A 57,671-nucleotide genomic window follows, 5' to 3' on the forward strand; every position below is an offset into this window, starting at 1 on the left:
TTGCAGCAGTCATGCGGGCTATCTGACCGGGCAGAACTTGTTGATTGATGGAGGGGCCATTCGCTCCAGCCAATAAATACGGCAGGCGTTGAACCTGGAGCCTTGGAGCATTGCCTTTGGAACCTTCCCCCATCGGCAATCGGTTCATCCCGCGTGTAGAGGCTCCGGCGAGAAGGCCCGGCCTGCTGAGCGCTTTGGAGGTGCCTGCATTTGTTCGGTGTTCTTTGACCATAAGTTCCAGGCGATGAACAGGATAAAGGCAACGCCGAGCCATTTCACCGCGATGAAGACCGACTCAAACTGCAGGGCCAGTGCTGCAAGTCCGAGGGTGGCGACCAGCAGCCCAGGCAAACTGATCTACAGGCCGCGTTGACGTCGAGGTGCGTGGCTAATTCAGGATGAACAGGTCCCCTTCCACATCCGTATCGCCGTGTTTACGACTCTGCGCCGCAGAGTCGTAGAGGATCAGCAGGACCTCCCCAAGCTGCTCGCCCGATTCGAACAAACACATGCCCTCAGCGTGATCATTGCCTTGCCCAAAAGGCACCTCCAGCACCTTCTCCAATTGATCCGTAAAGACCACGCTTTCCTCGTCGGACGCGAAACCGCCGCGCCAGCGGAAGACCGTTACCGGACCATCCTGGTCCATGGTGGGACCCGCCAGGATCAGCAGATCGTCACCGCTAGTGCACAGGTCACGCAAGCCCAGACCATTTAGCGCGAAGAAGTGCTTGCGATAGCGGCGCCCATCCGGACCGATCTTCTTAAGCACCAGCGTGTCAGTCGAGGCGTCGTTCAGCTCAGGTTCTATCTCCAGCAACACAGCCCAGCCGCGAAGAACCGGTCCACGTAGCCCTAGCAGAAGACGCGAGCCAATCACCACCAACCCTTCGATATCGAAGCCGTTGTCTTTACCCGGGATACTCAGGAAGTCGCGTAGTTGAGGATCTTCAGCAATGGCCGTGGTCAGGTCGTTACTGACCTCGTTGCCATGTAGCTGCGCCGCCGTACGTCCATCGGCGTCCACCTTCCTGGCGAGTGCATAGCCGTCGTTCTGCCGGACCACAGGGATGCGGGCCAGCAGAAAGCGATTGCCCTGCGCCTCTACCGTCGATAGGCGCTTGATATTCTTCTGTGCAGGAGTGCCGGCCTCGGCCTTCTTTCGCTTCAGGCTATGGGAGCCCACCAACCAGAGGTAACCACTGTCATGGGTATAGGCCAACCCCTCGATATCGATCTCGGCGTCTTGCTTCGGTAGGGGCAGATCCAAATACTCCAGGAGCTGAAACGATTGGTGCTCATCGCACCTTACGACGTCGCCGGGCGCAGCATCCTGGATTAGCAGGCGTTCCAGGCTCGTGGTTTCGTCGTTCGCCACCCAGAGTGTGTCGTCAATCTGCTGAGCGACCGAAAGGCCATTGCGCAACGACGCAAACGCCGGATCAAAGCTCAACAGCGCAAAATTGCTTCGGTGGCTCATGAGCGGTCTCCTGTCTTTATGGCGCGGCGTGCCGGTTATTCAGAACCGGCTTCTGAGCGTGTTCTTCGTCCAGTGCATGCACTCATCCTGGCCGACCCGTCCACCGCTGATGGCTTAGGTCCCTTCGCTGCAGCTGGTAAGCAACCCGGATTAGTTCCATCAACTCCCAAAATAGCCGACTAACGGTGCCCCCCGTAGGCACAAAGCCTGCAACAACCACCTCGACGAACATTTGACGTCAATCTACCGCCATACGGATTTCCTGATCAGCAGACCCAATTGACACAGCTCAATAGCGTCGGTTCGAGCGCAACTGTGGCCGCAACATTCCCCGCATACAGGATTATTGACATGATCGACCTCGCCACCTGGAATTTAAGCATCCCTGAAGGCAGCCCACCGGCTACCATAGAAACGCCTCGACTGGCGCAAGGCTTCAAGGACCAGTATTTCAGTCCTGAAGCCGCTACCCTTTCCTTCTGGGCACCTGTGACCGGTTCCAGGACGGCCAACGCTATTTACCCGCGCAGCGAGTTGCGGGAAACCTATAGCGATGGGACGCTGCGCAACTGGCAGTATTCAGCGGCGGATAACATTCTGCGGGCGAGTCTGACCGTCAATCAGGTGCCCAGCACCGGCAAGATCGTGATTGGTCAGATTCACAACAAGGACAGCAACAGCCCCATGGTGAAGCTGGAATACCAATACAAAACGTCGACTTCGACGGGAAACATTGTCGTCAAGGTGCGCATGCGCCCCGACGATGAAGAGGGCCAGGTCATTACCATTGCGACGGGGGTGCCGCTCGACTGCAACTTTTCCTACCAGATCCACCTCAGCCCGAAGGGCGCGCTGGGCATCAGCGCAGCAGGATACAACTGGAGAACCACCATCGACCCGAGCTGGAAGACCAAACCACTGTATTTCAAAGCGGGTGCGTATGTGCAGGACAACACCGGCTATCCCACCGAGGGCGGAAAAGTGACGTTCAGGATGCTGGAGATCCAACACAACATTTAGTTGCTTCTTTAGGTCACTACCATTGGCACGCCGATCCGAAGGGTGAAGTCTTTAGTGGATTTCCTCGTCGATCGGCTACCAAGTGGCTGGCTGTCAGTGAACTCAACCGTGCGGGCGGCAGATGCCCTCGAAGCCTTTCAAAACCATTGCGTGCGCATACAGTGGGATACGCTGCTATCGCAGGCGGGTGTCGAAGGTGGCGGCACGCATCCTCACATGGTGCGATCACGTTCACTATCGCAAAGAAGGCGAGCGGGACGAGGAATGCATCAGATTGGTGGCGGAGGCTACCCAGAGAAGATTTATCCTGAATTATGAACGCTCTTTCCTGCGCCCGGTGCTGGATTGAGTTAACTAACCTTAAGGGCGTCGGTCGATTGCACCATTTCGCGATGGGCAGCTTTCGGCTGTGGATTCAACCGGACTGGGGGAAGTTGCAGCATTTTACTCGTGCATAGGTAATTGCCTGCTTTTTACCGTTGTATTTCTTGTGCGCAATCTGCGCAGCTAGAACCAGTTGCCGCCCACAGGTGATGCCAGCCGCTCGACAGAAGTCGCAATTCAATCCCGAGCAATCTTGTCATTTTCCAAGGCTTAGGGCAGGGTCGATACCACTGACATCTCTGCCAAAGGAGTCACCCCATGTCAAAGCTATATCCCAGTATCGATCCTGAGGGGCTGGTCGAGTACTCAGTGGTCTACACCGACCGCTCGCTCAACCACATGTCGCAGTCATTTCAAGGCGTGATGAAGAACATTTCCAGAACCCTGAAACAGGTCTACAACGCCCAGGCTGTTGCGGTGGTCCCGGGCAGCGGCACATACGGCATGGAAGCGGTGGCGCGACAGTTTGCCACCGACCAGCAATGTCTGGTGATACGCAACGGCTGGTTCAGTTATCGCTGGAGCCAGATCCTTGAGATGGGCAACATCCCGGCGGCCACCACGGTGCTGAAAGCCCGACCGGTCGACACCGGTCGCCAGGCTGCCTACGCCCCACCCCCTCTGGACGAAGTGCTGGCGGCCATTCAGGCGCAGAAGCCGCAGATTGTCTTCGCCCCCCACGTTGAAACCTCATCAGGGATTATCCTGCCCGACGAGTACCTGCGGGCCGTCGGCGACGCCGTGCATGCGGTGGGTGGCCTGTTCGTGCTGGACTGCATCGCCTCAGGCACGCTTTGGGTTGATATGCACAAATGCGCAGTCGACCTGCTGATCAGCGCACCGCAGAAAGGCTGGAGCGCCTCCCCTTGCTGCGCCCTGGTGATGCTCAGTTCTTTGGCCCTCGAGCGCATCGAGCAGACGCATAGCAGCAGCTTCGCCTGCGACCTGAAAAAGTGGCTTCAGATCATGCAGGCCTACGAACAGGGCGGACATGCCTACCATGCGACCATGCCCAGCGATTCCCTCGCGCGGTTTAACGAAGTGATGAAAGAGACGCAAGCCTACGGTTTCGAGAAGGTCCGCGGCGAACAACAGGCTCTGGGCGATCGGGTGCGCGCAATGTTGACCGGCAAAGGCATCAAAAGCGTGGCCGCAGCCGGCTTTCAGGCCCCTGGCGTAGTGGTGAGCTACACCGATGATGCCGACATCAAAAGCGGCAAGAAATTTGCCGACCACGGCCTACAGATCGCTGCCGGAGTGCCGTTGCAATGCGACGAGCCGGCCGACTTCCAGACCTTCCGCATCGGTCTGTTCGGACTCGAAAAGCTGCACAATATCGAGCGCACAGTCAGCACCCTCGAGCAGGCACTGGACGAGGTGATGGTTAACTAAGCCCTCATCTTGCCCGCAGCACATACCGAACCTGTGAATTCCAGGAGGGCATCCTGCCCTGGGCACTGCCGGCCCATGGCGCTGATCTTCGACGAATATGACGCTGGTCGTCCGGACGTCGTGTTAGAACCACAAGGGAAAGCCCATGCACGTGTGTTTTTAGGCTGTTAGCGCCACAAAGACGTCGACTACGCGCACCGGGTTGGTATCGCTGACGTAGTCGTCGAGGCTTTCGGAAAGTAAGGTGCCTTGGCCTCGATGTTCACCTTGGATGAAGCGTTTCACTGGCTTCCCCCTGTAAATGAATACGCAAAAATAATAGTACAGAGAGGCAGCCCTTCATTCGCATTTGAGGTGGATGTCTGTATTCGACGTTGAAGCCAAACTGGGAACCACATATCAGGCTCTCTATACTGGCCATCCCTGGATGGTAGTTAGAGCGCAAAATATGCCCGTCACACCCAATCAAAATTCCCCAGTCGTTTTGGTCCTGGCTCAACAAAGCGACTTGGACAATCTTGTAGCCATTCGAATTGAGGCTATGCGCGAAAGTCTGGAGCGTGTTGGGCGATTTGATCCAGTGCGCGCGCGCGAGCGGTTTCTTAGCGGTTTTGAAGCCCACAACACACACTACATCGAGGTATCTGGAGAGAGGGTTGGTTTTGTAGTGGTCAAGCATCACCACAATGAACTCTTGCTCGACCACTTGTATGTGAGACCGAGCGCGCAAGGATCAGGGATAGGCTCTGCTGTTCTCACACAGATTTTCAAAGAGGCGGATGCGGCTGCGCTCCCTATTAAAGTTGGTGCTCTCAAAGAAAGCGCTTCGAATCGCTTTTATACTCGCCATGGCTTCCAATTCGTCGAAAGCAGTGAATTCGATAATTATTATGTTCGTCAGAGCGTTCCGCCGGTTGGCCCAGCTTGCTAGCTGGATGTGATGCACCTCGACGTACGTTTTTACACCCTCTGGGCCAGAAGCAGCCACTATCGGCTCTGTTAAAGTACCTTTCTGAACACAACTCACGGACGGCTTCATGGAGCGATCCCATCCTCGTGGCATTGGTGCAGACGGTTATATCCTCACCGTGTCCAACGTCGAGGTGCAGCCACAGTTTCAGACTTTGCTGGTGGACGTTTGCATGACGCTCGCTCAGTCGGAACCTCTGCTGGACGGGATTTATCTTTATGGCAGCGTCGCTAGAGGCGACGCCGTACCGGGAGTTTCCGACCTGGACCTGACCCTTGTTCTGCACAGCCCTCCTGCGTCGCAGGATCTGGACATGCTCGAGTCAAAAAAGCGCAAGCTGGAAAGTCGGCATACTGAAGTCATAAAGATCGATTTCGACATCGGTAGTCGTTCTGAAGTATTGGCGGCTGAGAATCGATTGAGCTGGGGTTATTGGCTCAAGCATCACTGTCGTTGCTTATGGGGGAATGATCTGGCCAAGCGCTTCGACCGGTTCAAGCCGTCGCGTGATATTGCCATTGCCGTGAATGGTGACTTTGAATCCGTACTGACCCGGTATGCCAATCTTATCGATCAGGCGACCACACCGACGCAATCCCTACGCCTGCAACGCGAAGCCTCGCGCAAACTCATCCGGTCAACTCAAGTGCTTCGCTCTGAACAGGACTTGATGTGGCCGCAAACACTGGAAGAGCATGTCGAGCTGTTTGTTCAGCATCACCCGTGTATGAGAATGCAGATCTCTTTTTTCTTGTCCCAGGCAAAGAACCCATATGCGAAACCAAAAGAGTTTACGACTCACCTCCATGATTTTTTAACCTGGATGGCTTCAGAAACCGGTTAGGTTCCTTCATGGGGTCATGCCGAGAAACGAAAGCATGCAGTTGCCGCACGCGGTATGGCTACTGGGTTGAAAAAGGCGTCGCGCAACTGCGATTTGATGGCTAGCACAACACCAGCCGTTGAGGTGCAATTCATTAAGCCATCAAGAGCGCCCTACGGAACCTGTGACCGGTAGATTTCCCAGCAAGTTGAGCCCGGTACTCTTCACGAAAGCGTCATAGTCCATCGGTTTCTCGATACGGGTTTCAGCGTTGGGTAGTACGTAGGCCCAGGCACGCTTGGACGATGCGTCGTAAACCAGCTTGAACAGGCGGGTCGGCACCCAGACCTTGTTGTCGCCGATGGTGGTGTGGCCAGAGTCAAAGAGCGGGCCGGTAAAGACAAACACATTGCCATCGGCTCGCTTGGCAAATTTTCTGACATCCGCCTCGACCTTGCTCCAGATCTTCCGGTTGTTGGTTGGGTCTTGCGGCACCATGTTCGACAGCGCAAAGGATTGGGCCATTGCATTGGGGCTTGGTGCATCGGCTGCCGGAGATTGATGGCCACGGTCCACGGCCGGATGTTGGCTACGGTAGTCGCTCAACTCTGCCCGCCCACTCTTGGGGATGCGTGGGTCCGGGTAGAACTGGTTGGTGCGTTCCTCCCCTTTGGCATCCTGCAGTTGGGCGGCATTAAGGCGTTCGACCACTACCAGCGGCGTCCTGCTGGTTTGCGAGTACAGCACCGCGAAGTTGTCAGAGCACAGGGCCAAGGGTTTCATGGTTGCAGGCACTGTGGCCATGTTGATCGGTTTCGCAGCCGGGAACAGCTCTGCGCAGCCGTCAAACGATGCCTGTTTCTGTTTGTTTGAATAGAGTTCCAGGGCCGCGTTCTGGCTGATCGAGCCCGAGTGGGACGCTTGTTCCTGATGCTGGGTGGGCGGCTTAAGGAGATCCAGCAGACTGCGGGCTTCTGCCCCGGTCGAGAGCAAAACAAGGGCTGACAGCCCAACTGCAATTTTGCGTAGGTGCATGCTTTTAATCTTCGAATTGAATTGAGGGGTAAACGTACGGCGAGTCCCGATTCACGGAACCAGGTGGAGGCGGTTGCTGATTATCTTGCGGCGAGCATGCTTTCACTGTCCTTGATCAAAATGCCAATGCGGATCCGGTCGGCTCCGAGCAGTACGACCGTTGGCGGTCGTGCGGGATTTATTGACCATGACAAGTCACATAAGTGCTGAGCAGCGTTTACATTCTACTGACTCAAATGAATCAGCAGCCCGCTCGAGCAAGCTCATGACCATTGGGCATGCCTAAGCGGGCTCGTTAACCGGCGCGAAACGTTGTGCGTACTCCTTTGGACTCACCCCCATGCGTCGCACGAAGGCTTTTCTGAGCACGTCGACACTGTGGTAGCCGCATCGGCGCGCAACCTCTTCCATCGACCGCCTTCCCAGCTCTATTTGCCGACAGGCCGCTTCGACCCGGACGTCCTCGACGTACTTCGCAGGCGTTGTCTTGAACTCCCTCTGAAACATGCGAATCAAGGTCCTCACACTGGTGGCGAGCCTGTCTGCAAGTATCTCGACCGAAAGCTCCGAATGTAGATGTTCACTGATCCATACGCATAACTCATCCAGGTTCGAACCTGTCGCATGCTGCGCCTGGAGTGCGACGCTGAACTGTGCCTGGCCGCCTGGACGTCGCAGAAACAGAACCAGATTTTTCGCGATCTCCAAAGCGATGTCGTCACCCAGGTCTTCGCTGACCAATGCGAGCGCAAGATCGATTCCCGCCGAGATGCCTGCCGAGGTGTACAGGTTGCCGTCCTTGACCCAAATCGGGTCGGGATCCACCTGCACGTTGGGATAACGATCGGCCAGGCTGCGCGCCATCCGCCAGTGGGTTGTTGCCTTTCGACCGTCCAAAAGCCCTGTTTCGGCCAAGGCGAAGGCCCCGACACAGATCGAGCACACACGCCTGACATTTTTGGCTCGCGTGCGGATCCACTCGATGGCCGTCTGATCCAGCTGATCCATGGCTTTCCAGCCCGACGTCACGATCAACGTATCGATCGCCTTGTTTTCAAGACGCTCCTGTTCAAGCGTCTTGTGCGCCATGAGTGCGATGCCGGTGCTGCTTTCCAGGTGTTCATTGGCGCCCGCGCAAACGAGCTCAAGTACATAGGGAGCAGAGTCGCCGCGGTGCAGGTTGTTTGCATAGGCGAACACCTCTGCCGGGCCGATCACGTCAAGCGAGTCCACGGGCGGCAAACCCAAGATCACCACTCGTTTTTGCCTCACGCCGACAAAGGAATGGTTTGATTTCGTCGTTATTTTCACAGCGATCTCCCGCATTGGCCTGGCACGGATATTGGCACAAATCATCTTAATATAGTCAATTTTGCCAATTGCAACTATTTAGAATGAACGGCGAGCCCACTTCATCCCCCGGGAGCAAACATGAGTACACCTGTGATCATCGGCGGCTTCAGCGCTCCAGACTCTGAACTCGCTCGCAAGGCCTCCTTCCTCGTCGAACGCGTTCACTCGACAGTGCTCCTGCACCATGTGCATCGCACGTGGTGGTTTGCCGAATTCCTCGGCCAGCAGCGAGGCCTGAAATACGACCGCGAGGCCGTCTATCTCGCCGCATTGCTGCACGACCTGGGTCTGACGTACGAATTTGCAGCCGACCAACGTTTTGAAGTCGACGGCGCCGACGCTGCCAGCCGCTTCCTGCTGGAAAACGGTTACCCGGAATCGAAAGCCGAGCTGGTTTGGGATGCGATCGCACTTCACTCCAGCGCCGGCATCGCCGACCGCAAACAGCCAGAGATCGCCCTGATCTACATGGGCGCCCATGTCGACGTGATGGGATTACGGCTGGAGGAAATCACGCCATCGCTGGTCGAGGATACGCTGGCCCTCTACCCGCGCATTGGAATGAAAGCCGCGTTTACCCAAGCAGTCGCTGAAGTGGCCCGGAAGAAACCTCACACGGCGATTGGCACCGGGCTCGCGGATGTCGGACGTCGTCACGTGCACGGGTTCGATTGCCCGAATGTGTGCGACCTGATTGATCACGCTCCTTTCGATAGCTGACGGCGATACGTGATATCGGCGCGAGCAATGTGTGTTCCTTTACTTTGGAGTATTCACCATGCAGCAACGTAAATACCTCGTCACCGGCGCTACGGGAAAAACCGGCGCCTACACCATTCGCCACCTTCTCGACGGAGGTCATGCGGTTCGGGCTTTTGTGCACCAGGAGGACGAGCGCAGTGCAGCGCTCCAGAGCGAAGGTGCCGAAATATTTGTGGGCGATCTCCTTGAACATGACGACATTATTCGTGCGATGGAGGGGGTCACAGGCGCCTACCTGTGCTATCCCGTGCGTCCTGGCTACATTCAGGCAACTGCCTACTTTGCCGATGCAGCCCGGCGAGCCGGCGTCGAGGTCGTTGTGGAGATGTCGCAGATTTCTGCTCGGGAAGACTCTTTGAGTCACGCCGCGCGCGACCACTGGATTGCGGAACGTGTACTCGACTGGTCGGGCGTACCCACCGTGCACATCCGTCCGACGTTCTTTTCCGAGTGGCTGATCTTTCCGTGGGTGCTTGATCAGATCGTGAAAGAGAACAAGATCACGCTGCCATACGGCACCGGCCGACATGCACCCATCGCCGCTGAAGACCAGGCGCGACTGATCGCCGCCGTTCTCACACAGCCGTCTGGCCATATCGGGAAAACCTATCCGTTGTACGGCCCTGTCGAGCTGAACCATCAAGAGATTGCCGACGAAATCAGCGGCATCACAGGCCGCACCATCACCTACAGCCCTTCGACCCTGGAAGAGTATCGCCAGCATCTGGAGACCTACGATCTGCCGGAGTTTGTGATCCAGCACTTCCTCGCAGTCGCGATCGATTACCAGAACGGAATCTTTAGCGGTGAGGACGGGGTTATTGGCCAAATCACCGGACAAGCGCCTCAAACGGTGGGTGACTTCGTACGCGCAAACCGGCAAGCATTCGAGGTGTGATCACTATGGGCGTATGCGCTTGGTCTTGAAGACATACGCGTACGTCGCTTTTCACTTAGCATCCAATGATTGTCCATTCATTTCCAATGGAGTGCCTGATGAACCCAAAAATCGAGCTGTATGGCGCTCAAACCGGCAACAGTCTGAGGGCTGCGATAGCCTTGGAAGAAGCAGGTATCCCCTACACGGCACGGAGACTGAATCTGCAAGCGAATGAGCAGCGCGACTTGGCGTACCTGGCGCTTAATCCGGCAGGAAAAGTCCCAAACCTGGTCGACCATACGTCGACACCGGCACGGGTCATCAACCAATCAAACGCCATCATTCAGTTCGCTGATGCCAAAGCTCCCGGTCGACTCGCACCGGCGCATCCCGGACCAGAGCGCGACAGGGTGTTTGATCGTTACTTCTTTTTCGTAACGGACGTAATCGGGCCCAGCCATGCGGCATTTTTCCTGCGCCAAGCGGGATTAATCGATGCGGCCACCGTCATCGATCTGCGCGTCATTGAACAACTTGTCTATGCAGAACGGTTTCTTACCGGAGACTTTATGGCCGGAGATCAGTTTTCCATGGCGGACATCTCTGCTTTCACCATTGCGGCATCAATTCGTGACCGGCTGGATTGGGCAGTGCTTTCACGCTTATCACGCTGGTTCGACGCGATCGAAGCCAGGCCCGCAGTACAGCGAGGATTGAAAGCGTTCCAAAATCACTAAGTGCTACCCGGCAGACCTTATTGTGTGGCGAAGGGCCGTGCAGCCGCCCCTCAATCAACGCGGCGCAAGAGCGAGGAACTCGCCCGCACCTGCAACTGCGGCGCAAGGATGATGGACTCTGCGGCCTCGCCCTTGATGCGCTTGAGCAGCAACTCAACCGCATGCCGCCCCATCTGTGCCATCTGCAGGCGCACGCTGGTCAGTGGAACGATGAGTTCATTGGCTAGCGGGATGTCGTTGAAGCCGACGACGGCAATGTCCCTGCCCGGCTGCAACCCTTTGTCGCGGGCGGCGCCCATCAGGCCAATGGCAAGGAAGTCGTTGACCGCGAAAAACGCCTGTGGGCGTGGGTTGAGCCCCAACAGATACTCGCCTTGTTGGTGTCCGGTGTGGCTGTCAAAAGGACCATTGAGGATCCACTCCGGGCGCAGGGCGACGCCTTGCTCACGGTAATAGCGGATGAACCCGCGGGTACGATCAGCCCCGGTGGACGCATGCCGTTCACCCGCCAGGATCGCCACATCGCGACAGCCCAGTTGATACAAATGTTCGGCCGCCAACCAGCCGCCCAATTCGTCGTCGCTGGCCGCCGAGAGGTGTCCTGCAATCTGCCGGCTGACCAGCACGTAGGGAATGTGCTTGCGTGCGAGCAGATCGAGTAGGGGCTGGCTTTCACCCACGTGCGAGTCACCCACGATCAGCCCGGCCACTGAGCGGCGCAAGGCGTGCTCGGCACGTGCCAGTTGGCGCGGCTGCAGGTCGTCGGTATTGGAGACGAACGTGAGGTAGCCGGCCTCCTCCGCCGCGCTGTCGATGCTGTCATAAATGGTCGCCATCACCAGGTCGGTGAGGCGTGGCATGAGTACGCAGATCTCCTGACTTTTGCGCAATTTCAGGTTGGATGCCTGCGTGTTCGGCCGATAATCCAGCTCCTTGGCCAGTGCGCGGATCCGCGCCACCACCTCAGCCGACGCCGCTCGCTCGACCCCGGTCGGATCGCCATTGAGCACCCGCGACACCGTGGAGACGTGCAACCCGAGTGCAGTCGCCATGGACTTCAAGGTGGCGGGGCGAGATTCATTCGGCATGTTTGAGAGTCTTCCACCGTGCATTATTCAGCGCGCGATTCTACCTCAACCGTGCCCTCTTCCCGGAAAATAAACCTTTACCCAAACGATTGACTAAAACTTTTTCCGTATCTACATTTCGCTTACCCAAACGTTTGGGTAACACAATAAAAATACGCCGGACGCGGCCGACTTTTTGACTTCTGCCATCATTTTGAAGAGTCAGATCCCTATGAAGAGCGCAGCTATTCCGTCTTTCCGCTACCAGATTTTCTTCCTGATCATGCTGATGGCACTGCTCAACTACATTGACCGCGGCGCGATTGCCTATGCCTCGGCGAGCATTCTCCCGGAGTACGGTTTCGACAAGGCCGACTGGGGCAAAGTCCTGGGTTACTTCGGTTATGGCTACATCCTCGGGGCGTTGATCGGCGGCATCCTGGCCGACCGCTTTGGCGCCAAGCGCATCTGGCTGATTGCGGGGGCCACCTGGTCGATTTTCGAGATTGCCACCGCATTTGCCGGTGACCTCGGGCTGGCCTTCATGGGAGGCTCGGCCATGGCCGGTTTCGCCACTATCCGCGTGCTGTTCGGCTTTGCCGAAGGCCCGGCCTACTCGGTGATCAACAAAAGCGTGGCCAACTGGGCCACGCCCAAAGAGCGCGGCTTCGTGGTCTCGGTTGGACTGCTCAGCACACCACTGGGCGCGCTGCTCACCGCTCCGGTAGCGGTAGGTCTGCAAACCCTGACTGGCGGCTGGCGCAGCATGTTCGTGGTGCTGGGCGTGGTCAGCCTGGCGCTGCTGATTTTCTTCATGACGCGCTTCACCAACACCCCCGATGAGAACCCGCGGGTGTCCAAGGCCGAGCTCGACTTCCTGCGACGGGAACGCGCCGCGGCAGCCAATGCTTCAACCCCGACCACCAGCGTTGCGCCGGTATGGCATTTCTTCAAGAACAAGGACCTGATACTCAATGCGGTCGGCTACTTCTCGTTCGTGTACGTGACGTTCCTGCTGCTGACCTGGACCCCCAAATACCTGCAGGACGAGTTCCACTACAACCTGTCGTCGCTGTGGTACATGGGCATGATTCCGTGGACCGGCGCCTGCTTCACCGTGCTACTGGGCGGCAAGCTCTCTGACCTGCTGTTGCGCCGCACCGGCAACCTGAAGGTGGCACGCAGCTGGCTGGCCGCGACCTGCCTGCTGTTGACCACGCTCTGTTTCATACTGGTATCGCAGGCCCAGACCGTGTGGGGCGTGATTGCCCTGATGACCCTTGCCAACGCCCTCAACGCGCTGCCCAACTCGGTTTACTGGGCCGTGGTGATCGACACCGCGCCGTCCAACCGGGTCGGTGCCTACAGCGGCATGACCCATTTCATCGCCAACACCGCTTCGTTCATCGCGCCAATGCTGACCGGCTACCTGACCGTGCGTTATGGCTACTCGTCGATGTTCGTGGCAGCGGCGGTAGCCACTGCACTGGGCATGAGCGCGATGCTGATGGTGCGTCCCGGCAGCCGGCAAACCAGCCCTTCCCCTTTAGCCGCAGCAGTTTGATGGAGTTGTTTGTATGAGCCTGGCGAAGCCTGTTCACGTTGGATCTTTTTTTGGTCAATCGGTCATCGCGCTGGCCGAGCGCCTGCGCGCGGGCAGCCTGACGAGCGTCGAGCTGACCCAAGCAGCCCTGGACAACATCGAGCGCCTGAATCCGACCTTGAACGCCTTCGTTCATGTCGATGCACCCGTGGCACTGGCCCAGGCGCGCAAGGCCGACGAGCTGTTTGCCCAGGGGCTGGACCTGGGCCCGCTGCATGGCATACCGGTGGCGGTCAAAGACAATATCGACACGTTCGACCACGTCACCACCTACGGTTCGGCGCATTTCGCAGGCTTCAAGCCGAGCCGCGATGCGCTGTGCGTGCAGCGCCTGCGCGAGGCGGGTGCGGTCATTGTCGGCAAGACCTTGACCCACGAATTCGCCTACGGCCCGACCGGCGACCGCTCGCTGCAAGGCGCGGCACGTAACCCCTGGGATGCCAGTTGCATCACTGGCGGCTCCAGCGCCGGCAGCGCCGCGGCGGTGGCCAGCGGCATGGTGCCACTGGCGCTGGGCACCGACACCGGCGGATCTATCCGGATTCCGGCGGCGTTGTGCGCAGTGGTCGGCTTCAAGCCATCGTTTGCCAGCGTGCCGCTGGAGGGGGTGTTCCCGCTGTCGTCGAGCCTCGACCACGTGGGCCCGATCGCCAACCACGTCGAGGATGCGCGACTACTGTTCGAAGTGGTGGCTGGGCGAGTTTGTGCGCCGATGGCCAGCCCTCGACCGTTGCGGGTTGGCTGGATCACCACCGGCAGCTTCGGCCCAGTCGACGCCGAGCTGGATCGGCAGGTATTCCAGGCGGCGCAGCGGCTATTTGGCGAGGCGCTGCAGGATACTGCTGAACTCGAGCCGTTGGTGGCCGAAATGAAAGACACGCTGCTGGTGCTGCAACGCGCCGAGGCCTTCGATGTGCATGCCGAACGCATGCAGGATGCACCGCACACGTTCGAGCAGGAGGTGCGCGAGCGCCTCGAATTGTCGCGTGAAGTCAGGGGCTGGCAATACATCCGCGCACAAGCCAGCCAAGCACGGCTCAAGGAGGCGATGGCGCGCTTGTTCGAGCGCTATGACTTTCTTGTCTCGCCCAGCGTGCCGATTACCGCGACAGCGGTCGATGCGCGCGAGGTTCGGGTTGGTGAGCAGGACATCGATGTGCGCGCCGCGTTGCTCAGCCATACCAGTGCCTGGAATCTCACCGGGCTGCCTGCGATCAGCCTGCCGGTGGGACTGTTGAGGGGACTGCCTGTGGGGCTGCAGGTGATTGGCGCCGCGGGAGAGGATGATCGTTTGTTGCGGGTGATGGCGCAGCGATTCGTGCGGGACTAGGTAACCGCCTCGGACTTCATCGCCTCAACCACATAATTGAGCCAACCGCTGGCGGTGCTGGGGCGATAAACCAGCACCACCTGTTGGGTGCAGGAGAACGGGTTGTCAGTCAGATCGAGCCGTAACAGCTGAAGTTCGGCCAGCGCATAGTCCGGTAGATAGGCCAGAGCCAAACCCGCGCGTACAAGGCCATCAACCAAAAGAAGGTCATCGCTGCGGTAACGGATGATGCGCGGTTGCTGATCGTCACGCCAGCCGTCGGTGGCCGGCCCACCTTGCAGCCCGCGAAACGGCGGCTGTGCAGGTACCACGAAGGGGTATTTCAGAACCTCGGTCACCGTGGCGCATGGGCCGTTGCCTGCGAGGGTGAGCGGGTGGTTTGCGCCGACGGCCACTTCAAAGCGGGTCAGTCCGATGTTCAGTGCGATATGGCGCGGGTCGAGAGCCCCTAGCGCTGCCGTGGTCACCAGTGCCAGATCCGCCTCACCGCGGGCCAAGGCACTGAGCGCTTCGTCTTCCTTCTCGTTGCCGAAAGCCACTTGAGCACCGGGAAAGCGTTCGCCGATCAAACTGGCTATGCGCCGTCCCCAATTCAACTGCAACAGCGCCGGCCCGGAGATCCGGCAGTGGAAACTACCGCGAGTCCCCAGAAACTCACTACGCATCTGATCGGCATTGGCCATCAGCGCTGCAGCCCGATCAAGCAATCGCGCGCCGTCGGCATTCAAGCGCAGATTGCGCCCTTGGCGGTCGAACAGCGTGGTCTGCAAGGCTTGTTCCAGTCTCTTCAGCCCCTTGGACAGAGTACTCGGGCTCAGGTGCAGTTCCGAAGCGGCATCGGACAGGTTTTGGTGGCGCGCAAGGGCCAGGAATTGGCGCAGGGTCGCTAGATCGAATGTTTCCATTTGTTCAATAATTGTTGAATATTCGTGGATTGAAAAGCAAGTTTGATGACGGAGAATAGCGAACGTTTTTTGCCTCGGCAAGGAGAGGCGATGCTTGGTCCGATACGCATAATCCACTTTGTCCCGACCTGCGGTAAGGAGTTTGCTATGCACGCTTTGGAGTTCGTATTGGCTATTTTTGGGAACGCCACATGAAGAAGATCGCTTGCATTCAGCATCTGGCAGAAGAAGGCCCTGGCGCCCTGGCCGATTGGGCTCTGGGTCGTGATGTCGCCATCGAACTGTTTCGCGGTGATCTAGGGCTGTTGCCGACGCACGAAGACTACGATGCCTACGTGTTGTTGGGAGGTCCATTCAATGTGGTAGGGGCGGATTGCCCACCTTGGCTGGAGCAAGAAAAGGTCTGGCTTGGCAACTTGCTGCGCAAGGCCAAGCCGGTGCTCGGTATCTGCCTGGGCGGGCAACTGCTCGCTGATCGGCTCGGGGCGCAGGTTGCCCCCATCGACCACCCTGAGGGGGGATGGTGCGAGGTAGAGTTCATAGGGGATGGTGAGAATGGCGGGCATTACATGCAGGTGCTGCAGTGGCACGAACGCGGTTTTGCGCTGCCGGCTGGGGCCAGGCATCTGGCCAGGGGATCAGACTGGGAGAATCAGGCTTACTCTGTCGGCGATGGGATGATTGGACTGCAGTTTCACCCGGAATGGACGCCGCAGATTGTGAATGCACTCAACCGCCGTTTTGCTGCCGAGTCGCCACTACCTATGCCCTCAACTTCGGATGAAGCCTGTTACGCCCGTATGCATCAGTGGTTCTTCGGATTACTCGATCGTTGGTCGGCGTCATGGTCGAAGTGAGGGGGGACACCACTGAGTCGATGAAGACAGGTGGATAACCAAACGCGACGCGTAACACAGGGAATATCTATGCATAAGGTTGCGCAATGTTACTTCGGCGTATGGAAGCGGCGTTTGATCCAGTACCGCTCAGGGCGTTCGGACAGCGAAACGGCCGTGTATTGGCTACAGACACCGCGACTGTTTGCCGACCTGCGAATCCCCTCCAATCCGCTCCCAAGTCTGGCGCTCGAAGATCTCAGCCACTCTCATCATCTGGCGATGTGTGAACAGAAAGGTTTCGCCGGGGTGACCCAGATAGACGCCGACATTTGCCAATGGCATCGCAAAATGGACTATCAGCCGGCCAGTGGGGCTGAAGACATTGGTCGCATGCACTTTGAAACCAGTGAGTGCCTGATCGAAACCGCTCTGGACGAAAGTTACTACGAAATTTGGGATCGCTTGCCCGACTCCCTCGTCGCTTGTCGTGGCCAATGGTTGCAAGCGATGAATGAACCATCGCGTCAGGGCTGTCTGCTATTGGCCGGGGACTATTTTCTGTTCGCCGCCAGCCGTCCCACACCGCTGACACCGGGCCCTCATTTGCGCGAAACGTTCAGCCAACCCGAAAGCTCAATAAACCCTGTTTCCCTGTTCGCCTGCGAACTGTCTTTTGGCCGGCATCACGCCGGAGAAACTCCATGGAAAATCGAGTGCTCAACGCTCCCCGCCAAAACTGGCCAATGCCTGCTGCCATCATCGGTGGACCCGTTTGCCCCGGATATTTTCACCAATGAAGCCGTCATGTCTTCACTCGGCACATTCATTCCAGCTGGCGGTTGGCGCTGTGTGCCCGATCCGTGACAGCCCCACCGTCGTAAATCAGCATAGCGAAATCTCCTTGAAATCGTTGGTCCTGGCGCCCCGCGAGATGCCGCCAGGAGGGGGCATCAGTGCTGTTGCACAAAATCCAGAATCAATCGGTTGACCTGCTCGGCCGCTTCCATCTGCACCATGTGCGCCTGACCTGGCAGGACCTCGACCTGGGCCTTCAGCCCGGCGCTGTGGCTCACCGGAATAATCGCGTCGTCACTGCCCCAGATCAGCAACGCTGGCAGCCCGCCGTCCTGCACCACGCCGCGCAGATCGAGCTGTTGCCGTCCTTCTTTGAACAAGCCTGAAACCAGCAGGCGCAGGGCCGCGCCCACTCCTTCCAGGCGCTTGTACTTGAGCATGTCTTCGAGCATCTGCCGGTTGACCAGCTCGGGGTTTTCCAGCCGTCACCCAACTGGTGCTCGACTTCGGTGAACACCGCAGTGCTCCAGAAGTAATCGCGGTTCCAGTCCGCGCCGTAGAAATTCTTGCGCGAAACATCCGGCAGCGACATGGCGGCTTCACCAGCAACGTTGGTGTAGCGATAGGCAGGCAGGGAGCGCTGGGCGCCTTGGATATCGGTATTCTGATTGCTTGCACCGAGGGTCCAGACGGTGTCTGGCGTCAGGTCTATGTCGACGACGCCATAGATCTGGTTCGACTCGCGTTTACCGCCACCGTCGTAGTAGAAACCTTGCTTGCGATCGCTGAGCACAAGGCGTCCACGCACGTTGCCGCTGTCGGTCAACGGGCCGGTGACGTCGACCATGCCTCGATAGTCGTCCCAGGAGCCGGCACTGATTTCAGCCGATACCGCCGCCTCGGCCAACGGGCGTTTGCGCACCAGGTTGATACTGCCGCCGGGGCCGCCGGCGCCTGTCAGGCTGCCGGACGGTCCCTTGAGCACTTCGACGCGGTCATACATCGTCAGATCAGGTGAAAGGAAAATCCGGTTGTCCATGGTGGTCGGCGTGCCGTCCAGCTGCAACGAGGTGATCTCGAAGCCACGGGAGAAAAAACTCAAGCGGCTGGCGTCGATACGCTGCACGGTGACACCGCCGACCTTGCCCAGGGCATCCTCGAGGGTATAGAGGTTCTGCTTCTGGATACGTTCCTGGCCGATCACGTTGATGGTCTGCGGCACTTCGCGAAGACGCAACGGTACCTTGGTCCCCACCGACACGGTTGGCGCCTCGGTCTGCATACCCACAATCGACTGCTCGGGCAGCGTCATGGTGCTCGTTGTTTCGGTTGGCGCCTGCCCGGCTTCATTCTCTTGCGCCCATGGCCTACTTGCGCAACTTGTGACTGGAACAGGTGCACCTTGAACTGAGCGATTAGCGTACTCGAGGCCCCCCAACTGATGGCGCTAATGAGCTAAAAGTCCTTTTTTCGTCTGTCGCCCGCGCAAAAAAGGCGCCACTCAATGAGTGGCGATTTTTCTATATTTGGAGCGGGAAACGAGACTCGCATCTAGCGTCCGACCCATTGAAATCCAAGGGGTTTCTTTTATTCCAGAAACAGGAATGGACTCAATACCGGACTTGCTTGAGGGGTGCTTTGAGCGCGAAACGCCATTTTTATGGCGCCACTGGGTTGTTTCCAATGAAAATTCTCGAAACAACTCTTGGACAATTCAAAAAATTGACGGTATCATTTTGATATCGCCCCTGTTGTCGACTTGCTTAACCGACACGACAAGCAGCGGATAAGCTTCGAAACCGTGGTTGCACCTGCCTGTACGTTGCGCTGCTTGTGGCAATCATTGCGTACCGGGCCCGTATCGAAATGCACAGACCAGCAACTTGATTTGCCGTCGAACAAACACTCGATGATTGTACGCCGCGAGTCCCGGCTTTACGGGAACCCGAGGCTCTGCCGTGGATGGTTCAAGAAGTCACACGAGCCAGACACCGAATGCCGCGGATTGTTTTCGCATCCGAATATGGCAAATGGCACATGAACGGGTCTGCCCCGTCCAGCAGCAAGGATGATTCAGATCATGTCAGGCGCAAGGTTCATCCCTGAACGTTTTTTCGAGGTATTCCGGCCAGATGGCAGCTCCTTTGCAGCGGCCGTTGCACACCCGGTTCACAGGTAAGAAGGCGGTAGAGGATCGTTTTTTGCATAGGGCTCGCGGCCCGGTTGGTTTAAGGTATTTTTCTGGTACGCAGAGGTCAGTTTGAGTCATGTCAGCTTAGGCATCCGGCATTTGCAGGATGAGCAAGTGTTATTGCGTCAAGGCGGCCTGTACTGGGTCTCCGTCGACCTGAACAGCGATGCCGAGACGCTTGCGCTTCAGTTCCTGAGCGCCTTGCCACAAGCCCAGCCAACCACACTGGTATGCGGCGGATGCGATCCCCGGACCCTGCTGGAAAACCTCGACGGCGAGTTTGGCCCGGAGCGCCTGCGGCTCTTCGAAGTAGCCGACGATGATCTCGGGATGGCCCTGAAATCCTGGGTGTCCGAGTTGCATCGCAGCGTCAGGACCCGAGGCAGTCAAATCCTCCTGCTATTACCGGCCCTGGCCTGGCGGCGCTTCGACGCCCGGTCTCTGCAGCAATGGTGCGAAGAAGTGCGCCAGTGGTTACGCCAGCGTCGCTGCACGCTGGTGGTGCTGTGCCACGGCCAGGAACCAGCGGTGCATGCCGAACTGGTGGGCCTCAACGAAGAGTTGTCGGGGTTGGCGCAGTTGTATCGGCGTGATGGCAGCATCCGTTATCAGCTGCACTTCTGGCACAACGAGCTGGGCGTGTGTACCGCCCAAGAATTCGAACTGGAGCAGGCCGACGGCGTTCTTGGCCTGAGCCAGGCGCAACGTGGCAGCCCTCAAGCCATCCGCACCGATGACCGGCGCGTCTACCTGACCCAGCGCAGCGTACTCGAAGGCGCACCGCCGCTGTCCCAGCAATGGCGACTGTTCGAGGGGCGTGACGAGTTGCTGCTGCACGCCCTCAAGATGCGAGCCGCTAGCGTGATCGTGGCCATCGAAGGCAACGACCAGGTCGAAGACCTTGCCCGTCAGTTGCACAAATTGCGCAATCAGTGCGGCTCGGCACTGAAAATCATCGTTCGCGAAATGGAGCCCTGCCTGCGCTACCGCGACGAGCGTCTGCTGCTGGCCTGCGGCGCCAATCTGATCGTGCCGCTGAAGGCCTCGCTGGCGCACTTTCTAAGCCTGACCGATAGCGTGCAGGGGCAGCTCTGGCATTACCGCAGCGACATTGATTTCCAGACCCTGTACGACCGCATGCACCCCCCTCATGTTCGCGGGCTGCTGACACCGAGCACGTTCATCGCAACCCTGGATCAGGTGTACAGCGGCGCCTCGGGCGAGATCAGCCACCAGTTGCTGAAACTGCAGCCACGTGGCGGGCTCCAGGTCGAGCAATACCTGAGTCAGATCAATCTGCGCCGTTATGGCGACATCGCTTGCGTGCTGGACGGCACCTTCTATCTGTTTCTGTTCGCCTGCCGCGCCGATGGCCTGGAGCCGGCACTGGGCAATATATGCCGCCTGCCATGGGCCGATATTTTCAGCGCCTGCGAGTCGTTGTCGTCGGTGGATCGCTTGCCGCGCAAGGGCTTTATCGAGGCGACCGAATTGCCCGAGACCTTCCGGTTGGCGGATGAACGGGTCATCGACAACCTGTCGCAGTCCGTCGGGTTGACCGGCTTTACGCCACACCGCATCACCCTTTCGCTCACGGAACCTTGCGCATGATGTATTCCGATCTGCTGCAGGTGATTGCCGCCAGCAGTCTGCTGACGCTGGCGCTGGCGCTGCTGCTGAGCCATTTCGGTCAGCGTATCAGGCACGGGCTTGAGCGTTACTTGCGCCCGCGTTACTTGAAATCCCGTGGCGTACGTCGGCGTACGACCCCGCAACCTGCCCAAAGTGAGTCCCATGAGCCGTCTTGAAATCCCCGTCATCGCGCAACCTGCGTGGAGCTGGCCGGGTCTGGGCCTGTGGAACCTGTACTTCCTGATCAAGTTGCTGTTGTTCTGGGGCGGTTACCTCAACCTGCAGATCCTGCCCAATCTGGTGTTCGCTGCCGTCTTGCTGGTGCCGTTGCGCAATCGCCATGCGAGCCTTCTGCGTTGGCTTATCGCCGTGCCGCTGGGGGTGGCTCTGTTTTATCAGGACTCTTGGTTACCGCCGTTCAGCCGCCTGTTGGACCAACCCGGCGTACTGAACTTCACCGGTGAATACCTACTGGAGCTGGCCGGTCGTTTCATCGACTGGAACCTCTGCGGGCTGCTGCTGATCGTGGTGGTGGCCTACCTGTTCGTCAGCCAGTGGCTGCGCCTGACCACACTGACCCTGGGCTGGCTGGCGTTGCTGGGCAGCGCCAACCTGCTGGCGTTGCAAGCGCCCGCGCAACAGGCTGCGAACCCCGGCACGGCTTCTGCCAGCGCAGTGGTCAGCAACGCCGAGCCCGACAGCGCGACGCTGGACGACTACCTGCAGAAGTTCTATGACACCGAGGCCGGCCGGCGCGTCGAGTTCAAACCCTCGACCTCGGCGGCCCAGCCGTTCGATCTGCTGTTGATCAATATCTGCTCCATGGCCTGGGACGACCTGGACGCCGTGGGCCTGCGGGACAACCCGCTGTTGCAGCAGATGGATGTGGTGTTCGACAACTTCAACTCGGCCACCGCCTACAGCGGCCCGGCGGCGATACGCCTATTGCGCGCCAGCTGTGGTCAGCAACCGCACAACAAGCTCTACGGCGTGGCGCCGGAACAATGCCTGCTGATGGACGATCTGCGCAAGCTCGGGTTTGCCAGCGAAGTGATGCTCAACCACACCGGGCAGTTCGAAGGCTTCCTCGATGAAGTCCGCAGCCAAGGGGCTCTGCCCAATCCGGCGGTGAACGCCTCGAACCTGTCGCGGGCGCTGGTGGGCTTCGACGGCTCGCCGATCTGGCGCGACCGGGAAGTCCTGGACAAGTGGTGGCAGCACCGCGAGAACAACCAGGATTCGCGCGTGGCACTGTTCTACAACACCACCACGCTGCACGACGGCAACCGAGCGCTGACCGCCGACGGCGGCACCAAGAGCGCCGAGTACAAACCTCGTGCCCAGGCCCTGATCGACGACCTGACGGCCTTTATCAAGGAGCTCGAGCGCAGCGGTCGACGCGTGGCCGTGGTGATAGTGCCCGAGCACGGCGCGGCGCTGCATGGCGACCGCATGCAGATCTCCGGCATGCGCGAGATTCCGAGCCCGTCGATCACTCACGTGCCGGTGGGCATCAAGCTGATCGGCATGGGTTCCGCGGCGAATTCAGCGCCGCTGCATGTCAGCGCACCCAGCAGTTACCTGGCCTTGTCCGAAATCATCGCCCGCTTGTATGCCGCCGCTCCTCAGGCCGAGGGCCAGGGGCTGGACTGGCAGGCGCTGTTGAGCGATCTGCCGCAGACCCCTGCGGTGTCCGAGAACTCCGGCACCGTGGTACTCGACTACGCCGGCAAGCCCTATGTCCGGATCAAGGAGAAAGGTGCATGGCTACCTTACCCTCAGCGCTTCAAATGAGTGCCTTGGTGCATGCCCGTAACGGGCGAGCCGATGACATCGCCCGACTGAAGCTTGAGCTGGAGCTGCCGGACCTTGAGTACGTGGACATTTCCGCCGAACTGGAACTGCTCCGCGCCTTGCAGCGCTGGCCGCTATTGGCCGAGCTCGAAGAGGCACTGCCGCTGGAAACACAACTGAAGACCCCACAGGAGGTGAGGACGTGAGATCGCTGAGTCTGCGCGGGTTGCGTGGAGGTGTCGGCAGCAGTTCCCTGCTGGCGGGGATAGGCTACGCCCTGCACAGCCTGGGCGAGCGGGTGCTGGTGGTGGACATGTGCCCGGAAAACCTGCTGCGCCTGTACTTCAACCTGGCGACCGTGGAAAGTTGCGGCTGGGCCCGCGGCATGCTCGATGGCGAGAATTGGTACAACCAGGCCTGGAGCCTGGCGCCAAATCTGAGTTTGCTGCCCTATGGCCGCCTCGACCGTGACGAACAACTTGAAATGGAACGCCGCCTGGCGAAGGACCACACCCTGTGGGTCAGGCGTCAAGCCAGCCTGGCCGAACACTACGACTGGGTACTGTTCGATGTGCCACAGCGCCTGGTCGGGCACGGCAACACCGGCCCCTGTCATTTCCCTATCCAGGTCGCCGAAGCGGACGCGGCCTGCCATGTGCTGCTGCAACAGCAAGAGACGGTGAGCGGTCCGCTGCTGGTCAATCGTTTCGATCCCGGTAGCCAGTTGCAACGCGATCTGATGCTTATCTGGCGCAAGAACCACGCCGATCGGTTGCTGCCCCTGACCGTGCACAACGATGAGGCGATGCGCGAGTCGCTCGCGTTCAAGACCCCGGTCGGGCTGTATGCGCCGGGCAGTCTGGCGGCCCAGGACGTGCTGAGCCTGGCGACCTGGTGCCTGGCTCGCCGCCGGGAGACGGCATGATTGCTCGCTGGTTTCCCTACACCCACCTGCGTCGCGAGTACGACACCCCCCCTCTGACCGGGCTCTGGCTGGCCTCGCTCAATGCTCTGGCCTGGCTGTTCCTGCGCCTGGAGGCGCCGGGCTGGCAGCAGTTGCGCGAGCAGCGCCAGCGCTGGTATCCGCAGTTGGCGAACAAGCCACCGAGCCTGGGTGATCCGCTGCGTTTGCTGGTGCAAAGCGTCTGGTTGCTGCTGGTGCAGCCGCTGCGGCCACGCCGCCCGCTGAGCTGGCCGCGCTGGATGCGCTTCGTGCAGCTGCGGCAACGCCTGCTCGGCATGCGCTTGGGCCCCTTGCTCGAAGCCTTGCCGCGCCATGTCCAGCAAAGCCGGCGAGTACGGCAGAGCCAGATCTGGTGGAAAGGCCTGGAGCCTCGCTGTCAGCGCTGGCTGAACATCGGTGTGGGCGTGGTAGCGGTGGTGCTGATGTTGGTGTGCATCACCGAACCCTTCGGCTACATCGCCCAACTGGTGTTCGTGATTCTGCTCTGGGCGCTGGCCATGTTGGTGCGGCGCATCCCGGGGCGCTTCCCGACGCTGTTGATGATCGTCCTGTCGACCATCGTGTCCTGCCGCTATCTGTGGTGGCGCTACACCTCGACCCTAAACTGGAACAACCCGCTGGACCTGACCTTCGGCCTGTTGCTGCTGGCGGCCGAAACCTACGCCTGGGTGGTGTTGATCCTGGGCTATATCCAGACCTGCTGGCCGCTGGGGCGCCAGCCGGCGCAGATGCCTCGCGATACCCGGCTGTGGCCCACCGTCGATCTGCTGATCCCGACCTACAACGAGGACCTCTCGGTGGTCCGCGGCACGGTCTACGCCGCCCTGGGCATCGACTGGCCGCAGGACAAGCTGCGCATCTACATTCTCGATGACGGTAAGCGCGAGAGCTTCCGCCAGTTCGCTGCCGACGTCGGCGTCGGCTACATCACTCGCGCCGATAACCAGCATGCCAAGGCCGGCAACCTCAACCATGCGTTGAGCCGTATCGATGGCGAACTGGTGGCAATTTTCGACTGCGACCACATCCCTGTGCGCTCCTTCTTGCAGCTCACTGTGGGCTGGTTCCTGCGCGATCCGAAGCTGGCCCTGGTGCAGACCCCGCACCACTTCCTGTCTCCCGACCCGTTTGAGCGCAACCTGAACATGTTCCGTCGCCGGCCCAACGAGGGCGAACTGTTCTACGGCCTGGTGCAGGACGGCAACGATACGTGGAACGCGGCGTTCTTCTGCGGTTCCTGTGCGGTATTGCGTCGCGCCGCGCTGGACGAGATCGGCGGCTTCGCGGTCGAAACCGTGACCGAGGACGCCCATACCGCGCTGCGCCTGCACCGGCGCGGCTGGAACTCGGCCTACGTGCGCATTCCCCAGGCTGCCGGGCTGGCGACCGAAAGCCTGTCGGCGCATATCGGCCAGCGGATTCGCTGGGCCCGCGGCATGGCGCAGATTTTCCGCACCGACAACCCCTTGCTGGGCAAGGGCCTGACGATCTTCCAGCGGGTCTGTTATGCCAACGCGATGCTGCACTTCCTGGCCGGTCTGCCGCGGCTGTTGTTTCTCACCGCACCGCTGGCCTTCCTGTTTCTGCACGCCTACATCATCTACGCCCCAGCATTGATGATCCTGTTGTACGTGCTGCCGCACATGATCCATGCCAGCCTGACCAACTCGCGGATGCAGGGCAGTTTTCGCCAGACGTTCTGGGGGGAGGTCTACGAAACGGTACTGGCCTGGTACATCGCCCGACCCACCACTGTGGCGCTGTTCAACCCCCGGAAAGGCAAGTTCAACGTCACGGCCAAAGGCGGCCTGATGGAGCACAACCAGTTCGACTGGAAGATCGCCCAGCCCTATCTGGTGCTCTCGGCCCTGAACATGGCGGGCCTGGGTTTCGCCTTCTGGCGCTTGTTCACTGGCCCGGCGACCGAGCTCGGCACGGTGCTGGTGAGCACTCTCTGGGTGGTCTACAACCTGCTGATCATCGGTGCCGCGGTGGCGATTGCCGCTGAAGTGCGGCAGGTACGCCAGACCCACAGGGTGCAGTCCAGGCTGCCGGCGGCCGTGCGTCTGGATAACGGTCGCTTCTACTCCGGCATGCTGGTGGACTACTCCGACGGCGGCGCCGGGTTCCAGGTGGATGTGCCGCTGTCGCTGCCGGTGGGCGGTCGCGTTTCTCTGCTGATGCAGCGTGGGCAGCGCGAGTTCCTGTTTCCCGGCGTGGTCTGCCGTAGCCAGAAGAACTTCGTGGGCATCAGCTTCACCCAGCTCACGGAGCAACAGAAGATCGATTTCGTGCAGTGCACCTTCGCCCGGGCCGACGCCTGGCTGAACTGGGGCGAAGACTTCGCACAGGACCGGCCACTGCACAGTTTCCTGGACATTCTCAAGCTGGGCGCCAAGGGTTACTACCGGCTCTACGAATACCTGCCGGCCTGGACCCACGTGGTGTTCGGTCCGGTCCTGCGCCTGCTGGCCTGGCTGGGCAGTTACCTGCCGCGCATGCCCCTGGCGTCTTCCCCCTCCTCCTCTTCTTCTATAACGGTGAACGCATCATGAGCCGCTATTTCAGCAAATCTCTATTTGCCAGCCTGGCGCTCCTGGCCGTCGCCTGCGCGCAGGCCGCCCCGGCGCCTGTCACTCTCCCGCCGGCGCAGGAGCAGAAAGCCCCGAACTGGGCCACCGCGCGCACCTTCGAACAGCTGGGGCGTTCGGCCGACAGCCTGTTGCTGGGAATCCACAACAGCGATCAGATCGAATTCACCCTGCGGCGCGACCGTATCGCCAGCGATGCCAGGCTTAAGCTGGAGTACACCCCGTCTCCGGCGCTGCTGCCGACGCTCTCGCATATGCGGGTCTACCTGAATGACACCCTGATGAGCGTGGTGCCCATCGAGAAAGAACAACTGGGGCGCAAGACCACGCAGCAGATCGCCCTGGATCCCCGACTGGTCACCGATTTCAACCGCGTTCGTCTGGAATTCGTCGGCCATTACACCGACATTTGCGAAGACCCGGCCAACAGCGCCTTGTGGGTCAACGTCAGCCGCGCCAGCCAGGTTTCCCTGCAGGAACAGGCACTGGCGACCCAGAACGATCTGGCGTTCTTCCCGAGGCCATTCTTCGACGCACTGGGCTATGGCAAGCCGGTCATCAACCTGCTGTTCGCCGACTCCCCGACCGTAGGCGAACAGCGCGCCGCCGGCATCCTGGCCTCTTATTTCGGCAGCCTGGCGGGTTGGCGCGGCGCCCAGTTCCCGGTGCTGTTCGATCAACTTCCGGCGAGCCAGGACCAGGACACCCTCAACCCTTCGGTGGTGTTCGCCACCAACGATCATCGGCCACAGTTCCTCGCGGACCTGGAGAAGTTCCCACTGGTGCAGGCGCCGGTGGTGCAGCTGATCGACAACCCCAACAACCGCTACAGTAAAGTGCTGCTGGTGATGGGGCGCAATGACGCTGACCTGGCGGTGGCCGCCCGTGCCCTGGCCTTGGGCGGCGAGCTGTTCCGCAGCTCGCGGGTGACGGTGGAAAACGTCCAGCAGTTGCAGCCACGCAAGCCCTACGACGCCCCCAACTGGATGCGTACCGATCGCCCGGTGCGCTTCGCCGAACTGCTCAAGTACCCCGAGCAGTTGCAGGTCAGCGGCCTTCTGCCGCGGCCGATCATCCTCGACATCAACCTGCCGCCCGACCTGTTCGTCTGGCGTAACCAGGGCATCCCGCTGCAGACCAAGTACCGCTACACGCCGCCGTCGACCAACGACGAGTCGCGCCTGAACATCAGCCTAAACAACCAGTTCATCACCAGCCTGCCGCTGCTGCGCAACACCAACAGCCGTCTGGAGGAACTGCGCCTGGCGGTGCTGTCCAGCGAGTCGGCGAACACCAGCGACCACCTCTTGGTACCGGCGCTGAAAATCGGCGATCGAAACAGCATCCGCTTCGATTTCAGTTTCGCCAGCACCTTCGGTAGCTCCCAGCGCGACCGTTGCCAGACCTCCCTGCCGGTAGACACCCGGGCTCTGATCGACGATGAGTCGACCATCGACCTGTCGGGCTATCACCATTACATCGCCATGCCGGACCTGCGCGCTTTCGCTCGCAGCGGCTTCCCGTTCAGCCGCATGGCCGACCTGTCGGAGACCCTGGTGGTGGTGCCGGCCAATCCGACCGCCACCCAGCTCAGTACCTTGTTCGAGGCGGTCGCCAAGATCTCCTCGCAAACCGGCTTCCCGGCGCTGGCCCTGAACCTGAGCGACAACTGGGATGACGCCAGGAAAGCCGACGTCGACCTGCTGGTGCTGGGCGCCCTGCCCGCGGACCTGCGGGATCAGCCGGACCTCAACCTGTGGCTCGACCACACCCTCGACTCCCTGATACAGGCATCGAATGCCGCCGCCGGTCAGGCTTCGGCCCGGGCCGGGCAGATCAACGATGAGCGCAACCTGGGAGCCAACCGGATCGAAGTGTCGGCCAAGGCCCCGATGGCGGCGATCGTCGGTATGCAGTCGCCCTTCCATAGCCAGCGCAGCATTGTCGCGCTGCTGGCCACCAACGCCCCCGATTATCAGATGCTGCGCGAAACCCTGAGCGATAACGGGAAAGTCGACGCCGTGTCCGGTTCCGTGGCCATGATCCGCAGCAGCGGCGTGAACAGCCAGCTGGTCGGCGAGCAGTACTTTGTCGGCTACTTGCCATGGTGGCTGATGCTCTGGTTCCAGCTCTCGGAACATCCAGTACTGCTGGCTGGCATGGCGGTCCTGAGTGTGCTGCTGACCGCCTTCCTGCTGTGGCGCGCCTTGCGCTGGGCCGTACGTCGTCGGCTGGCGAACGAGGAGTAAGGGATGAAAGCCGCCGTCGCATGGGCGTTGGCCCTGAGCCTGCCGGGTCTGGCGACTGCCGCCGAGTGCACCTGGCCGGCCTGGGAGAGCTACAAGAAGGCGATGGTGAGCCCCGATGGACGGGTGATCGATCACTCGTTGCAGCAGCAGATCACCACCTCGGAAGGCCAGAGCTACGGAATGTTCTTTGCCCTGCTGGGCAATGACCGTGACAGCTTCGCCAAGCTGCTGAACTGGACCCGGAACAACCTCGCCGGCGGCGACCTGAACCGCCAGCTGCCCGCTTGGCAGTGGGGCCTGAGCAAGGAGGGTCGCTGGCAGGTGCTGGATCCGAACAACGCCAGCGATGCCGACCTGTGGATGGCCTACAGCCTGCTGGAGGCCGGTCGCCTCTGGAAGCGGCCGGATTATGAAACCCTTGGCCGCAACATGCTCTGGCGCAGCGCCGCGCAAACCCTGCGCCCGTTGCCCGGGCTGGGCCTGATGCTGTTGCCGGGGGATGTCGGCTTCGAATCCGCTGATGGCTGGAGGCTCAACCCCAGCTACCTGCCGCCACAACTGCTGGCGCGTTTTGCCCAGGTCGCACCCGTGTGGCGCGACGTGGCGAACAGTACCCGGCGCCTGCTGCTGGAAAGCTCGCCCAAGGGCCAGCCCGCCGACTGGGTGGTCTGGAAGGCTGGGCAAGGCTGGGCAGCAGATGCCAAGGGCGCGCTCGGCAGCTATGACGCGATCCGTGTCTACCTCTGGCTGGGCATGCTCGATCCCCAAGCCCCGGGCAGGACCGAGTTGCTCGCGCAGGTGCAACCCATTGTGGCGCTGACGGCGCGGCTCGGCCATCCGCCAGAGCGTGTGGATATCGCCCAGGGCACCGCAGAGGGCGTCGGCCCGGTTGGCTTCTCGGCGGCTCTGTTGCCGCTGCTGGCCAGCGCAGCCGAAGGCGGTGCGGCGTTGGCGGCCCAACGCGAACGCCTACGCCAGAACCCGCCCCCGGCGGACGCCTATTACAACCAATCACTGCTGATGTTCGGCCAAGGCTGGGACCAACAGCGTTATCGTTTCGACAAGGACGGCCGGCTGTTGCCGGCGTGGACTTCATCATGCAAGTAGTGCTCATGCGCAAAGTCGTGTCGCAATGGACGTTGGTGTTGAGCTGCTTGTCAGGCACCACGCTGGCTCAGCCGGTTACCCCCCAGGACCCGCAACAGTGGCTGCTCGGACAGGTACGCCTGGGCGAGGCGATGTATCGCGAGGACCTGGTGCGCGACTCGCTGGCGCGCCTGGAGTCGATTGCTCCGGAACATCCGCAGGTCTTGGTCGGCGGGATTCGCCAGGCCCTGCTGCAACATAACCAGCCGCTGGTCGAGCAACGCCTGGAGCAATTGCGCCGCCAGGCCCCAGGTTCGCCGGCGCTGCACCAGGCCCAGGCCCTGATCAAGCTGCAGAGCAAGGACGGTCAGCATCTGTTGCAACAAGCCCGCCTGCTGGCAGCTGCCGGACGGGCTGAAGAAGCGGTGGCACAGTACCAGGCGCTGTTCGGCAGCGAACCGCCGGACTTCTCCAGCGCACTGGAATACTGGGGCGTGCGCAGTGCCATCAGCGACCAGCGCCCCGCGGTGATCCAGCAGTTGCAAAGCCTCGACAGCCAGTACCCGGGTAACGCGGGGCTGCGCCAGATGCTCGCCGGCCTGCTGTTCGCCGAACAGCGCGATGCCGAAGCCTTGGCGATTCTGCACCAGCTGGCCAGCGATCCCCAGGCCAGCAACCTCGCCTCCGAGCGCGAATACAACTACCTGAGCAAGCTGCCGGTCAACGGCGAAACCGCTCGCGCCTGGGAAGACTTCCAGCGGCATTACCCCTATTCGACCTTCAAGAACCAGGCAGCCAAGCAACTGCAGCATCAGCGCCAGTTGCTCGGCGACCCGGCCTGGCAGGCCGGCGTCAAAGGCAAGGAGCTACTGGAGGCCAACGACAATGTCGGCGCCGAAAAGCTCTTGCGCCGCGCTTCGCGCAACTACCCGGATGATGCCAGCCTCACCGGCTTCCTGGGCATCGCATTGATGCATCAAAACAAGCATGACCAGGCCTATACGGCGTTCACCGAGGCCTTGGGCAAGGAACAGGACACTTCCTGGATCAGCAAATGGAAAGACCTGCAGCTGGCCAACCGCAACTGGATGCTACTGCAGCAGGGTGACGAAGCCCTGGAGCGCAAGGACCTGGCGGCGGCCCGCAAAGCCTATCAACAGGCGCGCCAGGTCAAACCCGACGAAGCCGACTGGCTAGTGGGCCTGGCCAATGTCGCACTGGCCGAAGGCGAAGATATTCAGGCCGAGGCCTTGCTGCTGCAGGCGCGCAAGCTGCAGCCCGACAACGGCAAGGCGGTGCGCGCCCTCGTGCGTCTGTACCAGACGCAAGCGCCGGAAAAGGCCCAGGACTACCTCGACACCTTGCCGGCGGCCACCCAGCGCGAATTTGCGGCCTTGCGCCGGAGCCTGGAGCTCGACCGTCTTAACTTCGAAGCGGATGCCGCAACCCAGCACGCCGACTGGCCGACGGTTTCGCGGGTGCTGCTCAAGGCCCGGCCACTGGCCCCGGACGATCCCTGGCTGACCTATCGCCTGGCCAATGCCCAGCATGAACAGGGGCAGGACAGCGCGGCCAAAGACAGTTTCCGCCAGTTGATCCAGCGCCAGGGCAGCAATGCCCAGGCCCGTTACGCCCACGGCTTGTACCTGGCCTCGATCGGGCGCGACAGCGAGACTCTCGCCACCCTTGCCGCCATTCCCGCGGCGCAGTGGGACGACAATATGCGCGACCTGTCCAGCCGGGTCGAACGCCGCCAGCTGTTGGCCCGGGCCCGGGCCCTGCGTGATGCCGGTCACGAGCCGCAGGCGATCGCCCTGCTGCTGCGCGCCCCGAACACCGACGACCTGGCGACTCTGGCGGACTGGGCCTACCAGCGCGGCGATCAGCTGCAAGCCGAGACCTACTACCGGCAAGTCCTGCAGCGCGAGCCGCGCAACGCCGAAGCGCAGCTGGGTCTGATCGAAACCCTGATTGCCCGCGGCCAGCTTGCGCCGGCGCAACGCGCCCTGGAAGAACTGGCGGTGCCAGCGAACGCGCCGGCGGCCTACCAGCGGCGCCTGGCCAATGCCTGGACCGGGGTGAACCAGCCGGACAAGGCGCGCGCGCTGTACGCCCGCCTGCTCGAGACGCCACAGAGCGATCCGCTGCTGTATCGAGACGCCGCGCGGCTGATGTCCCGCCAGCAGCCCCAGCAGGCGCTGGACAACTATGCCCGCAGCATGGCCGCCGCCAGCTTGATCGATCCCGTGCAGGCCAACCACCGCGACGATCGCGCCATGACCCTGGCCAGCCGGGCGAAGGACGCCGACGAGTGGCTGCCGCGCAGCCTGCGCAGTGACGTGGACACCCTGTACCAGGCGCAGAACCCGACTGCGCACCTCTACCATGACTTCGCCTGGCGTACGGACAACTCGTCGTCGGGGATTTCCGACCTGACCACACAGACCACCATCCTGCGCCTGGATGCACCGATTGCCGAAGGTCAGGGCTTCCTCCAGGCCGAGCAGGTGGAGCTGGATGTCGGCAGTTTCGCCACCGATGCGAACGGCCTGCACCGCGAGGAGTTCGGCACCTGCGCAGTGGTCACCAGCGGTTGCCCGGATACCTTGGAAAGTACCAGCGGCACAGGCTTGGCGATGGGCTGGAAAAATGAGCGCTGGGCGCTGGATCTGGGGCACTCGCCAGAAGGCTTCAAGGTGCCGAACTGGCTCGGCGGGGTCAGCTACAGCAGTGACTGGCGGTCCCTTGGCTGGTCCCTTACGGCCTCGCGACGGCCGATGAGCAACTCTCTGGTGTCCTATGCCGGCGCGGTCGACCCGATCACCGGAATTACCTGGGGGGGCGTCACCGCCAATGGCGTCACCCTGGGGCTCAGTCATGACGAAGGGGGGGTCGACGGCATCTGGGCCAGCCTTGGCGCCCACTGGTTGCGGGGCAAGAACGTCGCCGACAACCAGCGCCGATCGGCCATGGCCGGCTATTACTACCGCCTGATCGACCGCGCCGACGAGCGTCTTCGCACCGGTCTGACCCTCATGTACTGGGGCTACGACAAGGACCTGAGCGAGTACAGCCTGGGCCAGGGCGGTTACTACAGCCCACAGCAGTACTATTCCATCGGCGTACCGCTCAACTATGCCTGGCGAAATGCCGACTGGTCAGTGCTGCTGGAAAGCTCGGTGGGCTGGTCCTATGCCAAGACCAGCGATAGCGATCTTTACCCCGATCACGGGGCGGACAAGTTGCGCGAGCTGGTTGAGCAGGCCGGCTACGTGTTCGACGAAAATGCCAGCCAGGTCACCACCGGCAGCAGTAGCAGCGGGGTCAACGTCCGCCTGCAAGGCCTGTTCGAACGCAGGCTATCGGACAACCTGGTCCTGGGCTCCGGCATCACCTGGCAGCACAGCGAGGGCTACGCGCCGAGCCGGGCGTTGCTCTACCTGCGTTACACCTTCGACCCCTGGCAAGGCAACCTGCCGTTGCCGGTCGAACCCATAGCGCCTTACGCCGACAGGCGCTGAGGGGCAAGCCGATGGGTGGCAGGCCGATAACGGGAGGTCCGAGGCCGTTGCAGATTTTCGAGCCCCTGGTTCCTGGGTTCGAAAATCTGCAACGGCCCTCCCGGACTGTGCCCCTTGTCGCTGTCTTTGGCCTCGGGGCAGAACTTCATGCAGTACTGGTAATACGCAGCCCATGGGCGCTGCACTGACTCAACAACTGTGCCGCTGTACTGAAGTCATAGGGCAGTTCGGTCTCACGCAAATCCAACAGACGCGGCTCGATCAGCAAGGGGGCGACCTTATCCGGCCACTCCCCCATCAACCCCATAATTGTCGCTTTGTCAGTGCTATGGCCAATACCGGTGGCCGACAGCGAACCCTACAACCGCACTTCGATGCGCTGCACCTGCGCCAGCATTTCCCGTTCGCGCAAGGCCTCGACAAACAGAGCTCCGGCACGCATTGGGCCGACGGTATGGGAACTGGAGGGGCCGACCTCTATCCTGAACAAGTCAAAAATACTGATAGCCATCGTTGATCTCCGTGCTTGATCACACGCCAATCGAGCCTCTTTAAGGCTGACCGCCGGATACAGCCCCCAGGAAATGCGGACCTGCCGAGCACCTGATTGGAGTACTGAAAATGTACCCGCCGGGGCTGGATCTGAGTGTTTTCAACGGATGTCGCGGAAAAAGCCAAAGAAAGACTTTTCTTTGGACGAAAAAAATGGACCTCTTTTCAGAGATCCATTTTTTAATGCTTGGAGCGGGAAACGAGACTCGAACTCGCGACCCCGACCTTGGCAAGGTCGTGCTCTACCAACTGAGCTATTCCCGCGTCTTGGTGTGGCGCATTCTATAGAATCCAGATGCCCCGTCAACCCCTTGATTCAAAAAAGTTTATTTCTTTTCCACGTCGGTCTTCAGATGCGGCCAGGCAGCCCGCAAATACTGGACCATGGACCACAACGTCAGGCCCGCAGATATCAGCAGCAAGGCGTAACCCAGCAGCACCCAGAACGTGAAATCCGACGGATTGGCCAGCAGGATCACCAGCGCCAGCATTTGCGCGGCGGTCTTCCATTTGCCCAGGTTCGACACCGCGACGTGAGCACGGGCGCCGAGTTCGGCCATCCATTCGCGAAGTGCCGAGACGACAATCTCGCGACCGATGATCACGGCGGCCGGCAGCGTGAGCCACAGGTTACCGTGTTCTTGCACCAGCAATACCAGCGCAACGGCAACCATCAGCTTGTCAGCCACCGGATCGAGGAAAGCCCCGAACGGTGTGCTTTGTTCCAGTCGGCGGGCCAGATACCCATCCAGCCAGTCTGTGGCGGCGGCAAATGCGAACACCGAGGCGGACGCCAGGTAGCTCCATTGATATGGCAGGTAGAACAGTAAAATGAAGATCGGAATGAGCAGGACGCGTAGTACGGTAATCAGATTAGGGATATTCATCGGCACAACTGGCTACGAGGTGAGGGGGCATTCTACTCGCTGTGCAGATTGGCATAAATCAACTCTGCGAGCTTTTTACTGATCCCGGGGGCTTTGGCGATCTCTTCGATGCTGGCACGAGACAGCTCCTGCAATCCACCAAAATGTTTCAACAAATCGCGGCGACGGGTCGGTCCGACACCGGCAACGCCCTCCAGTGTAGACGTGCGGCGAGTTTTCCCACGGCGTGCGCGGTGCCCGGTAATCGCGAAACGGTGGGCTTCGTCGCGTATCTGCTGGATCAAATGCAGCGCGGGGGAATCGCCGCGCAAGGTGAATTCATGGGCGGCATCGTTCAGGTACAGGGTTTCGAAACCGGCCTTGCGCGTGGCGCCCTTGGCCACGCCCAGCAGAATCAGATCAGGCACGGCCAGTTCATTGAGCACGTCGCGGGCCATGGACAACTGCCCCTTGCCACCGTCCACCAGCAAAATGTCCGGTAGCTTGCCCTCCCCGTCCTTCAGTTTGCTGAAGCGTCGGGTCAGGGCCTGATGCATCGCGGCGTAGTCATCGCCCGGGGTGACGCCTTCAATGTTGTAGCGACGGTAGTCGGACTTGATCGGACCTTCGGGGCCGAACACCACGCAGGAGGCCACGGTTGCTTCACCACTGGAGTGACTGATGTCGTAACACTCCAGGCGCTGTGGCGGTTCGTCCAGGTTCAGAACTTCTGCCAGCGCATCGAAGCGTGCAGCAACGTGTTGACGGTTGGCCAGTCGCGCGCCCAAAGCCTGCTCGGCATTGGTGACCGCCAACTGTTGCCAGCGCGCTCGCGTACCACGAACCCGATGACTGATGGTCAGTTCGCGACCGCGCAGCTCATCGATGGCCGCGATCAGGGTCGGGAAGTCTTCGTGAACCACGTTGACGATCAGTTCGCTCGGCAAGTCGCGCTCGGGACTGCTGATGAAGTACTGACCGAGAAACGCCGCCATGACTTCGGAAACGTCCTCTTCAATACCCACCTGAGGAAAGAAGTTCTTGCTCCCCAGCACCCGCCCGCCACGCACACTGATCAAATGAACGCAGGCACCACCCGGATTGACAAACGCTGCGATCACGTCGACATCGCCCGTCCCGCCTTCCATGCTTTGCTGGTCCTGGACACGGCGCAGTAATGAAATCTGATCGCGCAACTCGGCTGCACGCTCGAACTCGAGGTTGATCGCCGCCTCTTCCATTCCGGCGGACAACTCATCCGTCAGTGCATTGCTGCGCCCCTCAAGGAACATCACCGAGTGCCGTACGTCTTCAGCGTATACCTCGGGCTCCACCAGCCCGACACAGGGCGCCTTGCAGCGTTTGATCTGGTATTGCAGACAAGGGCGTGTGCGGTTCTTGTAATAGCTGTCTTCGCACTGACGAACGAAAAACGTCTTTTGCAGCAAACTCAGGCTTTCGCGAATCGCACCGGCGCTGGGATAAGGGCCGAAATATTTGCCCTTGGCCTTTTTTGCACCGCGATGGATGCTCAAGCGAGGGAACTGGCCATCCGAGAGAAAGACGTAGGGGTAGGATTTGTCATCGCGCAGCAGGATGTTGTAGGGCGGACGCCACTCCTTGATCAGCGTCTGCTCAAGCAACAAGGCTTCGGTTTCATTGGCCGTAATCGTCGTTTCGACCTGAGCGATACGCGCGACCAGCGCCGCGGTCTTGGGCGCAAGACCGGATTTTCGGAAGTAACTCGACAGGCGATTCTTGAGGTTCTTGGCCTTGCCGACGTAGAGCAGGCGTGCCTCGCTGTCGAACATGCGATACACACCGGGACGCCCACTGACCGTCGACAGAAAGGCGCTTGGATCGAAGACTTCAGTCATTTTCAGAGACTGGCATCGACCATGCCGTGACGAACCGCCAACAGCGTCAACTCGACATCGCTGCTGATCGAAAGCTTTTCGAAAATGCGGTAACGGTAAGTGTTCACGGTTTTTGGCGACAGACACAGTTTGTCGGAAATGATCTGGACCTTCTGACAGCCGACAATCATCAGCGCGATCTGGATTTCACGCTCCGACAAGGCGTCGAAAGGCGAATCATTGGTCGGCTGGAAAGATTTGATCGCCAGTTGCTGTGCAATTTGCGGGCTGATGTAGCGTTGCCCGGCAAACACCAGGCGGATGGCCTGGACCATTTCCGGCAGCCCTGCACCCTTGGTCAGATAACCCGCCGCACCGGCCTGCAACAACCTTGTCGGAAACGGATCCTCCTCGCACACCGTGACCGCGACGACTTTGATATCCGGATGACTGCGCAATAATTTGCGCGTGGCTTCAAGACCGCCGATACCGGGCATCTTGACGTCCATCAACACCACATCGGGTTTCAACTCACGCGCCTTGAGCAGGGATTCTTCGCCTGACTCAGCCTGGCCGACTACTTGCAGGCCATCGATGTCAGCCAGCATTCGTGTAATGCCTGTACGAACGAGATCATGATCATCGACTACTAGCACCCTAATCAAGCAGACACCTCGCGATATGGTCTTATTGGGTTGCCGACACCTTAGCAAAAAGCAACTGGCAGACCTAGCGGCAAGCATCATATAAAAAGTTTCAATACATCTTGAAAGGCTTGCCGTATGCATGTTTCAGCCAGGCGAGGCATCGACATCGCGCTGCATTCTCAGGAAACACTCGTCTGTGCCGACCACCTTCAGGCCCTTTCTCTCATACAACGCTTGCGCGGGATTATTTTCAAAAACCGTCAAACGCAATGCCGGACGCCGTTCCTTGCACGCCATGTCGAATACCTGATCAATCGCCCAGGAACCGGCGCCCTGCCCTCGAAACGCTTCGAGGACGTGCAGTTCACGGATGTACAGGGCTTTGGCGTCACGACTCAGACTGAAAAAGCCCAACACGGTACTGCCACTTACAATCAACCAGTTCTCGCGCCCTGCCCAGCCAACATCGAACCCTTCGTCCTGCCACAGCAGATCGTGCTGAATGTAATAGCGGAGCATGTTGTTGCGGGTCAGTTCACGAGCGAAGTCGAGGTCCCGGGATGTCGCCGGACGCAATTCAAATACCATCACCCCAATGCAACCTCCACTAATTGCCCTTTCCAGCCGTCAGCGTTGCGTCGAGCAACGACCATCAGGTTGCCTGTCCCCGGAGCGGCCGCAATCAGCGAACCGTCCGACGCCCAGATCGCGCTGCGTCCTGCCGATTCCCAGCCACCCGTTGCACCACCATGGTTGGCCATCAGGACCGTCATCGAATGAGCGCTGGCGTAGCCTTGCAACAACTCGGTATCCGGGGCGTAGCCGTTTTCTGTGATCAGCACGCCCGCCGCATAGAGATCGGCGCCTTGCTGCGCCGCCGCGGCGGCATGACTGGCGTGAGAGAAATCCGCGCACACCGCCAACGCGACCGTGTCGGCACCTATGGTCAGGGTCGAACCGCCGGTTCCCGGTGCAAATGCCACCTCCTCGCCTGGATGCAGATGTTGCTTGCTGTAGATCCCGAGCGATCCATCAGCGCCCAACACCAGCGCCCCAATCAATACTGGCGAATCTTCCGACAGCAGAATCGGCATCCCGACGACAGTCGTCACACCGATTTCCCGCGCGAAATCCCGTAGCGGTTGCAGAACCTCGGCGTCTGGCGCAATGGCCAATTCAGCCGCAAGTTCACGCTCGTACCCGGTCAGCGATAACTCCGGGAACACCAGCAATTGCACGCCCTGCTCCGCCGCAAGTTGCATGAAGCGCTGATGCCACACAATGTTTGCGGCAAGGTCACCGGCGATGGAGATCGATTGGGCAGCGGCAATGATCAGTGGCGTCATGGTTCGTCCTTGTGACGTTGTACGTAAGCGAAGCACAAAGTGTGTCACAACCGGCGACGCACTCAAGCGATAGAAAATGCCGCCGGTGATCGATAGCATTTTCTGATTGAAACCGCGTACCGGCCTCTAGTAAGCTCGGCGCACTCATCGGAGACAAAACCATGTTCAACGCCCTCTCACAGCTTCGTACCATCAGCGCCCTGCGCTCGGTAGCGGCTGCCCGGGTGAATGACGTTTGTGCTCCGGTCAGCTTTTATTTTGGGTATTGGTTTAGCCACTGGCGCGCCTGATACCCCAACGGCGCCCACTTTAAACGGGTCGCCACCAGAGAATTCTCAACCCCCGGTCGGCTTCCCGACCGGGGGTTTTGTTTTTTCAGCCCCGCACATTTTTAGCGACACACCAGACAACCAGAGGATTCAACAATGAACTACGCCACTTATTACCGTTACGACAGTTTTACCGCCTGGCGATTTAGCAGCCTCCGCTCGGGACAGCCTGCCGCCTCCGATCGGTCACCCACAGGTGGCAAGCACACACACGCAGCCAATCCGGCCAATTGTCGAACACCCCAGTAGGGCCGAGCGCGCGGGAACGATCCCGCCGCCAGCCCAGGAAGCCCGAATATGAACTCGTCCGTCTCTGCTCTGCCGCTGTCCACCTTGAGCCCTGCCAATGAAGCGCTGACCCTGCGTCTGCCCAGCTCATTGCAACTCAAACAGCAATTGCCACTCAGCAATGCCCTGAGCCAACAAGTCGCCGCCCACCGCCAAGCGGTTCGCGCGATCCTCAACGGTGAAGACTCCCGTCTGCTGGTCATCGTCGGCCCCTGCTCGATCCACGATCCTCAGTCCGCCCTCGAATACGCCGGCAACCTTGCCCGCCTCGCCGCCGAGGTCAGCGATGAAATGCTGCTGGTGATGCGCGCCTACGTCGAAAAACCCCGCACCACCATCGGCTGGAAAGGCCTGGCCTACGACCCGCAGCTTGATGGCAGCGACGACATGGCCGGCGGTTTGACCCTGTCCCGCGAGTTGATGCGCGAAATGCTCCGCCTGGGACTGCCGATTGCCACCGAACTGCTGCAACCGATGGCTGTCGGCTACTTCGACGATCTGCTGAGCTGGGTCGCTATTGGCGCTCGCACCACCGAATCGCAAATCCACCGTGAAATGGCCAGCGGCCTGAGCATGCCGGTCGGCTTCAAGAACGGCACCGATGGTGGTGTCGGTGTGGCCAGCGACGCGATGCGCTCTGCCGCCCATCCGCATCGCCATTTCGGTGTCGACAGCCAGGGTCATCCAGCAATCATTCAGACGCCGGGCAACCCCGACACCCACCTGGTGCTGCGTGGCGGACACCGCGGGCCGAACTACGACCGCGACAGTGTCGCCCAAGTGAACAGCGATTTGACCAAACTGAAGATCCCGGCCCGGATCATGGTCGACTGCAGCCATGCCAACAGCGGCAAAGACCCGTTGCGTCAGCCAGCGGTATTTAACGATGTGCTTGAACAGCGCCTGCAAGGTGATCGATCACTGATCGGCATGATGATCGAGAGTCACCTGTTCGAAGGCTGCCAACCGCTGAGCCCTTCAATGCGTTACGGCGTATCAGTCACGGACGGCTGCCTTGGCTGGAGCGGGACGGAATCATTGTTGCGCCAGGCCGCCGATCGGCTCAGAGCGCAGAGCAGGGATCAACAATCGGCGTGAGGCAAACCCATCGTCCAGTCCTCCCATTGAGGACTGGACGTCGGAATCGAGACACTATCAACAGGCAAAGGGTGTTCCCGAAGTAGGCCATCGCAGGAAAACGCTCTGTTACAGATAAAAAGATGTCCAAATATTCCGACCAAGACCTCATCTACTTTCGAACTTTCGTACATTTTCTATTCCGTTTTCATCAGGTTACAGCGGCTTTTTCATACAACGGCGAACAGCGGGTGTGCATTAGAGTGAGCCCATCAACACACCCCTGAACGACTGCGAAAAAGGAAAGAACATGCTACGGAATGCAACTACTCAGTATCCGATCCTGTTGGTCCACGGGCTCTTCGGCTTCGATCGCATCGGCAAGGTCGAACTCTTTCATGACGTCAAGCAGGCCCTCAGGAGTGCAGGCGCAAGAGTGTTTATCCCGCACGTGTCGGCTACCCATAGCAACGAAGCTCGCGGCGACCAACTGTTGATGCAGATCGAACGGGTACTGGAAGGAACCGGTGCAAACAAAGTCAACCTGATCGGCCACAGCCAAGGCGCACTCGCTGCACGTTATGCGGCAGCGACAGCGCCGGAAGCAGTCGCTTCGGTGACGTCCGTCAGCGGCCCGAATCACGGTTCGGAACTGGCCGACTTCTTGCGCAAGGCGCTGACGCCCGGGCGCCTGCCGGAACACGTCGCCTCGACCGTTGCAACGTTGTTTGCAGACTGTCTATCGTTGCTCAGCGGCCACCGCCACCTGCCGCAGAACGCCATCGCCGCGCTGAATGCCCTGACCACCGAAGGTGTAAGCGCGTTCAACGACAAGTACCCCCAGGGGTTGCCGAAAACCTGGGGTGGCAAGGGTCGCGAACGGGTCGACGGCGTACGTTATTACTCCTGGAGCGGCACCCTGCAGGGCGACATCCTCGACAAAGGGCTAGATGCATTGAATCCGCTGCACGGGTTCCTCCGCGCCTTTTCCCGATACTTCACCACCGAACCTGAGCAGAACGATGGCCTGGTTGGCCGCTACAGCTCTCATTTGGGCAAAGTCATCCGCTCCGACTACCCGCTGGATCATCTGGACAGCCTCAGCCAGACCGCCGGCCCGCTGCGCAAGGGCATCGACCCGATTGACCTGTATGTGCAGCATGCGGAGCGTCTGAGAAATGCCGGCCTGTAAAGGAATGCCGTACCGGCCTGCATAGTCTGTACGGAACTTTGAGAAGAAATAGACCACTGAATCCGGTAGGCTCCGCACTTTACTGAACATTGAATGGAGAGTTTTCCCATGCCTAAAGCCACTGCCCGTCACATCCTGGTTGCCTCGGCAGCCAAGTGCAACGAACTCAAAGCCCAGATCGAGGGCGGCGCTGATTTCGCCGAAGTCGCCAAAGCCAACTCCACTTGCCCGTCCAGCCGCCAGGGCGGTGATCTGGGTTCGTTCGGTCCAGGCCAGATGGTCAAGGAATTCGACACCGTGGTCTTCAGCGCACCGATCAACGTGGTGCAGGGCCCGGTCAAGACCCAGTTCGGTTACCACCTGCTGGAAGTGACCAGCCGCCAGGACTGATCAATCCTTGTTTTCTGCACAACGGCCCGCCTTTTGGCGGGCCGTTGTGTTTGGGATACGTGATACGAGTGGCAAGGGACGCGCCGCTAGCGTACAAATTGCGGTTATTGACCACCCGGCTCTAAGGCTGACAATGCGACTGGCTTTCCCTACTTTATTGTTCACTGCCGTAGCCCTGTTGTTGGGCGCCGCAGGCGTGAATGCCGCACCGCAACATGCGTTGACCGTGTACGGTGAACCGGCGAAGTATCCTGCCGGCTTTAGTCATTTTGCCTACACGAACCCGCAAGCCCCCAAGGGCGGCACAATGCGCCGCTCGGCAATCGAAATCGGTCATTTCGATCATATGTTGCCTTACATCGACAAAGGCATTGGCGTCACACAGATCGACGGCCTGCTTTACTCGCCCCTCGCCCAGCGTTCGCTGGACGAGCCTTACACCGTGTACGGCCTGGTGGCTCAGAAGATGGAGCGCTCGGACGACGGTTTGTTCTTGCGCTTCTACCTGAACCCCAAAGCCCGTTTTGCAGACGGCAAACCGATCACGGCCGAAGACGTTCGTTACACCTTCGACCTGTTGATGACCCAGGGCAGCCTGCGTTATCGCACCCAATTTGCCGACGTTAAAGGCGTCGAAGTGGAATCACCCCTGACGGTTCGGTTCGACTTGAAAAGCAATGAAAACCGTACCCTGCCCCTTGATATCGCGACCCTGCCGGTGTTTCCCGAGCATTGGTGGAAGACGCGCGACTTCGCCAATGGTGGCGGTTACGAGCCACCTTTGGGCAGCGGCCCCTACAGGGTGAGCAAGGTCGACTCCGGTCGCAGCATCACCTTCGAGCGCAATGCCGATTGGTGGGGCAAGGATTTACCGGTCAGCCGCGGCCTCTACAACTTCGATCGTTTCAGCATCGAGTACTTCGGCGATACCGACGTCGCCCGTCAGGTCCTGCGCGGCGGAGCCTACGACTACAACCGCGAATTCTCCGCCACCGCTTACTCCATCGGCTACGACGGCCCGGCCCTGAGCGACGGGCGCCTGCAAAAGGCGCATCTGGCAACCCAAGCCCCCCAACCGGCTCAGGGCTTTGTGTTCAACCTGCAAAACCCGTTGTTCCAGGACCGACGAGTGCGTCAGGCGCTGGTCATGCTCTGGGATTTCGAGTGGAGCAACCGGCAGATGATGCGCGATATGTACATCCGCCAGCAGAGCTTCTTTTCCAACACCGACCTCGCCGCCCGACAACTGCCGGACGCCGGCGAACTGGCGATTCTCGAACCGCTGCGAGGGCAGATCCCCGACGAAGTTTTCAGCCAGGTTTTCCAGGCACCGAAAACCGATGGCAGTGGCCTGATACGCGACAAACAGTTGCAGGCACTCGATTTGCTCGAACAGGCCGGCTGGAAACCCGATGGAGATCAACTGGTCAACGCCGAAGGCACGTCATTGAGTTTCACTTTCCTGGTCAGCCAGAACGGTATGGACCGATTGCTGCTGCCTTATAAGCGCACCCTGAAACAGATCGGCATCGACATGAACATCCGCCGCATCGACTCGTCCCAATACGTGAATCGTCTGATGAGCCGCGACTACGACATGATCGTCACCGGCTACCCGGTCACGACTTCGCCCGGGGGCGAACTGCTCAATTATTTCGGCTCGGTCTCGGCCAACGACCCTGGCGCCAATAACTACATGGTGTTGAAAAATCCGGCGGTCGACACACTGATCGCCGGATTGATTCGCGCCACCACCCAACCCGAAATGCTGCACTACGCCCACGCGCTGGACCGGGTGCTGCAATGGAACTACTACTGGATTCCCAACTATTACCCGCCGGGCAGCTCCACCGTGTGGTGGAATCGTTTCGGCAGGCCCAACGAACAGGCGAGCAATGACGAAGCCATCGAGAGCTGGTGGGAAATCAGCACCACGCCGCTGACCAACCAACAGATGACCGCTGAGCAAATCAGCCGTGGCAAACCCGGAGGGCCGCACTGATGTGGGCTTACATACTGCGGCGTCTGCTGCTGATCATTCCGACGCTGGTGATCATTCTTCTGGTCAACTTCATCATCGTCCAGGCCGCGCCGGGCGGCCCGGTGGAACAGGCCATCGCGCACTTGCAAGGCATCGGCGGCGCGAGTGTCGGCGGTGGTTCCGGCGAACGCATGTCCGGCACCTCCCGATCCAGCCGCGGCCTCGACCCGCAACTGATCAAGGACATCGAAAAGCAATACGGCTTCGACAAACCAGCACACGAACGCCTGTGGCTGATGCTCACCAGTTATGCGCGCCTGGACTTCGGCAAGAGCTTTTTCCGCGGCGCGACCGTCACCGACCTGATCCTGGAAAAAATGCCGGTGACTATTTCCCTTGGGCTTTGGGCGACGCTGATCACCTACCTGGTGTCGATTCCTTTGGGCATCCGCAAGGCCGTGCACCACGGCAGCCACTTCGATATCTGGAGCAGCACCGCGATCGTCATCGGCTACGCCATGCCGGCGTTCCTGTTCGCGATGTTCCTGATCGTGGTCTTCGCCGGCGGTACCTCGCTAAACTGGTTCCCGGTGCGGGGGCTGGTCTCGGACAACTTCGAATCGCTGTCGACCGTGGGCAAAATCGCCGATTACTTCTGGCACCTGGTATTGCCGGTGACAGCGCTGGTGATCGGCGGGTTCGCCACGCTGACCATTCTGACCAAGAACTCCTTCCTCAATGAAATCACGCGCCAGTACGTGGTCACCGCCCGCGCCAAGGGTCTGAGCGAACGCCGAGTGCTCTACGGTCATGTGTTTCGCAACGCCATGCTGTTGGTGGTCTCGGGGATTCCTCAAGCGTTTATCAGCGTATTTTTTGCCGGTTCCCTGCTAATCGAAGTGATCTTCTCCCTCGACGGCCTGGGTCGCATGAGTTACGAGGCCGCGGTTTCACGCGACTATCCGGTGGTGTTCGGTTCGCTGTTCATCTTCACGCTGTTCGGTCTCTTGATAAAACTGGTCGGTGACCTCTGCTACACCCTCGTCGACCCGCGCATCGACTTCGCCGCGAGGAACGCCTGATGTTCAAGCTCTCGCCGTTAGGTCGTCGTCGTTTCGAGCGATTCAAGAAAAACCGTCGCGGCTGGTGGTCGCTGTGGCTGTTTGTCGGTCTGTTCCTGCTGACCCTCGGTGGCGAGCTGATCGCCAACGACAAACCGCTGATCGTCAGCTACCAGGGATCCCTCTACTTCCCGGCCCTGAAGCGCCATACCGAGCAGGAGTTTGGCGGGCAGCTGCCGTTCCAGGCCGATTACCGCAGCGATTATGTGCAAAAACTGATTCACCAGGACGGTGGCTGGCTGCTGTTCCCGCCAATCCCCTTCAGCGACGACACCCCGAACTATGACCTCAACCAACCGGCGCCGAGCCCTCCGACCAAGGTCAACTGGCTGGGCACCGACGATCAGGCGCGGGATGTGTTGGCCCGAGTGATTTTCGGTGCACGGGTGTCGATCCTGTTTGCCTTGATGCTGACTTTTGTCAGCGCACTGATCGGCATCGCTGCCGGCGCCCTGCAAGGCTATTACGGTGGCTGGGTCGACCTGATCGGCCAACGGTTGCTGGAGGTTTGGTCGGGGCTGCCGGTGCTGTACCTGCTGATCATCCTGTCGGGTTTCGTCGAGCCGAATTTCTGGTGGCTGCTGGGGATCATGGCGCTGTTTTCCTGGCTGGCCCTGGTCGACGTGGTGCGCGCCGAGTTTCTGCGCGGGCGCAACCTGGAATACGTCAAAGCCGCCCGTGCGCTGGGCCTGACCGACCGTAAAGTCATCGTCCGGCACATCCTGCCCAACGCAATGAACGCGACACTGAGTTATCTGCCGTTCATTCTGACTGGGGCAATCTCGACCCTCACGGCACTGGACTTCCTCGGTTTCGGCATGCCCGCCGGCAGTGCATCGCTGGGCGAGTTGATCGGTCAAGGCAAGCAGAACCTGCAAGCGCCGTGGTTGGGATTGACGGCGTTTTTCACCCTGGCGCTGATTCTTTCTTTACTGGTGTTTATCGGGGAGGCGTTACGTGACGCTTTCGACCCGAGATCATGACGCGGACGGCTGATATGAGTAACAACCTGATCGAAATCCGTGACCTGCGCGTCGCCTTTAGCGGCCAGGCCGTGGTGCGCAATCTGTGCCTGGACATCCGCCCCGGTGAATGCCTGGCACTGGTGGGCGAGTCGGGCTGCGGCAAGTCGGTGACCGCTCACTCGATCCTGCAACTGCTGCCCGAGACCGGTACCGAAACCACGGGCAGTATTCGCTACCGTGGCCGGGAGCTGGTCGGCGCTTCGTCCAAGGTGCTGCGAGAACTGCGGGGTAACCGCATCGCGATGATCTTCCAGGAGCCGATGACCTCGCTCAACCCGCTGCACAGCATCGAAAAGCAGATCGGCGAAACCCTGCTGTTGCACAAAGGCCTGGCCGGCAAAGCGGCGCAAGCGCGGATTCTCGAGTTGCTGCATCTGGTCGGTATTCAGAAGCCCAAAGAGCGGCTCAAGGCCTATCCCCATCAATTGTCCGGCGGCCAGCGGCAACGGGTAATGATCGCCATGGCCCTGGCCTGCGAACCGGAGTTGCTGATCGCCGACGAGCCGACCACCGCGCTGGACGTGACAGTGCAGCGCAAGATCCTGCTGCTGCTCAAATCCCTGCAACAGCGTCTCGGCATGTCGCTGCTGCTGATCAGCCACGACCTCAATCTGGTGCGCAGCATTGCCCAACGAGTCTGCGTGATGAAGGCCGGAGAAATCGTCGAGCAGGCACCTTGCGAGACGCTGTTTACCGAACCGAAACATCCTTATAGCTGCGTGCTTCTGAACGCCGAACCGGAAGGTGAAGCGCTGCCCCGGGACGAGCGCGAGAACGTGCTGGAAGTCGATAATCTGCGCGTTCAGTTTGCCCTCGGTGGCGGGCTGTTTCAACGCAAGACCTACCTGAAGGCCGTGGACGGCATCAGCCTGAACATTCAACGCGGCAAGACGCTGGGTATTGTGGGCGAATCCGGCTCCGGCAAGTCGACGCTGGGTCAGGCGATCCTGCGCTTGCTCGATTCCGAAGGCGGCATTCGCTTTCAGGGTGAAGCGCTGGATGGCCTGACGCAAAAACAGCTGAGGCCGTGGCGCAAGAAAATGCAGGTGGTGTTTCAGGATCCGTTCGGCAGTCTCAGCCCGCGGATGTCCGTGGCGCAGATCATCAGCGAAGGCCTTGAGGTGCATAGCCAGTTGACGGCTGACGAATGCAAAGCCGAGGTAATTCGGGCATTGGAGGAAGTCGGACTTGATCCGCAAAGCCGTCATCGCTACCCGCACGAGTTTTCCGGCGGCCAACGCCAACGCATCGCCATCGCCCGGGCGCTGGTGCTGAAACCGGCGCTGATCCTGCTGGACGAACCAACCTCGGCACTGGATCGCACGGTGCAAAAACAAGTGGTCGCCCTGCTCCGCCAGCTTCAGGAAAAACACGGTTTGACCTACCTGTTCATCAGCCACGACCTGGCAGTGGTCCGCGCACTGGCTCACGACATGATCGTGATCAAGGACGGAAAAGTGGTGGAAAGCGGTGCCAGCCACGACGTGTTCGATTCGCCGCAGCATCCGTATACCAAAGAGCTGTTAGCGGCAGCGCATCCTGGAGCCGTCCGATGAACACCACCGAAAGCCTCAAGGACTATCAGCGCGTTCGCCTGCTGGCGATCCGTTCCTTGTTCGAGATCATCGAGCAGTCCAGCGAAGGCACGGTGATTGTCGACCGCGATGCGAACATCGTCTGGATGAACGAGCGTTATGCCCGACGCTTCGGCCTGGAATCGGCGGAAGTGGCGATCGGCAAGGCCTGCGAAAGCGTGATCCCCGGCAGCCTGTTGCGCGAGGTGGTGCGCACCGGTCGGCCGATTTTGCTCGACATGCAGGACACCCCCAAAGAACCGCTGGTGGTGATGCGCCTACCGATTCACGACGACGCCGGCGTGGTGATCGGCGCCATCGGGTTTGCGCTGTTCGACGAATTGCGCAGCCTCTCGCCGATGCTCAAGCGCTACATGAGCATGCAGGAAGAACTGGCCTCCACCCGCTCGCTGTTGCGAGCGCGGCAGACCAAGTACAACTTCGCGCACTTTATCGGTACCAGCGCCGCCAGCCTCGAAGTCAAGCGCCGTGCCCGACGCAGTGCCAGCGCCGAGTCCCCAGTGTTGCTGCTCGGTGAAACCGGCACCGGCAAAGAGCTGCTGGCCCAGGCGATCCACGGCGCTTCGCCGCGCGCGCACAAAGCCTTTGTCAGCATCAACAGCGCGGCGATTCCCGAATCGTTGCTGGAAGCGGAATTCTTCGGTACCGCGCCCGGCGCGTTTACCGGTGCTGATCGCAAGGGTCGCACCGGCAAGTTGCAGATTGCTCAGGGCGGCACCCTGTTTCTCGATGAAATCGGCGACATGCCGTTGCCACTGCAAAGCAAACTGCTGCGGGTACTGCAGGAGAAAGAATTCGAGCCGGTGGGTTCCAACGAAGTGATCCAGAGCGATGTGCGGGTGATTGCCGCGACCTCCACGGATTTGCAAGCTGCGATCAAACGCGGTGAATTTCGCGCCGATCTGTATTACCGCCTCAACGTGCTGCCGATCCAGGTCCCACCGCTGCGTGATCGACTCGACGATCTCCCGGCGCTCAGTGAAGCCATTTTGGAAGAACTGCGCAGTCAGCACGAATTGAACCGCGAAGCCCTGGAACTGCTGGGTCAACATGCCTGGCCGGGGAATATTCGTGAGCTGCGCAATGTGCTGGAGCGTGCGGCGCTGCTCAGTGATGACTTGATGTTGAGTGCCACAGATATCCGCGCGGCGATTGGTACGTTCACACCCGTAGAGCGCGTGACGCCGGTAACGATTGAGCCGGTTGCGCATGAGACTTTCAGTGAGGCTCGAGAGCGGTTTGATCGGCAGTTGATTGAAGCCGCCCTCGAGCAATGCGGCGGGAAGGTTGTTGAAGCCGCGGCGCGGTTGGGGCTGGGGCGGTCGACGTTGTACAAGAAAATGGTGGCTCTGGGGATTGCAGAGTCTCCATAAAGAGACACAGGTCTCTATTGTTAGACGCGGCCTCGGGAGCGCTGCGCGCTCTTCGCGAGCAAGCCCGCTCCCACATTTCTACCGAGTCGTTCAAAAGAATGCGGTCAAATGTGGGAGCGGGCTTGCTCGCGAAAGGGCCTGCCCTGTCAGAAAAAGTCTCAAAATAGAGATAAACATTCTAGAACCAATGCTCAACTCAAAAAATATCCTTATATTTCAATACGTTGAATGCATGGCACGAAACTCGCTAAAGCCCTCTCCCACAACAGTTCCACCCTAAAAAAATAACAATCCAGGAGACACACCATGAGTGTGATCATTGCCTTGGCAGCCCTCACGCTGCTAATGCTCGCGGCTTACCGTGGCTACAGCGTTATCCTCTTCGCCCCGATTGCCGCCCTCGGCGCCGTGCTGCTCACCGACCCTTCCGCCGTCGCCCCCGCTTTCACCGGGGTGTTCATGGAGAAAATGGTCGGCTTCATCAAACTGTATTTCCCGGTGTTCCTGCTCGGTGCAGTGTTCGGCAAGCTGATCGAGCTGTCGGGCTTTTCGCGCTCCATCGTCGCAGCGGCGATTCGCCTCCTTGGCACGAGTCAGGCGATGCTGGTGATCGTACTGGTCTGCGCCCTGCTGACTTACGGCGGCGTGTCGCTGTTCGTGGTGGTATTCGCGGTCTACCCGTTTGCCGCTGAAATGTTCCGCCAGAGCAATATTCCCAAGCGACTGATCCCGGCGACCATCGCCCTCGGTGCCTTCTCGTTCACCATGGACGCCCTGCCCGGCACCCCGCAAATCCAGAACATCATCCCCAGCACCTTCTTCAACACCACCGCCTGGGCCGCGCCCTGGCTGGGCCTGATCGGCGCGATCTTCGTGGTCTGCGCCGGCATGCTGTTTCTGCAGCGCCAGCGCAACAAGGCGCAGCACGCCGGTGAAGGGTATGGCACCGATCTGCGCAATGAGCCGGAAACCGCTGCCGACATCAAACTGCCCAACCCGTGGATCGCCGTGTCGCCGCTGCTGGCCGTCGGCATCATGAACCTGCTGTTCACCCAGTGGATTCCGCAGTGGTACGGCAAGACCCACAGCCTCGCGCTGCCGGGCATGGCCGCGCCGGTGACCACCGACATCGCCAAGCTCACGGCGATCTGGGCCGTTCAGGCAGCCTTGCTGGTCGGCATCATCATGGTGCTGGTATTCGGCTTCCAGGCCATTCGCGGCAAGTTGGCCGAAGGCAGTCGAAGCTCAGTCAGCGGTTCGTTGCTGGCGGCGATGAACACCGCGTCGGAGTACGGCTTTGGTGCGGTGATCGCCTCCTTGCCGGGCTTCCTGGTATTGGCCGACTGGCTCAAAAGCATTCCCAATCCGCTGGTCAACGAAGCGATCACCGTGACCCTGCTGGCCGGCATCACCGGTTCTGCATCGGGCGGTATGAGCATTGCGCTGGCGGCCATGGCCAATGACTTCATCGCCGCCGCCCACGCCGCCAACATCCCGCTGGAAGTGCTGCACCGGGTGGCCGCGATGGCCAGTGGCGGCATGGACACCCTGCCACATAACGGCGCAGTGATTACCTTGCTGGCGGTCACCGGCCTGACCCACCGCGAAGCCTACAAAGACATTTTCTGTATTACGCTGATCAAGACCCTGGCGGTTTTTGTGGTGATCGGTACTTTCTACGCCACTGGCATTGTGTGAGGTATTCATGACGACTCTTTCGGGCAAGACTGCACTGGTCACCGGTTCCACCAGCGGCATCGGCCTGGGCATCGCCCTCAGCCTCGCCAAGGCTGGCGCCAATCTGATCCTCAACGGTTTCGGTGATGCATCCAAAGTGATTGCCGAGGTGGAGCTGCTCAATAACAAAAGCGGTGGCAAGGTCGGCCATCACCCGGCCGATGTCAGCGACCCGGCGCAAATCGCCGACATGATTGCCTACGCCGAGCGTGAGTTCGGCGGCGTGGACATCCTGGTCAACAACGCCGGTATTCAGCATGTGGCGCCGGTGGAAGACTTCCCGGTAGAGCGTTGGGATTCGATCATTGCGATCAACCTGTCGTCGGTATTCCACAGCACCCGTTTGAGCCTGCCAGGCATGCGCGCCAAAGGTTGGGGACGGATCATCAACATCGCCTCGGTGCACGGCCAGGTCGGCTCCGTGGGCAAAGCTGCATACGTGGCGGCCAAGCATGGGGTGATCGGTTTGACCAAGGTGGTGGGTCTGGAAACCGCCACCACCAACGTCACCTGCAACGCCATCTGCCCGGGCTGGGTGTTGACGCCACTGGTGCAGAAGCAGATTGATGATCGCATCGCCAAAGGGATCGACCCGCAACAGGCGCAGCATGATTTGCTGGCCGAGAAACAGCCTTCCCTGGAGTTTGTGACGCCGCCACAATTGGGCGAACTGGTGCTGTTTTTGTGCAGTGAGGCCGGTAGCCAGGTGCGTGGCGCGGCGTGGAATATCGATGGTGGGTGGTTGGCGCAGTAACCACCAGCAGACACCTGTGGCGAGGGGGCTTGCCCCCGTTCGGCTGCGCAGCAGTCGTAAAATGGTTGGCGCTACTATTTTCAGGACGGCTTCGCCGCCAAACGGGGGCAAGCCCCCTCGCCACAAAAGCCAGTGCGCATACACATAAGAAAGAAGAGGCAAGCCATGTCCGACATCCTCTGGCAACCCAGCGCCAAGCGCATCGGCAAGACCCGCATGGAGGCCTTTCGGCGCTTCATCAATCAGCGACACAACCTCCACGTCGACGACTACCCTGCCCTGCATCAATGGTCCATCGATCAGCGGGTCGCGTTCTGGCAGGCCATCGTCGATTTCTTCGACATCCGTTTCCACGATCAACCGGACGCTGTGCTGGTTGAGGGCGCGCAAATGCCCAGCGCCCAATGGTTTCCCGGCGCCACCCTGAACTTCGCCGAACACCTGATGCGCCGTCGCGACGATGCCGTGGCGGTCATTGCCATCGGCGAGAACGGCCAGCGTGAACACCTGACCTGGGCAGAACTGGCCGAGCATGTCGCCGGGTTTCAGAACAGCTTGAAAGCCGCCGGTGTCGGCCTCGGTGACCGCGTCGCGGCGTGCATGCCCAATACCTGGCAAACCCTCGTGGCGATGCTCGGCACCACCAGTTTGGGAGCGATCTGGTCCTGCTCTTCGCCGGACTTCGGCACCCAGGGTGTAATCGACCGTTTCGGCCAGATCGAGCCCAAAGTGCTGATCACCTGCGCCGGTTACCGCTATGCCGGCAAGGACATCGACCAGACCGCCAAGGTCAATGAAATCCTTGAACGCCTGCCGTCCTTGCAGCAGTTGATTGTCGTGCCTTACGCCCGGCCGCAAGCGCGCATCGAACACTTCCATACCCGGGCCAACGTGACGCTCTGGGATGATTTCTACGACGCTGGCGGCGAGCCGGATTTCGTTCCCGTGCCCTTCGCGCATCCGCTGTACATCCTCTATTCCAGCGGCACCACCGGCGTGCCGAAATGCATCATTCACAGCACTGGCGGCGTGTTGCTGCAACACGTCAAGGAACACGGACTGCATTGCGATCTCGGTTCCGGTGACCGGTTGTTCTACTACACCACGTGCGGCTGGATGATGTGGAATTGGCTGGTCTCGGCGCTGGCCGTGGACAGCGCGGTGGTGTTGTACGACGGCTCGCCATTTCATCCCGCCCCCGAGCGGCTGATCGACCTGATCGACGACGAATGCATCAGTGTCTTTGGCACCAGCCCCAAGTACCTCGCGACCCTGGAAAGCAGCGGCATCAAACCTCGCGAAAGCCATGACCTGAGCAGCCTCAAAACCCTGCTCTGCACCGGCTCCGCGTTGTCGCCGCAGAGTTACGACTACGTCTACCGCGACTTCAAGGCTGACCTGTGCCTGGCCTCTATGTCCGGCGGCACCGACATCGTTTCGTGCTTTGTGAACAGCAATCCGCTACAACCGGTACGCCGTGGCGAGATACAAGGCAAAAGCCTGGGCATGGCGGTGGAGGTCTGGAACGACAACGGCCAGCCGGTGATCGGCGAAAAAGGTGAGCTGGTGTGCACCCGCCACTTCCCGGCAATCCCCATCGGGTTCTGGAATGATCCTCAGCAGGAAAAGCTTCGCACCTCGTATTTCAGTCAGTTCCCCGGCGTCTGGGCCCAAGGCGATTACGCGGAACAATTGCCCCACGGCGGGATGATGATCCACGGACGCTCCGACGCTGTGCTCAACCCCGGCGGTGTGCGCATCGGCACCGCGGAAATCTACCGTCAGGTGGAGAAAGTCCCACAGGTTCTGGACAGCGTGGCCATCGGTCAGCAATGGCAGGATGACGTACGGGTGGTGCTGTTCGTGCGGTTGCGCGAGGGCGTCGAGCTGGACGAAGCACTGCAGCAACAGATCCGCCAGGTCATCCGCGCCAACACCACGCCACGGCATGTACCGGCGAAGATTGTCGCGGTGACGGACATTCCACGGACGATCAGTGGCAAGGTTGTCGAGTTGGCCGTGCGAAATGTAGTGCACGGGCAGAAGGTGAAGAACACCGATGCCTTGGCCAATCCCGAGGCGCTGGAACAATTCCGCAATCGCCCCGAACTCCTTGATTGACAGAGATCAAGTGTGGGAGCGGGCTTGCTCGCGAAAGCGGTGTGTCAGTCGACATCTACATTGATTGTTAAACCGCTTTCGCGAGCAAGCCCGCTCCCACAGGAGTTGCACATCAGTCCATGAGCCCCCATTCGCCCGGCGGCGCATGGAGGCCTGGTGATGCTTCGGCGTGCAGCTTCAGCCGCAGGCGCAAATTGTTCACCGAATCCGCATGCTTCAACGCTTCCTCCTCATCGATAGACCCTTCTGCGACCAACTCGAATAGCGCACCGTCAAACGTCTGCATCCCCAGCTCCACAGACTTCTCCATGATTCCCTTGAGCTCTGAAAACTCATTGCGCCGGATCAAGTCGCCGACGGTCGGGGTCCCGATCATCACTTCCACCGCCGCCCGTCGCTGACCGTCACGGGTATGCACCAACCGCTGGGAAACGAAGGCCTTGAGGTTGTTGCCCAGATCATGAAGCAGCTGCGGCCGGCGTTCTTCGGGGAAGAAATTGATGATGCGGTCCAGCGCCTGATGAGCGTTGTGGGCATGCAGGGTGGAGATAACCAGATGACCGGTATCGGCAAACGCCAGCGCATGCTCCATCGTCTCGCGGTCACGGATTTCGCCGATCAGCACCACGTCCGGTGCCTGGCGCAGGGTATTTTTCAAAGCGGCGTGAAAACTGCGGGTGTCGACGCCGACTTCGCGCTGGTTGATGATCGATTTTTTGTGCCTATGGATGTACTCGACCGGGTCCTCGATGGTGATGATGTGGCCACTGCTATGGCGATTGCGGTAGTCAATCAACGCTGCCAGCGAAGTTGACTTGCCCGAGTCAGTAGCGCCGACGAACAGCATCAGTCCTTGTTTGAGCATCACCGTTTCGAGCAGCACCGGCGGCAGCTTGAGGTCTTCGAAACGCGGAATGTCGAGTTTGATATTGCGCGCCACGATCGACACATCGTTGCGTTGTTTGAAGATATTGACCCGAAAGCGCCCGACACCGGTCAAAGAGATCGCCAGGTTCATCTCCAGCTCCCGATCGAACTCCAGACGCTGTTCGGCGTCCATGATGGACGCGGCAACGGCCGCGACTTCTCCCGGCTTGAACGGCTGATCGGCCAAGGGTTTAAGCACACCCTCGAACCGTGCGCTGGGTGGCGCACCGGTAGACAGATAAAGATCGGAGCCATTCTGGCTGGCCAGGAGCCTTAACAGTGCATCGATTTCCATGGCAAAAAGCACCCGCGAAGCATTCAATGAATAAAAATGACCCAAAAAGGGTCATACAGCGTCTTCTGCGGTACAAGGATAGTTGACACCGCTACACCGACTTAAATGCAGGACATCTAGATGAACGCATCACCGACCGGCAGCGATGCCCAGGCCTTGATTGCCCGACTAGACTGGAGACGCAGCCCGCTGGGCGCGGCCAGTACCTGGCCACAAAGCCTGCGAACCGCCGTGGATATCGTGATTCATTCGCCGATGCCCATGCTATTGCTGTGGGGGCCGCAGCTCACGCAGATCTACAACGACGGCTTCGCCCTGCTGGCCGGCAGCAAGCATCCACACGCATTCGGACAGCCGACACACCTGATCTGGCCAGAGTTAAAAGACTTTACCGACCCCATTTACAGCGCCGTCCTACAAGGACAGGTACGGACCTACAGCGAACAGCGCTTCACCTTGCAACGCAATGGCCATGATTCCGACTTCTGGCTGGACCTGACCTACAGCCCCATCCGCGATGAAAGCGCCCAGGTCGCCGGGATTCTGGTGACCGCCATCGAAACCAACGAACGCCGACGCATCGCCCTCGAACTCGAGCAGCGTTCGGCCGCCAGCCTCAAGGCCCAGCACGAAACCGAGGAGCGTCTGCAACTGGCCCTCGCGGCCACCGACGCCGTCGGCACCTGGGACTGGGACATAAACGAAGACCGCTTCATTGCCGACGCCCACTTCGCCCAGTTACACGGTATCGACCCGCTGCTCGCCAATCAGTTGCCCATCAGCGCCTACCTTCAGGGGGTGCACCCGGAAGACCGCGCCATGGTCGCCCGCAGCATCAAGCACTCCATCACCCACGGCACCGAGTACGCCGAGGAATATCGCCTGCTGCAAGCCGACGGTCAGCTGCGCTGGGTGTTTGCCCGGGGTCGTTGCTACAAGGACCACCATGGCCGGCCGATCCGCTTCCTCGGCGCCGCCCTGGACCTGACCGAACGCAAACACACAGAACAAGCCTTGCGGCAAAGTCAGACCGAGCTGCAACTGATCATCAACGCCATGCCGATCCTGATCAGCTACGTGGACAGCGAGGAACGCTTTCGCCTGAACAATGCGGCCTACCTCGACTGGTACGGGCTGACGCCTCAGGAGCTCTTTGGCAAAACCATCCGTGAAGTACTGGGTGACGAAGCCTATGCCTTGCGCGCCGAATACATCGCCCAGGCACTGTCCGGCAAGCCTTGTAGTTTCAGCATCCGCACCCCGCACCGTGACGGCAGTATCCGACATGCCCTGATGAACTACTTGCCGCGCCACGGTGCGGATGGTGCGGTCAATGGTTTCTATATCTTTGTGATCGACGAAACCGAGCGCAAACAGACCGAAGAAGCCCTGCGCAATCTCAACGAAACGCTCGAGGAACGGGTCGCCGCCCGCACCCAACAATTGGCTGAATCCAACCAGCGACTGCAGAACGAGATGTTCGAACGCGAACGCGCCGAAGAGGCGTTGCGCCATGCGCAGAAGATGGAAGCGCTCGGCCAGCTCACCGGCGGCATCGCCCATGACTTCAACAATATGCTCACCGGGATCATCGGCAGCCTCGACTTGATGCAGCGCTACATCGCCGACGGGCGCGCCGCCGAGGTGGGCCGTTTCACCGAGGCGGCAGTGTCATCGGCCAACCGCGCCGCCGCCCTGACCCATCGCCTGCTGGCGTTTTCCCGGCGTCAGTCACTGGACCGCAAGCCGCTGAACGCCAATGATCTGATCCATTCTCTGGAGGATCTGCTCAGCCGGACCAAAGGCGAGCACATCACGCTCAAACTGCAACTGGCCGAGGACGTCTGGCCGGTCAGCACCGACGTCAGCCAGCTGGAAAATGCCCTGCTCAATCTGGTGATCAACGCCCGGGACGCCATGCCCGATGGCGGCGAGTTGCGGATTGAAACCGCCAACGTTTACCTCGACAGCAGTGACATCAACACCCTGGAACCGGTCAAGGCCGGGGATTATCTGATGATTGCCGTCAGCGACAACGGTAGCGGCATGACACCGTCGGTGCTGGCCAAGGCTTTCGACCCGTTCTTCACCACCAAACCCATCGGCCAGGGCACCGGTCTTGGGCTGTCGATGATCTATGGTTTTGCCCAGCAGTCGGGCGGTCATGTCAGCCTGTTCAGCTTGCCGGGCCAGGGCACCAGCGTTCGTCTGTACCTGCCGCGGCTGCACGCCGCAGAGCCCGAAAACATCCTGATGCCGGTCACCAGCGAAGCGCCGGCCGCGATCGCCGGTGAAACCGTGGTGTTGGTGGAGGACGACCCGGCGGTGCGCATGCTGGTACTCGACCTGCTCAACGAGCTGGGTTATCACGCCCATGAAGCCAAAGACGCGAAGACCGCCCTGCCCCTGCTGGAGTCCGACCTGCGGGTCGATTTGTTGGTCACCGATGTCGGACTGCCGGGAATGAACGGTCGACAATTGGCGGAGATTGCGCGCCAGCACCGCCCCGAACTCAAAGTGCTGTTCATGACCGGTTACGCGGAAAAAGCCGCCGAGCGCCAGGGCTTCCTGGAAGAAGGCATGGACATGGTGGCCAAGCCCTTTTCCATTGACCTGCTGGCCAACAAGATTCGCGCGATGATCGGCCAACCGGACTGAGTTAAGGCATAATCGCGCGCCCCGCTGGCACCAACATAGCCACCACCGTTGCAAGGTACTGCCCATGAAAGCTCAAGCCCGCCATATTCTGGTGAAAACCTCGGAAGAAGCCGAACAGCTCAAACAACGCATCGCCAA

At 60.2% G+C, this 57,671-nt stretch carries 45 protein-coding genes, 1 tRNA gene and 4 pseudogenes (2 of these 50 cut by a window edge); 34 read left to right on the forward strand and 16 right to left on the reverse strand.

From position 1 onward, the window contains the following. Positions 1-76, forward strand: partial view of an SDR family oxidoreductase gene (locus KGB23_RS05190; RefSeq protein ID WP_223430177.1) — the 3' end only. 713 nt of this gene lie to the left of the window's left edge; the window shows 76 of its 789 coding nt (coding positions 714-789); its start codon lies off the left edge, out of view; its stop codon occupies positions 74-76. A 312-nt stretch (positions 77-388) separates the two neighbouring features. Here KGB23_RS05190 and KGB23_RS05195 read toward each other — a convergent pair whose 3' ends face one another. After that, the gene (locus KGB23_RS05195) at positions 389-1,480 is read right to left on the reverse strand and encodes a DUF3616 domain-containing protein (RefSeq protein ID WP_223430178.1); all 1,092 of its coding nucleotides are present in this window, start codon (positions 1,478-1,480) and stop codon (positions 389-391) included. Between the two features lie 351 nt (positions 1,481-1,831). Between KGB23_RS05195 and KGB23_RS05200 the strand changes: the two genes are divergently transcribed. Further along, positions 1,832-2,500, forward strand: a complete 669-nt coding sequence (locus tag KGB23_RS05200; RefSeq protein ID WP_223430179.1) for a polysaccharide lyase family 7 protein — start codon at positions 1,832-1,834, stop codon at positions 2,498-2,500. Positions 2,501-3,142: 642 nt separating this feature from the next. Then, entirely contained in the window at positions 3,143-4,276 is a 1,134-nt protein-coding gene (locus tag KGB23_RS05205; RefSeq protein WP_223430180.1) for an aminotransferase class V-fold PLP-dependent enzyme, read from the forward strand. A 174-nt stretch (positions 4,277-4,450) separates the two neighbouring features. On the opposite strand, the pseudogene KGB23_RS05210 reads toward KGB23_RS05205, so the two are convergent. Continuing rightward, positions 4,451-4,561, reverse strand: a pseudogene (locus KGB23_RS05210) (hypothetical protein); the annotation flags it as partial. Positions 4,562-4,724: 163 nt separating this feature from the next. Here KGB23_RS05210 and KGB23_RS05215 point away from each other — a divergent pair. Both KGB23_RS05215 and KGB23_RS05220 read left to right on the forward strand, forming a co-directional pair. Beyond that, positions 4,725-5,207, forward strand: coding sequence for a GNAT family N-acetyltransferase (locus tag KGB23_RS05215; protein WP_223430228.1), 483 nt, complete (start codon positions 4,725-4,727; stop codon positions 5,205-5,207). 106 nt (positions 5,208-5,313) lie between these two features. Beyond that, positions 5,314-6,090 carry a nucleotidyltransferase domain-containing protein gene (locus KGB23_RS05220; RefSeq protein WP_223430181.1) on the forward strand — a complete coding sequence of 259 codons (777 nt, stop codon included), beginning with the start codon at positions 5,314-5,316 and terminating at the stop codon, positions 6,088-6,090. 141 nt (positions 6,091-6,231) lie between these two features. Here KGB23_RS05220 and KGB23_RS05225 read toward each other — a convergent pair whose 3' ends face one another. Beyond that, entirely contained in the window at positions 6,232-7,104 is an 873-nt protein-coding gene (locus KGB23_RS05225; RefSeq protein ID WP_223430182.1) for a DNA/RNA non-specific endonuclease, read from the reverse strand. Between the two features lie 282 nt (positions 7,105-7,386). Next, entirely contained in the window at positions 7,387-8,430 is a 1,044-nt protein-coding gene (locus tag KGB23_RS05230) for a GlxA family transcriptional regulator (protein WP_411741485.1), read from the reverse strand. Positions 8,431-8,535: 105 nt separating this feature from the next. On the opposite strand from KGB23_RS05230, the gene KGB23_RS05235 reads away from it, so the two are divergent. The 3 genes from KGB23_RS05235 to KGB23_RS05245 all read left to right on the forward strand — a co-directional run bounded on the left by KGB23_RS05235 (position 8,536) and on the right by KGB23_RS05245 (position 10,836). Continuing rightward, entirely contained in the window at positions 8,536-9,177 is a 642-nt protein-coding gene (locus KGB23_RS05235) for an HD domain-containing protein (protein ID WP_150655705.1), read from the forward strand. Between the two features lie 58 nt (positions 9,178-9,235). Next, positions 9,236-10,117, forward strand: a complete 882-nt coding sequence (locus KGB23_RS05240) for an NmrA family NAD(P)-binding protein (protein ID WP_223430184.1) — start codon at positions 9,236-9,238, stop codon at positions 10,115-10,117. Positions 10,118-10,215: 98 nt separating this feature from the next. After that, on the forward strand, positions 10,216-10,836 hold the full coding sequence (locus KGB23_RS05245; protein ID WP_223430185.1) for a glutathione S-transferase family protein: 621 nt from the start codon (positions 10,216-10,218) through the stop codon (positions 10,834-10,836). Between the two features lie 50 nt (positions 10,837-10,886). On the opposite strand, the gene KGB23_RS05250 is transcribed toward KGB23_RS05245, so the two are convergent. Further along, on the reverse strand, positions 10,887-11,924 hold the full coding sequence (locus tag KGB23_RS05250) for a LacI family DNA-binding transcriptional regulator (RefSeq protein ID WP_223430186.1): 1,038 nt from the start codon (positions 11,922-11,924) through the stop codon (positions 10,887-10,889). A gap of 211 nt (positions 11,925-12,135) precedes the next feature. Between KGB23_RS05250 and KGB23_RS05255 the strand changes: the two genes are divergently transcribed. Together KGB23_RS05255 and KGB23_RS05260 are read left to right on the forward strand one after the other, a co-directional pair. Next, positions 12,136-13,467 (forward strand): MFS transporter, encoded by a 1,332-nt coding sequence (locus KGB23_RS05255; protein ID WP_223430187.1) that lies wholly within the window; start codon positions 12,136-12,138, stop codon positions 13,465-13,467. Between the two features lie 13 nt (positions 13,468-13,480). Continuing rightward, positions 13,481-14,836: an amidase gene (locus tag KGB23_RS05260; protein ID WP_223430188.1), complete on the forward strand. Its 1,356-nt coding sequence runs from the start codon at positions 13,481-13,483 to the stop codon at positions 14,834-14,836. Here KGB23_RS05260 and KGB23_RS05265 read toward each other — a convergent pair. Then, the gene (locus KGB23_RS05265) at positions 14,833-15,741 is read right to left on the reverse strand and encodes a LysR family transcriptional regulator (protein WP_223430189.1); all 909 of its coding nucleotides are present in this window, start codon (positions 15,739-15,741) and stop codon (positions 14,833-14,835) included. The genes KGB23_RS05260 and KGB23_RS05265 overlap by 4 nt on opposite strands. Positions 15,742-15,932: 191 nt before the next feature. Between KGB23_RS05265 and KGB23_RS05270 the strand changes: the two genes are divergently transcribed. Both KGB23_RS05270 and KGB23_RS05275 read left to right on the forward strand, forming a co-directional pair. Continuing rightward, positions 15,933-16,598: a type 1 glutamine amidotransferase gene (locus KGB23_RS05270; RefSeq protein ID WP_223430190.1), complete on the forward strand. Its 666-nt coding sequence runs from the start codon at positions 15,933-15,935 to the stop codon at positions 16,596-16,598. A gap of 69 nt (positions 16,599-16,667) precedes the next feature. Next, entirely contained in the window at positions 16,668-17,444 is a 777-nt protein-coding gene (locus KGB23_RS05275; protein WP_223430191.1) for a hypothetical protein, read from the forward strand. An 86-nt stretch (positions 17,445-17,530) separates the two neighbouring features. Here the strand turns inward: KGB23_RS05275 and KGB23_RS05280 are convergent. Both KGB23_RS05280 and KGB23_RS05285 read right to left on the reverse strand, forming a co-directional pair. Beyond that, a pseudogene (locus KGB23_RS05280) lies at positions 17,531-17,851 on the reverse strand (acetoin dehydrogenase dihydrolipoyllysine-residue acetyltransferase subunit); the annotation flags it as partial. A 470-nt stretch (positions 17,852-18,321) separates the two neighbouring features. Then, positions 18,322-18,687 (reverse strand): annotated as a pseudogene (locus KGB23_RS05285) (TonB-dependent receptor plug domain-containing protein); the annotation flags it as partial. A gap of 948 nt (positions 18,688-19,635) precedes the next feature. Between KGB23_RS05285 and bcsE the strand changes: the two are divergent. The 9 genes from bcsE to bcsC are packed head-to-tail and all read left to right on the forward strand — an operon-like array spanning position 19,636 to position 33,403. Then, a complete protein-coding gene (bcsE, locus tag KGB23_RS05290; protein WP_223430192.1) occupies positions 19,636-21,177 on the forward strand; it encodes a cellulose biosynthesis protein BcsE in 1,542 nt (513 codons plus the stop codon). Beyond that, the gene (gene bcsF / locus KGB23_RS05295; RefSeq protein WP_223430193.1) at positions 21,174-21,374 is read left to right on the forward strand and encodes a cellulose biosynthesis protein BcsF; all 201 of its coding nucleotides are present in this window, start codon (positions 21,174-21,176) and stop codon (positions 21,372-21,374) included. The genes bcsE and bcsF overlap by 4 nt, the downstream gene beginning before the upstream one ends. Beyond that, positions 21,361-22,992 carry a cellulose biosynthesis protein BcsG gene (bcsG, locus tag KGB23_RS05300; RefSeq protein WP_150655676.1) on the forward strand — a complete coding sequence of 544 codons (1,632 nt, stop codon included), beginning with the start codon at positions 21,361-21,363 and terminating at the stop codon, positions 22,990-22,992. The genes bcsF and bcsG overlap by 14 nt, the downstream gene beginning before the upstream one ends. Then, the gene (gene bcsR / locus KGB23_RS05305) at positions 22,962-23,198 is read left to right on the forward strand and encodes a cellulose biosynthesis protein BcsR (protein WP_223430194.1); all 237 of its coding nucleotides are present in this window, start codon (positions 22,962-22,964) and stop codon (positions 23,196-23,198) included. Before bcsG ends, bcsR begins: the two co-directional genes overlap by 31 nt. Next, positions 23,195-23,917, forward strand: a complete 723-nt coding sequence (gene bcsQ / locus KGB23_RS05310; RefSeq protein ID WP_223430195.1) for a cellulose biosynthesis protein BcsQ — start codon at positions 23,195-23,197, stop codon at positions 23,915-23,917. The genes bcsR and bcsQ overlap by 4 nt, the downstream gene beginning before the upstream one ends. Next, complete coding sequence (gene bcsA / locus KGB23_RS05315) at positions 23,914-26,511, forward strand: UDP-forming cellulose synthase catalytic subunit (protein WP_223430196.1); 2,598 nt, start codon at positions 23,914-23,916, stop codon at positions 26,509-26,511. The genes bcsQ and bcsA overlap by 4 nt, the downstream gene beginning before the upstream one ends. Beyond that, the gene (bcsB, locus tag KGB23_RS05320; protein WP_223430197.1) at positions 26,508-28,796 is read left to right on the forward strand and encodes a cellulose biosynthesis cyclic di-GMP-binding regulatory protein BcsB; all 2,289 of its coding nucleotides are present in this window, start codon (positions 26,508-26,510) and stop codon (positions 28,794-28,796) included. Before bcsA ends, bcsB begins: the two co-directional genes overlap by 4 nt. A 3-nt stretch (positions 28,797-28,799) precedes the next feature. Continuing rightward, on the forward strand, positions 28,800-29,903 hold the full coding sequence (bcsZ, locus tag KGB23_RS05325) for a cellulose synthase complex periplasmic endoglucanase BcsZ (RefSeq protein WP_223430198.1): 1,104 nt from the start codon (positions 28,800-28,802) through the stop codon (positions 29,901-29,903). Positions 29,904-29,908: 5 nt separating this feature from the next. Then, positions 29,909-33,403, forward strand: coding sequence for a cellulose synthase complex outer membrane protein BcsC (bcsC, locus tag KGB23_RS05330; protein WP_223430229.1), 3,495 nt, complete (start codon positions 29,909-29,911; stop codon positions 33,401-33,403). A gap of 226 nt (positions 33,404-33,629) precedes the next feature. On the opposite strand, the pseudogene KGB23_RS05335 reads toward bcsC, so the two are convergent. The 7 genes and pseudogenes from KGB23_RS05335 to KGB23_RS05365 all read right to left on the reverse strand — a co-directional run. Next, positions 33,630-33,914: pseudogene (locus KGB23_RS05335) on the reverse strand (serine dehydratase beta chain); the annotation flags it as partial. A 229-nt stretch (positions 33,915-34,143) separates the two neighbouring features. After that, positions 34,144-34,219: transfer RNA gene (locus KGB23_RS05340), tRNA-Gly, on the reverse strand. Between the two features lie 62 nt (positions 34,220-34,281). Further along, positions 34,282-34,842, reverse strand: coding sequence for a CDP-diacylglycerol--glycerol-3-phosphate 3-phosphatidyltransferase (gene pgsA / locus KGB23_RS05345; RefSeq protein ID WP_008150904.1), 561 nt, complete (start codon positions 34,840-34,842; stop codon positions 34,282-34,284). A gap of 32 nt (positions 34,843-34,874) precedes the next feature. Beyond that, the gene (gene uvrC / locus KGB23_RS05350) at positions 34,875-36,698 is read right to left on the reverse strand and encodes an excinuclease ABC subunit UvrC (RefSeq protein ID WP_056741535.1); all 1,824 of its coding nucleotides are present in this window, start codon (positions 36,696-36,698) and stop codon (positions 34,875-34,877) included. A gap of 2 nt (positions 36,699-36,700) precedes the next feature. Continuing rightward, positions 36,701-37,342 carry a UvrY/SirA/GacA family response regulator transcription factor gene (uvrY, locus tag KGB23_RS05355; protein ID WP_008015884.1) on the reverse strand — a complete coding sequence of 214 codons (642 nt, stop codon included), beginning with the start codon at positions 37,340-37,342 and terminating at the stop codon, positions 36,701-36,703. Between the two features lie 126 nt (positions 37,343-37,468). Continuing rightward, positions 37,469-37,912, reverse strand: coding sequence for a GNAT family N-acetyltransferase (locus KGB23_RS05360; RefSeq protein ID WP_223430230.1), 444 nt, complete (start codon positions 37,910-37,912; stop codon positions 37,469-37,471). Next, positions 37,912-38,670, reverse strand: a complete 759-nt coding sequence (locus tag KGB23_RS05365) for a carbon-nitrogen hydrolase family protein (RefSeq protein ID WP_223430199.1) — start codon at positions 38,668-38,670, stop codon at positions 37,912-37,914. Before KGB23_RS05365 ends, KGB23_RS05360 begins: the two co-directional genes overlap by 1 nt. Positions 38,671-39,296: 626 nt before the next feature. Here KGB23_RS05365 and KGB23_RS05370 point away from each other — a divergent pair. The 11 genes from KGB23_RS05370 to KGB23_RS05420 all read left to right on the forward strand — a co-directional run bounded on the left by KGB23_RS05370 (position 39,297) and on the right by KGB23_RS05420 (position 53,653). After that, entirely contained in the window at positions 39,297-40,385 is a 1,089-nt protein-coding gene (locus KGB23_RS05370) for a 3-deoxy-7-phosphoheptulonate synthase (RefSeq protein ID WP_223430200.1), read from the forward strand. Between the two features lie 289 nt (positions 40,386-40,674). Further along, a complete protein-coding gene (locus KGB23_RS05375) occupies positions 40,675-41,556 on the forward strand; it encodes a lipase family alpha/beta hydrolase (protein WP_223430201.1) in 882 nt (293 codons plus the stop codon). Positions 41,557-41,664: 108 nt separating this feature from the next. Further along, on the forward strand, positions 41,665-41,946 hold the full coding sequence (locus KGB23_RS05380) for a peptidylprolyl isomerase (RefSeq protein ID WP_223430202.1): 282 nt from the start codon (positions 41,665-41,667) through the stop codon (positions 41,944-41,946). Positions 41,947-42,079: 133 nt separating this feature from the next. Then, entirely contained in the window at positions 42,080-43,948 is a 1,869-nt protein-coding gene (locus KGB23_RS05385) for an extracellular solute-binding protein (protein ID WP_223430203.1), read from the forward strand. Continuing rightward, positions 43,948-45,009, forward strand: a complete 1,062-nt coding sequence (locus tag KGB23_RS05390) for a microcin C ABC transporter permease YejB (protein WP_123368175.1) — start codon at positions 43,948-43,950, stop codon at positions 45,007-45,009. The genes KGB23_RS05385 and KGB23_RS05390 overlap by 1 nt, the downstream gene beginning before the upstream one ends. Beyond that, positions 45,009-46,031, forward strand: coding sequence for an ABC transporter permease (locus tag KGB23_RS05395; protein ID WP_223430204.1), 1,023 nt, complete (start codon positions 45,009-45,011; stop codon positions 46,029-46,031). Before KGB23_RS05390 ends, KGB23_RS05395 begins: the two co-directional genes overlap by 1 nt. A gap of 14 nt (positions 46,032-46,045) precedes the next feature. Further along, entirely contained in the window at positions 46,046-47,629 is a 1,584-nt protein-coding gene (locus KGB23_RS05400; protein ID WP_223430205.1) for an ABC transporter ATP-binding protein, read from the forward strand. After that, positions 47,626-49,041, forward strand: coding sequence for a sigma-54 interaction domain-containing protein (locus KGB23_RS05405; protein WP_223430206.1), 1,416 nt, complete (start codon positions 47,626-47,628; stop codon positions 49,039-49,041). Before KGB23_RS05400 ends, KGB23_RS05405 begins: the two co-directional genes overlap by 4 nt. A 306-nt stretch (positions 49,042-49,347) precedes the next feature. Further along, positions 49,348-50,739, forward strand: coding sequence for a GntP family permease (locus KGB23_RS05410; RefSeq protein WP_223430207.1), 1,392 nt, complete (start codon positions 49,348-49,350; stop codon positions 50,737-50,739). Between the two features lie 7 nt (positions 50,740-50,746). Then, complete coding sequence (locus KGB23_RS05415; protein ID WP_223430208.1) at positions 50,747-51,532, forward strand: 3-hydroxybutyrate dehydrogenase; 786 nt, start codon at positions 50,747-50,749, stop codon at positions 51,530-51,532. Positions 51,533-51,697: 165 nt separating this feature from the next. Next, complete coding sequence (locus KGB23_RS05420) at positions 51,698-53,653, forward strand: acetoacetate--CoA ligase (RefSeq protein WP_223430209.1); 1,956 nt, start codon at positions 51,698-51,700, stop codon at positions 53,651-53,653. A gap of 112 nt (positions 53,654-53,765) precedes the next feature. Here the strand turns inward: KGB23_RS05420 and KGB23_RS05425 are convergent, their stop codons facing one another. Further along, positions 53,766-54,875 (reverse strand): PilT/PilU family type 4a pilus ATPase, encoded by a 1,110-nt coding sequence (locus KGB23_RS05425; protein ID WP_223430210.1) that lies wholly within the window; start codon positions 54,873-54,875, stop codon positions 53,766-53,768. A gap of 120 nt (positions 54,876-54,995) precedes the next feature. Between KGB23_RS05425 and KGB23_RS05430 the strand changes: the two genes are divergently transcribed. Then, complete coding sequence (locus KGB23_RS05430) at positions 54,996-57,533, forward strand: PAS domain S-box protein (RefSeq protein WP_223430211.1); 2,538 nt, start codon at positions 54,996-54,998, stop codon at positions 57,531-57,533. A 64-nt stretch (positions 57,534-57,597) separates the two neighbouring features. Beyond that, a protein-coding gene (locus tag KGB23_RS05435) for a peptidylprolyl isomerase (protein ID WP_007898282.1) crosses the window boundary here: on the forward strand, positions 57,598-57,671 show its beginning. It continues 202 nt past the right edge of the window; only the first 74 of its 276 coding nucleotides appear in the window; its start codon is at positions 57,598-57,600; the stop codon falls past the right edge of the window.

Source organism: Pseudomonas sp. GL-B-26 (genome assembly GCF_019947405.1).
Taxonomy (GTDB): domain Bacteria; phylum Pseudomonadota; class Gammaproteobacteria; order Pseudomonadales; family Pseudomonadaceae; genus Aquipseudomonas.

Excerpts from the sequence above, each read along its gene's own strand:
- KGB23_RS05195 (WP_223430178.1), bottom strand. The coding sequence starts at position 1,480 with ATGAGCCACCGAAGCAATTTTGCGCTGTTGAGCTTTGATCCGGCGTTT.
- KGB23_RS05200 (WP_223430179.1), top strand. The coding sequence starts at position 1,832 with ATGATCGACCTCGCCACCTGGAATTTAAGCATCCCTGAAGGCAGCCCA.
- KGB23_RS05205 (WP_223430180.1), top strand. The coding sequence starts at position 3,143 with ATGTCAAAGCTATATCCCAGTATCGATCCTGAGGGGCTGGTCGAGTAC.
- KGB23_RS05215 (WP_223430228.1), top strand. The coding sequence starts at position 4,725 with ATGCCCGTCACACCCAATCAAAATTCCCCAGTCGTTTTGGTCCTGGCT.
- KGB23_RS05220 (WP_223430181.1), top strand. The coding sequence starts at position 5,314 with ATGGAGCGATCCCATCCTCGTGGCATTGGTGCAGACGGTTATATCCTC.
- KGB23_RS05225 (WP_223430182.1), bottom strand. The coding sequence starts at position 7,104 with ATGCACCTACGCAAAATTGCAGTTGGGCTGTCAGCCCTTGTTTTGCTC.
- KGB23_RS05230 (WP_411741485.1), bottom strand. The coding sequence starts at position 8,430 with ATGCGGGAGATCGCTGTGAAAATAACGACGAAATCAAACCATTCCTTT.
- KGB23_RS05235 (WP_150655705.1), top strand. The coding sequence starts at position 8,536 with ATGAGTACACCTGTGATCATCGGCGGCTTCAGCGCTCCAGACTCTGAA.
- KGB23_RS05240 (WP_223430184.1), top strand. The coding sequence starts at position 9,236 with ATGCAGCAACGTAAATACCTCGTCACCGGCGCTACGGGAAAAACCGGC.
- KGB23_RS05245 (WP_223430185.1), top strand. The coding sequence starts at position 10,216 with ATGAACCCAAAAATCGAGCTGTATGGCGCTCAAACCGGCAACAGTCTG.
- KGB23_RS05250 (WP_223430186.1), bottom strand. The coding sequence starts at position 11,924 with ATGCCGAATGAATCTCGCCCCGCCACCTTGAAGTCCATGGCGACTGCA.
- KGB23_RS05255 (WP_223430187.1), top strand. The coding sequence starts at position 12,136 with ATGAAGAGCGCAGCTATTCCGTCTTTCCGCTACCAGATTTTCTTCCTG.
- KGB23_RS05260 (WP_223430188.1), top strand. The coding sequence starts at position 13,481 with ATGAGCCTGGCGAAGCCTGTTCACGTTGGATCTTTTTTTGGTCAATCG.
- KGB23_RS05265 (WP_223430189.1), bottom strand. The coding sequence starts at position 15,741 with ATGGAAACATTCGATCTAGCGACCCTGCGCCAATTCCTGGCCCTTGCG.
- KGB23_RS05270 (WP_223430190.1), top strand. The coding sequence starts at position 15,933 with ATGAAGAAGATCGCTTGCATTCAGCATCTGGCAGAAGAAGGCCCTGGC.
- KGB23_RS05275 (WP_223430191.1), top strand. The coding sequence starts at position 16,668 with ATGCATAAGGTTGCGCAATGTTACTTCGGCGTATGGAAGCGGCGTTTG.
- bcsF (WP_223430193.1), top strand. The coding sequence starts at position 21,174 with ATGATGTATTCCGATCTGCTGCAGGTGATTGCCGCCAGCAGTCTGCTG.
- bcsG (WP_150655676.1), top strand. The coding sequence starts at position 21,361 with ATGAGCCGTCTTGAAATCCCCGTCATCGCGCAACCTGCGTGGAGCTGG.
- bcsR (WP_223430194.1), top strand. The coding sequence starts at position 22,962 with ATGGCTACCTTACCCTCAGCGCTTCAAATGAGTGCCTTGGTGCATGCC.
- bcsA (WP_223430196.1), top strand. The coding sequence starts at position 23,914 with ATGATTGCTCGCTGGTTTCCCTACACCCACCTGCGTCGCGAGTACGAC.
- bcsB (WP_223430197.1), top strand. The coding sequence starts at position 26,508 with ATGAGCCGCTATTTCAGCAAATCTCTATTTGCCAGCCTGGCGCTCCTG.
- bcsZ (WP_223430198.1), top strand. The coding sequence starts at position 28,800 with ATGAAAGCCGCCGTCGCATGGGCGTTGGCCCTGAGCCTGCCGGGTCTG.
- bcsC (WP_223430229.1), top strand. The coding sequence starts at position 29,909 with ATGCGCAAAGTCGTGTCGCAATGGACGTTGGTGTTGAGCTGCTTGTCA.
- pgsA (WP_008150904.1), bottom strand. The coding sequence starts at position 34,842 with ATGAATATCCCTAATCTGATTACCGTACTACGCGTCCTGCTCATTCCG.
- uvrC (WP_056741535.1), bottom strand. The coding sequence starts at position 36,698 with ATGACTGAAGTCTTCGATCCAAGCGCCTTTCTGTCGACGGTCAGTGGG.
- KGB23_RS05360 (WP_223430230.1), bottom strand. The coding sequence starts at position 37,912 with ATGGTATTTGAATTGCGTCCGGCGACATCCCGGGACCTCGACTTCGCT.
- KGB23_RS05365 (WP_223430199.1), bottom strand. The coding sequence starts at position 38,670 with ATGACGCCACTGATCATTGCCGCTGCCCAATCGATCTCCATCGCCGGT.
- KGB23_RS05370 (WP_223430200.1), top strand. The coding sequence starts at position 39,297 with ATGAACTCGTCCGTCTCTGCTCTGCCGCTGTCCACCTTGAGCCCTGCC.
- KGB23_RS05375 (WP_223430201.1), top strand. The coding sequence starts at position 40,675 with ATGCTACGGAATGCAACTACTCAGTATCCGATCCTGTTGGTCCACGGG.
- KGB23_RS05380 (WP_223430202.1), top strand. The coding sequence starts at position 41,665 with ATGCCTAAAGCCACTGCCCGTCACATCCTGGTTGCCTCGGCAGCCAAG.
- KGB23_RS05385 (WP_223430203.1), top strand. The coding sequence starts at position 42,080 with ATGCGACTGGCTTTCCCTACTTTATTGTTCACTGCCGTAGCCCTGTTG.
- KGB23_RS05390 (WP_123368175.1), top strand. The coding sequence starts at position 43,948 with ATGTGGGCTTACATACTGCGGCGTCTGCTGCTGATCATTCCGACGCTG.
- KGB23_RS05395 (WP_223430204.1), top strand. The coding sequence starts at position 45,009 with ATGTTCAAGCTCTCGCCGTTAGGTCGTCGTCGTTTCGAGCGATTCAAG.
- KGB23_RS05400 (WP_223430205.1), top strand. The coding sequence starts at position 46,046 with ATGAGTAACAACCTGATCGAAATCCGTGACCTGCGCGTCGCCTTTAGC.
- KGB23_RS05405 (WP_223430206.1), top strand. The coding sequence starts at position 47,626 with ATGAACACCACCGAAAGCCTCAAGGACTATCAGCGCGTTCGCCTGCTG.
- KGB23_RS05410 (WP_223430207.1), top strand. The coding sequence starts at position 49,348 with ATGAGTGTGATCATTGCCTTGGCAGCCCTCACGCTGCTAATGCTCGCG.
- KGB23_RS05415 (WP_223430208.1), top strand. The coding sequence starts at position 50,747 with ATGACGACTCTTTCGGGCAAGACTGCACTGGTCACCGGTTCCACCAGC.
- KGB23_RS05420 (WP_223430209.1), top strand. The coding sequence starts at position 51,698 with ATGTCCGACATCCTCTGGCAACCCAGCGCCAAGCGCATCGGCAAGACC.
- KGB23_RS05425 (WP_223430210.1), bottom strand. The coding sequence starts at position 54,875 with ATGGAAATCGATGCACTGTTAAGGCTCCTGGCCAGCCAGAATGGCTCC.
- KGB23_RS05430 (WP_223430211.1), top strand. The coding sequence starts at position 54,996 with ATGAACGCATCACCGACCGGCAGCGATGCCCAGGCCTTGATTGCCCGA.